Here is a 56,952-nt window from a genome sequence, read left to right on the forward strand (position 1 = left end):
TGAAAATCTGAATACTATTTTACATTCCGAAGATGAGGCGGACCTTAGTTATAAATGGTCATCTGGTGACTCGGTAGAAGCTGAAAATACCGGAGAACTTGGGGTGGAGTTAAAAGGGATTAAAGCGGGTGTAAACTCAAAAGAAACAAGAAAAAATGATTCTAATATAGAAGTAACTGAAGCTTCTCGTCGATCTAAGGTCAATTATTTGCATAGACATATGCTTGACTTTCGAAAATTATTTAAAGAGATTTCAGATTTAGCTGGTACTGATGCATTTTTGATGTTAGATGATTTATATCATATAAGAAGATCTGATCAAGCAAATGTACTTGATTATTTTCATAGAGCAACAAAAGGAAATCAGGTATGGTTAAAGGCTGGGACGATTCGTCACCGCACAGACTGGTATCTTCATAGTGATCCGCCTAAGGGTTTAAAACTTGGTGATGATGCAGATGAAATTGATCTGGACATTACTCTTGAAAAATTCTCAATTGCAAGAACTTTTTTATCAAGCGTATTACAGGAAATAGCTGAAGAGGCAGGCTCGCAAAACCCTCGAATCATTATGGCAGAAAGTGCCATGGATCGATTGGTACTTGCGAGTGGCGGGGTAGCAAGAGATTTTCTAACTATTTTTCGTAGATCAGTAGAGGTAGCAAGGGAAAGAGGTGGAGGGTTTAGAGGACCTAAAATAGGAGCTGAGGATGTCAACCGTGCTGCTGGTGAGCATGACTCTTCAAAAAGAGAAGAATTAAAAAGGGATACGAACGATGAAAGAGAGAGACTTGAAAAACTTTTTGAAAATGTAAGAGAGTTTTGTTTTAATACGGGTACAAATTGTTTTTTGGTAGAACGTGATTGGAATCAAGATGGAGCGAAAGATATAGAGGAGTTAGTTGATCTTCGACTTATTCATCGAATAAATCCAAGGGTTACTGTTCGAGATAGAGCTGGAAAACTTTATATTGCTTACATGCTAGATTTAAGTCAATATACAGGCGACCGTAAACGTCGTGGATTAAATATGATCTCCTTTTGGTCAAAGGATGGTTCAGATCAGTTAAGAAAAGCTAGTCTGATTTTTGCTGAGAGACCTGTATCTGGAAAATAATCTAAAGGCACCTAACAGGTGCCTTTTTACATACAGTTAGACTGCCAAATAGATTAAATAACTTAACGTTATACTCTTCAACTTCGTTGGATAGTGTCGGTATATGCATTCTAAGCTTTGTTTCTACTATGCCTGGTCAAGATATTCATTATCTGATCCCCAGAGCAGCAATAACTTCCCGATTAATCTTAGTGAGTGCTGCTATTTCCTCTGTACTTCTATCACTGATCAAAGTCATATGTTCATCTAAAGCCTTACGGCGGTCAGCTTCATCCTCAAAACGAAAAATTTCTACAGCCGGAACTTGGAAGGCGGCTATTATTTTCTCCAGAGTTTCCAAAGAAATGTTCCGGTCTCCCCGTTCTACTCCACCTATGTAACTGTAATGAAGCGATGCTGCTTCGGCCAGTTGTTCTTGGGTCCATCCTTTTGCCTTTCTGAGCTCTCGTATCCGATTTCCTACACTTTCTGGTAAATTCATGTCATCACCTCCACTTAAGGTTAGAAGAGGTACACTGACCATTACAGATCATCAAGTGCAAACTTATTATTTGATTAATTGTACTTAAAAGTACTATTTATATTGACCAAATATAAAATCGGCTATACAATTAACTGAAAATGGATAAAAAGGAGGCCCCAACCGTGCGCCCTTCCATTCTGAAATCACTGAAGCCGGATATTATAGTTGAAATGCTGGAGATGGCTTATCGCTTCGAGGATTGGGACAAGATGCTGAATACGGCGGGTATTCTGTACAGCTATGCGCAGTGCATCTATGAGGAACGGCAGTATCACAAGGCTAAGAAGCTTCCGGTACCGATTCTGGATACAGAGCGTCCGCTGGTCTATTATTTCGGGTTCAGTCACCTGATGCGGGGCATCGTTTGCCAGAAGCAGGGGAAGTATGATGAGGCCAGAGAATCCATATACCGCTATGCCGAGCTGGGCTGGATGGAGGATTTGGGGGAGGAAGGGCGGGAGATTGCCGAGGAGTTCCGGGTTCTGGCTCGTGCCAACTTATACATCGTGGAGATTCTGTCCGGCAAGACGGAATTGCTGGAGGGGTATGCGCGATTCTTGCAGGATAATCCCGAGGAGCTACTGCCAGGGCTTGGGACTGTTTTGCAGGCTGCGGTCCAGTATGGGTTTGATGTGGATGATCTGCTGCATACTTTCGCGGAACAGAGTGCCGGATTTGGGGAGTATGAGGATGCAGGCAATATCTCGCATTATTACAGCTATTGTTATCACTTGGCGTTATACCATAGGCGGGAAGACAGACTGCCAGAGGCGCTTGACTGGACTATGAATTGCCTGGAATTGGTTGACCGTTCAAACGGATGAGCAGATTAAGCGCTATCAGGATATTACAACACTCGGAACAATTGATAACCACCTCCATAAACTACAAAACCAAAGAACCTCCCACCATTAGCACGATATTTACTTAAATTTGTCATAGAGGATAAAGGATAGACTCTGGTTCAATGAGGTGGCGTGTGGTATATAGTAGAGGGACATTTTCCAAGGTAGAGGAGCGAACAGGGAATGATTGCATTGATCTTGGCTGCGGGGTATGCGACCCGTCTCTATCCGTTAACCAGGGATACGCCGAAGCCGCTGCTGCCGGTTCAAGGAAACCGTACAATTCTGGATCTGCTGATTGACCGTCTGGAGGTACTGGAGGAGATTACGGAGATTCTGATTGTGACGAATGACCGCTTCTTTCATGCTTTTGAGCAGTGGCATCAGCAGTACAGGGGGCCGAAGCCGATTCGTATTCTGAATGACGGAACCTCTTCTCCAGAGGGACGGTTAGGAGCGATTGGCGATATCCAGTTTGTCATCGGGCGGGAACAGCTGCAGGAGGATTTGCTGGTGCTGGCGGGCGACAACGTGCTCGGCTTTGGGCTTGAGGGGTATCTGAATTATTTTCATAAAGTCGATAAAGACTGCATTCTGGTCCGGACAGTGGACGATATTGAGGAACTGCAGAGTGTTGGCGTGGCAGAGCTGGATGCACAGCGGCGTGTCCTTTCTTTAGAAGAAAAGCCGCAGTCACCCAAGACGAACATTGGCGTATTTGCTCTCTATATCTACAAGCGATCTACATTGCCGTTATTCTCCCGTTATCTTGCCGAAGGTGGCAACCCGGATGCGCCGAGTTATTTTCCCGAGTGGCTGCATTCCCACCAAGAGATGCGGGCCTACTATACGGAGGGCACGATTGATGATGTGGGCACCCCGGAAGCTTATGCGCAGATGCAGGCTAGACTGGGGAATGCCCAATAGGAACAAGGTTAATCTTCAAGCTGTAAGCAGTTCATCCTGTAGGGGATGGACTGCTTTTTTCATATGCCCAGCATGGGCGTCAGCTCTTGGGGAGAAGTCCCGATCGGGGGCTTACTGCTTATCGCGGATTAACTTTTACCTGCGAGCCTTTGCCGCTGGTTTGGATACCGCTTTCCTTCAATCCGGCTTCCTTCAAATCGCCCAGCAGCCGCTCCAGCACAGCCTTGGCTGCTGCCGCCTCCTTCGCTCCGTTCGCCTTCACGACTAGCTGCACCGGCTTGCCGGAGCGCAGATGCTTGTCTGCCTGGCGCAGCTTGGTATCGTAGTCATGCTCTTCGATGTGAGCGGTGAATCGAAGCTCCTTGACCTTCCCGCCGCCGCTCTGGCCGGCGGCATGTCCAGCGCCCGCTTTGCGGGACGCGGCGTCCTTCTGCGCGGCCGCCTTTCCCTTGCCCTTAGCGATCAGGCTGCAGGGAGGGGGGCTGCTCATCAGCGAGGTGCAGACGAGGTCTGCACCGGCGGAGCGGGCCATTGCCAGCGCTTCCGCTCGTAATAACGTGCCGAACTTCTCCCCCTTGAGGCCGGTCAGCACCACCTCGGATGCTTTGATTTGCTCGTTGATGAATACGGCCATGGAAATGGGCCCTCCTTTGTAAACAATGTTAAATCTATTTTATACGAAATGAGGCTGCGGTTCACCTATGCGCTGAGGTTGATTTTATTATCCAAACGGTTAGAGTATAATTAATCACTTCTATGCGATTATCATCGATTCCATTTTTGAAATAGCAGAATAATGGGAGGGTAAACTATGGACAATCATTGGATGAACCAACTAACGCTTTGGCATGAGGCGGATGAATATCAACAAATCGTCGACAGCATTATGGAGGTTCCTGCACAAGACAGAGATTATGCGGTCATCGGCCAATTGGCGAGAGCGCTGAATAATCTGGAGCGATACGAAGAGGCGCTGGAACAGCTTTTGGCTATTGCCGGGCAGGGAGCGAATGATCCGTTATGGCATTTTCGTGCGGGGTATTCCTACTACTATTTGAAACAATATGAGGAAGCTGCCAGAGCCTTTAAAAAGGCCGACGAACTGGATCCCGGAGACCAGGATACGCTAATGCTATTCAATTGGAGTGTACGCGGTGCCGAGAAGCAGAAAAGGGAGCAGAAGCGTTTTGCGGCTGCACAAATGGCCAAGGAACAGAGCGGTGATAGCAACTCCTTTTAGCCAGCGGATTTCTCGGACTTTTGGGAGAACAGCGATTATGCTTTAAAAGAATATGTATCCGAGCCGCCGACGGAGGAGATGATTGCCTCAGTGGAGCAGGAGCTGGGTTACAAGCTGCCGGCCTCCTATATCGAACTGATGAAGCTGCAGAATGGGGGAATCCCGCAAAACACCTGTTTTCCTACCGGGGAAGCAACTTCATGGGCGGAAGACCATATTGCCATTTCAAGTATTATGGGAATCGGGCGGGAGAAAAGCTATTCACTGTGCGGAGATTTGGGCAGCCGCTTTATGATTGAAGAGTGGGGGTATCCGGACATTGGGGTGGTAATTTGCGACTGCCCATCTGCCGGCCATGATGTAGTAATGCTGGATTACCGTTTATGCGGCAGAGAAGGCGAACCTGCGGTTATTCATGTCGATCAGGAAGGCGATTATGAAATTACGTTTCTGGCCGGCAGCTTTGAGGCCTTTATCCGCGGATTGGTGAATGATGAGGAATATGATTATGATGTGTCTGAGGATGACAGGGATGATGGGCTTACTCAGGAGGCAATTGAAGGAGGAGACCAGTTGAAACCCTTTATTCTGGTAGAGCAGGACAACGGCGGCATGTCAGTCATCTTAAACGCAGGCTCTTATAAAGCCGAACTATTTCAGACACGGGAAGACGAGGGCTTCGAAGGGAGCGGTTATGACTGGGCTTCCCTGGCATCTGTCTTTCTGGAAGAGAAGATGCCCCAGCTCTCGGACAGCATCCATTTTGACCCCGAAGCGGATATGTTCTGCGCGTATTCCAGCAATAGAGAGGCTGTGCAGAGCTTTGCAGCGGGCTTCAAAGCAGCTTGTGAGGACGACGCTCTTATCCGTGACTTATTCTCCCGTGCAGAACTCGATTAGCTAAACTTATTATTAAGAAGGAATGAGAGCCGCTGCCAAGCGGCTTTTTTAAAAATATAAGAATTTATATGTTTCAAACGATAACTTGTCCTTCTATTTCTCGCTGAAACGGCTTTGCCGTCCTTAAAAAGGACGGCAAAGCCGTTTCCACTTGTTTATATCAGTTGAACCAGAGCGTCTTCAAACTGGGAGAGCTCTGGAGAAGCAGGGATTTAGTAATGAAAGCAGGGTCCCTAAAAGCCCGCAGCGGGTTCGTTTGCTCGTAAAGGACTCAGGAGGCGCTATGGAGAGTAAAACCCCTGTTTAATCTCTTTTGCGGACCCAGCCGACCTTATTTGCTCTGTATTCTTTCTAAAAACGGCCATCATGGAGAAATAACTGCGCTGGAGTCCGGTTTCCTACTATAAGAGGCTAAAAGCCCCAATTAAGTGCAACTCGGTCCGTTCGTGCTCAGAGCCAGAAATACACTTTCCGCATGCACACACACGCCTTCGGAAAAAGAGCGAAGTCTTTGAAACACCAAGACGGGGTCTTGGCGGGTGAAGGGGCCTGAATCCAAACATTCACCGCAGTTGCATATTATGCCGGATCGGTAAGTCTAAAGTTCAACTTATTTAGTTAAGAATTCTATACCTGCTTAGTTTTGCCAGCTAGTTGCGCTTTTTGCTGCTGCATTCCGCAAGATGTTTGTGGGATGACGAAGGGTGCTTTTCGGTGTAAAACCTAAAAATATGAATTATGATTAGTCCATAAGAAAAATAATACGGCCCAAAAGTTACATAAGACGGCGAGGAGAGATGAATGGTGCTTGGACTATCCTTCGGGAACGGGATCACGCTGATACACTTCGAACAGCAGAAACCCAGGTTGTTCACTGCCGGTGATCATCTGGATTGCAGGTATATCAGAGCCTTCTTCAAAAGACAAGGCATGACGGCGACTCAATATATCGAACCTAATCTATCTAACATATATGATACAACTGCAGATATTGCTGCATTGGGGAATGAAATCATTGCACTTCATGTAACACCGTCAAACTACCGGTTATGTAAGCGGTTGACCTCCACCCTTAAGGAGCAGGAGGGGCGGAACCGGGTCATTTGGTTTGGTAATCTGGCAGCGGTTATCGGTGAGGAAGTGTTCGGGGAAACAGAAGTGGACGGTTTAGTAAGGTGGAGTCCTGAACGGACGCTCTCCCGGCTGGTGAATACAGAGGTAGAGGGCTGGTCTGCTGTGAATGGATTTACATCCCGGGCCATGGTTGGCAGAAAGCCTGGTGGAGATTCGCTGGCCCTTCCCGCGGAGGAGGAAGCCGCGGCTGCAGCAGGCGTCATGGAGCTGGATGAGCTGACCGGGGTATGGGAGGACATGTCAGACCGGAGGGTGGCGATGCTGTCAGTGAAATGTGCGGATCAGCTCGGCAATCCTCATCATGTTGCCCAAGGGATACGGAGGCATTCTCCGGAGCGGCTGCAGCGTGATCTGGAGCTTGCGGTCCGGACATCCAGACAGACGGCACCCGTCATTACTATTGAGGGATTCGACCTGATCCGGGATGAGGCGCAGAGAGAGCAGATTCTGGAGGTTCTGGAGGAAGCGGAGTTCAAGGCCGGATATAAGCTGACTGTTCCGCTGGAAGCCTGTACATATTCAATGCTTGAGCGATTTAAACAGTGTGGGGTAGAACAACTCCAGATCAAGGTTCCCCTGGGCACCACGCCGGATGCCTTCCCGAAAGAAGAAGCAATTAATTATATGATATGGCAAAGGCAAACCAGTCAGCCGATGACCTTCTCCGTTACGCTTACCGATGACGGAAACCGGGAAGCAGACCCCAGCCTTACGGCGGAGCTGCTGCACAGATGGATCACTGAAGGAGTGATTGAGGCGGTATCTGTACGGGCAGAACCGATGGACCGGGCCAAAGCCATTCAGCCCGTCATTCTCCCGGAAGCCTTAGCCGCTGTAATGCTTGAGCATCTGACCACAGAGCAGCCTCCGTTCTTATTAAACGAGTATACGGCCTATATGACCGGATACTATCCGCAGCAGGCGATCGGCGGCGGGGTCAAGCATATCGGGCTCACAGAACCGCTAGAGGAAGAAGTGCCAAGTAACTATTTTGGGGAGTACACAGCCCTCAATAGCGCACTTATATACGAATATAACCAAGTATACAGGGGAGAAAACCCGAGTTATATCTATTATGATTCCGATGGGGTATGGAAGCGCAGCAACCGGAGATTTGAGGAATTGTCGGAGGCTGCTGACAAAGAAGAATACTATTTATCCAATGCTCATCAAGTGGTGCAGACGGAAGGAACTGAATATATTCTGCAGCTGAATGACTTTCTCCAGGTGGAGCCGATCCGCATCCGGCAAATGGGCTATTCAGAAGCGGCAACCAGGGAACGGGATAGGAACAACGTGGAGTTCCAGATGCTAAGGATAACATCCACTGAAGATCTGGAGGCCTATCTGGAGGATGTGGACCATTTCAGCCGAACAGGGACCTTCCGGCACGGATATGAAATCCAGTCGTATCTGGTGGATAGCTGCCGCTGGTCGGGAGCCCAGACTTGCACAGTGAAGCAGCTTCCGAGGCTGTTCGTAGACGGCAATCAGGCGGTATCCGGGTGCAGAGGCTGCGCCGCTATCGGCACTCTGGATGATTCTATGGATAGGTTGCTGCTGCAGACTGCGGTGGTCTCGGATCGGGAGCAGCTAGTAAGAGGCTGCGCGACTTGTGAAATCAACGCTTCCTGTACCAAATGCAGTTTCCTGCCCGCCTACATGAACCGCCAGCAATATTGTAATATCCGCAAGAAACATAACACAATGCACTTATATATGCAGACCATTGAAATGCTCAAAGGGCTTAACAAATATTCGCAGGCTTTAGACGGTCTTAGTGTGGACAACTTCCGGATGTCGCTGCCAACCTGCACACACAAATACCCCTATGAACGAAGAGGAAATGTCCGCTCGGCAGTCGCAGATACCGTACTTTTGTTCTTCATCGGGGAAACTCCGGCGGTCTACCAGACTAGCAGCCAGAAATTACTGAGGTTGAGCGAGCCCATGGCACTGCTGCTGGAAGGAATGATGGCGGGCGCCAATCGCTTTGAATTGAAGCAGGCCCTTAGGGACCGCTACCAGGTCGAAGAAGAACAAGCTGACCAAATCATATCCCAGGCTACAGACTTATTTATGCAGGAGGGATGCCTGAAACATCCTGTCGCAGTTTTGTGAACGTAGCTTGCCACCTCACAAGCCTACAGCCCTATGGCTGTAGGCTTTCATAAATCCGAAAATAACAGTTTCTTAGTTATACATACATGGACTAACAAGTATATAGAGACGGGCCTGCCGGGAATCGGATATGTTCTGCTCTGCCATTTAACCCGAATTTAATTGATGTAATGGAGGAAACAGCATGGGACTACAGATTAATGGATTAATGAAGCAATATGGGAACAACCGGGTCATTCACGATATTACCATTGATGCCCCTACCGGCAAGGCTTTTGGACTTCTGGGAGGAAACGGGGCAGGTAAAACAACGACCATCCGTTCCATCCTCGGATTAGTGGATTATGATGCGGGAGACATTCTGTGGGAAGGAATACCGATTCTCGGTAACCGTCCTAGCATTGGATATTTGCCGGAGGAACGGGGCCTCTATCCTAAGGAAAAGGTTAGTGAACAGCTGGTTTATTTCGCCAGACTGGAGGGCATGTCACGGCAGGCGGCTATAAAGGCCATGAAGCATTGGCTGGAGCGGCTCGGAGTCGCAGAGCATGAGCATAAGCGCGTAGAACAGCTGTCCAAAGGGAACCAGCAGAAGGTGCAGATTATCTCTGCCCTGCTGCATAACCCTGAGCTGATCATTCTCGATGAGCCATTCAGCGGCCTCGACCCCATTAACTCGGATATGCTTGCGATGATTGTGAAGGAGCAGTTGTCCCTGGGAAAGACCATGATTTTCTCCACCCATCAGATGGGGCATGTAGAACAGTTCTGCGAGGATATATGCATTCTTAGGCACGGAAGAATGATAGTATCGGGCAGCATAGCAGACATTAAACGCTCTTATGAGCGCTGCAACGTGCTGCTGCGCAGCGACGAGGATCTCAGCCGGCATCTGGTGGCAACACATCTTCAGCCGCTTACCGCGGATGCAAAGGAATGGCAGATGAAGGTGCGGGATGAGGATGAGGCCAATGAGCTATTGCTGCGCTTAACCCAGATGGGCATCCGGCTGCTGAAATTTGAGATTAAAGAGCCAACACTGCATGAGATATTTGTGGAAAAGGTAGGTGAAGTGTCATGAGGAATTTTGGTCTGGTATTTGCTTACTCCTTCAAGGAACGCTTGCGTTCCAAAGCCTTTACCTATTTAACACTGATTATGATCGTGGTTGTGGCTGCACTTGTACTGGTTCCAAAATTAACTCAGGATGACGGGAATTCCGCGAAGGGCGAAATTGATGTGCTGGATAGGACAGGAGCCATCCCGAACGCAGATAGTTTCAAGGAGAACGTATCACCCTCCTATGAGTGGCGGATGATCACCGAGAATGAAAGGGCCGGGGAGCTGAAGCGTCTGGAGGAGAAGAAATCACTTCTTGGGATTGTTCAGATTGAGAATCAAGGCAGCCAGCCGGTTCTTTCCTTAACCGTAAACAAGGCGGATGATGCTCCTTATATCCGTGAACTGAACAGCTACGTTCAGAATCAGTATACGATATTTCAAATTCACAAGCTGGGCCTGGGACAGGAGCAGCAGAAGCAGCTGACCTCAGCAGTTCAGATGCAAATACAGGAGATGGAGGCCGGAAGCAAATCTTTAACTGCCACGTATTGGCCGGTCTATATGATGACGTTCATGCTGTATCTTCTAATCTACATGTTCGGAAGCAATGTAGCGGTATCTGTATCCGTAGAGAAGGGCTCGCGGGTCAAGGAGATCCTGATTACGAAGGTTAAGCCGGTGCAGCTTCTTTTCGGCAAGGTGTTTGGCGTCGGCTTGGCAGGCATTCTGCAATTTGCCATTATTGTTGGCGCGGTTTACCTCATCCTGACGATGTCGGGTACGGGAGGGGTGCTGGAGCTGTTCGGCATGCCGGTGGATTTCTCCATTCTGGGCGGAACCACAATTATGCTGTTAACTCTCTTTTTCATTCTCGGTTATTTCTTCTTTGCTGCCTTGTTCGCGGCAACTGGATCGATGGTTAGCCGCAGCGAGGAAATCAACCAGGTGACGCTGCCTATCTCGATTTTGCTTATGGCAGGACTCATTGTTGCTATGTTAGCTATGCTGAACCCTGACGGCACACTGGCAGTGATAGGCTCATACATTCCTTTCTTTACCCCGTTCGTTATGTTCGCAAGAATTGGTGCCTCAGATCTGACAGCCTTGGAGATTGTAATTCCGACGCTGATCCTGTTCGTATCTACCCTGGCTGCTTGCTGGCTGTCGGCGAAGATTTATCAGGTGGGTGTCCTCCTGTATGGACAGAAGCTGAATCCTAAACTGCTCTACAAAGCTATAAAGGCCTTATAGAGGGGGGATGAGAATATGGGAAATGCAATGAAAACGGAGAAGCTTAAACCGGGCAAGGCACAGTGGAAAGAGCGCCCGATCCGTGCCGTGGAGGGCAAAAAGCTGCTTGGACAATGGGCAATGGTGACCGGCGCCGGAAGCGGGATAGGGGCGGAAATCGCTGAGCATTTTGCAGAGTCCGGCGCTTCTATAGTGCTCACGGAGCTGCCTGAATTTCTGGAGAATGCCGAGAATGAGGCTGAACGGCTACAGCGCCTATACGGTGTTGAGGTGCTGTGCAAGCCCCTTGACCTGCGCAGCGTGGAGGACATCAAGCGGTGTATACGTTCTATCGAAGAACAGGTGGAGAGCATCGATATTCTGATCAACAATGCAGGCGTGAACCTGCTGTCGCCTGCGCTGAGTCTGAGCGAGGAGCAATGGGATTTCGTCGTAGATATTAATCTCAAGGGTACGTTCTTCCTGACCAGAGAGGTCGCGAAGACGATGGTCCGCCATAAGCGGGGCTCCATCATTATGATAGCTTCCCATGACGGTGTAGTAGGCAGTGAGAACCATGCGCCCTACAGCGTTAGCAAGGCAGGACTGATTCATCTAACACGGTCCCTGGCTGCTGAATGGGCAAAACACGGGATTAGAGTCAATGCGGTGTCCCCAACCTTTGTCATTACCGAGTCCAATGAGCAGGAGATGGATGATCCTCAGTTCCGGCGTACGAACCTGCCGCGTATTCCGCTCCGCAAGTTTGCGGTACCGGAGGATATTGCGAATTCGGTACTGTTTCTCGCCACAGATTCCGCAAGCATGATCACCGGGCATAATCTGGTGGTCGATGGCGGTTGGACTGTAGTTTAACCTGTGGTTATCCTGGACGCTCTCAGCGCCTGATCTCTCCTCCATCCTTTTCAATCAGACTCCAGGACCAAATCTATTACGAGGATGTGTTAAGTATGCAGGTTAAATCTATGGATTGGCGGTCGGAGCATGAACTTGAGGAAGAGCGGCTGGCGCTGAAGTATCATTCCAATTCCAATGTGAATCCGCAGCTTGAGGTGCTGACCCGTTCGCGGATGAAAATGCTGAATCAACTGTTTGCCCAGAGGAATGTTGAGGTGAAGCCCGCAAAACGTTATTTCTCTTCTCCTTCCTTCGGACTGCAGAAGAGCGAGCTGGCAGAGCATCCGTTCATGATGAAATTGCTTGTCCATCTGCAGGAGCTTCAGGTCCAGTCCAGACCGTTTCTGGATTATGAACCTTTAAGAGAGCTGGGCGGGGCCAAGCTGAACGGTCCGGGGCTGTATATCTTTTCGAGAAGTCCGGTATCCGGCAGGCATGAGCTGTTCTACTGCAATCCGGCAGAAATGGTCGTTCAGCGAGTGAAGGAGACAGACCCCGGCGTTTGGAACCGGCTGTTCCATTCCGATCTGATCCAGGGAACGGCGGAGGCAGCCGTATTTGTAACGGCCAAAATCCAAAGCTCCATGAAGTTGTTCGGAGAACGGGGGTACCGGCTCAGCTTGCTGGAAGGCGGGCGGTTAACGGAGCGTTTATCACAGTGCACCCATAAATTCGGATGGAAATTCCAGCCTGTTGCCACTTTTTATGACCGGGCCGTTCAGGAGCTGCTAGAAATAGACGGGCATTCTGAAGTGGTGCTTTCCTGTCTGATTCTGGAGGAGGTGAAATAGATGTACCAATACAAATTTGTCAAAGTCGATTTAAAGGGAATCCTGCAAAGCAAGCCTGAGGAGGATTATCACGAACTTATTCATGAGCATGCCCGTGAGGGGTGGAAACTGTTTCAAATTTTCGCCCCGAATACCTATGGATTTGGAACTTCCGCCTTTTTGGAATTGATTTTTGAACGTTCGATCACTGACTATCACTGAAGCTTTGAGGCATATTCCTGAACCGGTAACCCGGTGTACGGGCTCGGCCGCATAATGGCCGGGTCCTTATTGTGCGACAGTGGAAGCAGGGCGGTTTTGACAAGAATACCCCATGTTATACCACTCAGAAGAAGGAAATACTAAGAGAATATAGAATACCCTTCTATTAGAGGAATCTGCTTGACGCGTGGCAACTTTGACGTACCCCATGATGCGTTTAGGAGACCGAAATTGATTGGGGGCTTCTGAGGATGGATGGCTGTGCAGAAATGATAGAGCTGGAAATCAGAGCGGGTTTGCGGTCGTTTTTTACCGTGCCGCATTTATTGGAGCAAGGAACAGCCTGTGTGGAAGAAAAACTGCGGGAATCACTGCTGTTCAGTAGAATGACAGTGCTTCATTACCGGGCGTTTGGCGGAAGCGGTAAGGCGATTTACCGGACCGCCGCCGCTGTGGAGCTGATGATCCTGAGTCTGGATATCATTGATGATCTGCAGGACAAGGATAACAAAGAAACGGTATGGAGCCGGATGAGTCCGGAAATCGCCCTGAATATTGCCCTTGGGCTGTTGACGCTTTCCCAGCAGATGCTGTTGACCAGCGATTTCCCGGAGGAGCGGGCAAGCGGTGCCGCGCGGCTGATGAATGAGCAGGTGCTCTCTGCCATTAATGGCCAAACAACAGATCTGCTGAACGATATTGAGAGCGAAGAGGAATACATAGAGATGGTAAGGCAGAAATCTGCCGGTCTGCTTGTGGCCGCCTGTATGATTGGAACACTGCTGGCAACCGGCGAAATCCATGAAGAGGTAAGGAAGTATGCGGAGGAGCTCGGAATAGCAGCTCAAATGAAAAATGATATCCGTGACCTGCTGAACTGGGACAACAAAAATGATTTCTGGAACCGCAAAAAAACACTGCCGACACTGTATCTGCTTCAGTCCATCCCGGAGGGAGAGGGCTGGATCACTGATTATTTTGAGGCACGCCTGGAATTGGAGGAGGTGGCACACCGCAAAGAAGAGATTGAGCGCATTATCGAGCAATCGGGAACGTTCCTGTATTCTTCTATCCGAATGAGAACCCACTATTATAATTATCTGGATTTAGTAGGCAAGCTTGGGCTTGCCCCCGTCTGGCAGGAACAGATGCTTGCGATGGCAGACTGAGTCAGAGGGTACCGTAAAGCCCGCTACAAACCGCCACAAATCACCGCAAAAGCCCGCAATCACACCGCAATTACATTTGCGGAAAGTACTAGTATGGTTGTCGTTTCCAGTTGGGACAACACCTGATATATTGAATTCAAGAGGAAGATCTCTTATAAACCGATTGGGGGAATGTTAAATGTTGAAGGAAATGGTTCAAAAGTTGATGGCAGATCCAAGTGCGTGGACTCGTGTACAGACTGGACAACTTCAATTGGCGGGAATGAGTGAAACTGAACATAGAGCATTTATTGACGTGCTGGGCAGCAAAGAGGGCAAAACTGAACCCCGCATGGCAATGTATTGGACTTAATCTAGCTTTATTTGGAGGAAACCGGATTGTCGAGAAGAATGAACGTTACCGCTTTCTCAGTCATTGTGATTATCCTTGCCGTCTACCTATCCCAGAGCATATTGCAGCATAGAATGATTGGGACTGATATCGAAAAGGATGGCCAGGGACGTTACGTGGCGGCAGATACACCTGTCGGTTACTGGGGATATGGAAAGATTCTTCCGGGCGATATTATAGAAGAAATTGATGGAAGATCCGCCTCTTCAGTTCAGTCTATTAAGAGATTTGATGTAATAGAAGGGGCTTCCACCATCACTTTGAACCGGAATCAGCCTGATGGCGGTCAGGAGAGAATCACACTTGTTGTAGCGAAGGGAATTGGATCTGAGAACCTGCTGCTGGAATTTATTTTGCCGTTATCCTCCGTGCTGTTATTCGCCGGATTCTCACTGTTTGTTTACAAGCGCAAGAAAAAAGACAAGGCGGCTATATATCTGATCCTGTTTTTCTTATCGACGGGTTTTGCCTACTTCAGCGCGGCTTCTTCGGGGCGAGCCGATATTCTAGGCAACATAATCTTCACTGCCACCTTCGTCCTAGTCCCGGTATTTTTCCTGCAGTTTCTCAACCGGTATTTGATACAGTATCAGGAGCCTCTGGTTCCTAGAAACTGGTTTATCGGTATCTATTGTATTGCGGGTGCGGTTGTCACCGTGCGGGTTATCACAATATTAACGGGTTACTACTTGCCTTTCTTTATAGAAGTATCACCCATTTTACCTCTCTTTATCTTAACAAATCTCTACACTATTTATAAATTGATTCAGAAATTTGTGGTACACCGCCGGGATTCACTGCGAAATTTATTTAAGCTGACCTTGCTGGGTCATTTGCTTGGATTTATGCCGTTTATCCTGTTATTTGGCGTGCCTAGCTTATTTGGTATAACTCTGCTTACTCCGCAGGTGGCCTCAATTTTTCTATTGGCAATTCCCGTAGTGTACTTGTATATGTTCACTACAAGACAGCTGTTTGATATTGACTTTGTTCTGAGCCGTTTTCTATACCATATTATTATTGCGTTTATCCCAACTTCGCTAATAACCACCTTCGGGATTCTGATTACCCAGCAGCACAATTATACGTGGGTTCGATGGGTACAGTTATTTCTGATGGTGTATTTTATTGTTACGATTCTGTTATTCAGCAAGGAGTATGCCGATTTTCGGTTCAGGCCAAGTTTTAACAAGAACCTGTACAGCTTCCAGGGAAGCCTGGACCGGTTCTCTACCCGTATTTCGCGGGTGATGAAGCGGGCCGACCTGGAGCGGTTGCTGGAGCAGGAAGTACTCTCTATATTACTGGTCAAGAAAGTGGCCTTTCTGGAGGTAAACCGAGAACTGGGTCCCCGGGGAAGCTCAAAGTCAGACTCCGGTTCAGTGCCTATCTCTGTAATTTCTGCCCTGCGGGATGCTGCTCATAAACTGGCCGTTGGGGAGACTATGGCCGTTCCTTCAGGATTATGCGTTGTTATGGGGCAGAAAGGCTCTACCTTTCACGTCCTCTGGCTGGCGGATAAGGAGAATCGTACCAAATATAATCTGGATGAATTGAGCTGGCTGAAAACCTTGGCTAATTACAGTGCCATCGTGTATGAGAATCTATATCTGATCGAAAACTTGATTGAAGATCTTGAACAGGAATTTCAGAAGCAAAAGGGAGCTTCACCGTGGGTGATGCGTCTGATCTTTAATCTCTCGGAGACGGAACGGCGCCGGCTGGCTGCCGACCTGCATGATTCGGCGCTGCAGGACCAGCTGATCTGGTACCGCAAGCTGGAAACGGTCATGCTCGACCATCAGATGCCGGAGGATATCTATCACGAGCTTGAGACTGTACGGGAAGGCCTGCTGGATGTTATCCACCAGATTCGCGAGACCTGCAATGAGATGAGACCGCCGCTGCTTAAGGAAATGGGCATTGTCGAAGCGCTCGGGCAATTGTTCGAGCAGGCTCAGATCCGTTCAAATTATGTGATCAATTTCCAGGTAACGGATCATATAACAGAATTAAGTGATGAACAGACATTGGCGCTGTTCCGCATCGTTCAGGAACTGCTGCGCAACGCCAATAAGCATGCCAAAGCTACAGTGGTTGAGATTGGACTTGAGCAACGGGAGTCGATCCGGCTGATGTATAAAGATAACGGGGTTGGGATGGAACTCGGCGAATTGAATGATTCCTACCAGCACATGGGTCTGTCAGGCATTAAGGAGAGAGTGCGCAGTCTGGAGGGCGAAATCTTCTTCCAATCGGTAGTCGGTGAAGGACTTGAGGTCTGCATCACACTGCCGCTGGAGTCAGCAAATATGACAAGAGAGGGTGGGGACGATTTAGATGATAAAAATCTTGCTGGTTGATGACCATCCTTCCGTGGGTGAAGGAACCAAAAATATGATTGAGCAGGACCCGGAGATGAAAGTCACGGTGATTCTCTCAGCGATGGAGGCACTGGAGCTGGTCAAGTCGGAGAGCTTCGATGTCATGCTGTTTGATCTGAATATGCCGGTAATCAGCGGTCTTGAGCTGACCAAGCGGATGATGAGCGTCCAGCCCGAGAGCCGGGTGTTAATCTATACAGGGTATGAGATCAGCCCGAACTTCAACTTGCTGATTGACTCCGGCGTATCTGGCTTCGTGAGCAAGACAGTTACCCGCGAGCAGCTCCTTAACGCGATCCGCTGCGTTCTCCGGGATGAGGCAATCATTCCGGTCTCCCTGCTGAGGCAGCTGCGGCGCAGGGATATCCGTCTCAATGAGTCCAAGGAAGAGAAGATGCTGGAGGAGGTATCCATTAACGAACGGGAGCAGGAGATACTGCAGGAAGTGTCCAACGGGAACAGCAACAAGGATATCGCTTCCAAGATGCTGATGAGCCAGCGGACGGTAGAATATAACCTGACGCGTATCTTTGAGAAGCTGGGCGTCCGTTCCCGCGCCGAGGCGGTAGTGGAAGCCCGGCGGCTGAAGCTGATCAATTTCAATGATTTTATGTAAGGAGATCATCCCTCAGTGGAACGAGTCCAATCCACCTCTTCAATGAATTCGATGATCTCCCCGTTCGGGCTGTGAACGAGCGCATTTCGCACAATGAGCGCGGGTTCACCGAGCGACAATTGGTCGGGCTCTATACAGGCCTTTGCTCCATGAGCAAGGGCTTTTTGATATGTTTCCCGGGCATTGCCGACATAGAAGGCCAGATGCAGCAGCGCACCGTGAGCAACATCCTCTTCGCGCTTCGCTTTTTTTCCTTGAGCCGCAATCACCGCTTCATCGTCAAAAAGCTCAATGCAGGTTCTTTGATCCGGTGAGAGCAGCATGCAAGCCTCGTTGATCTTGAAAGCAGGCAGACTCCAATGATGCGCCACCTTGAACTCTAACACTTCTGTATAAAAAGCAAGTGTTGCCTGATAATCCTTCGCTTGGATTGCCACATGGGCAAGGCCTTTAATACTCACATCTAATCTCCCCCTAACTAAGATGCAATTAATTATAGGGGAAAGAAACATTGAATTACATACGAATAATAAGGGTTTTATAGTAAAATGATTATTTATTATAAGGTTTTTCAGCTGGAAAGCATTATTATATTAAAACTTGCTCAGGAGGTGCCTATATGGAGTATCCAATGGATGAAACTGATAAACAGATTATGCAGTTGCTGCAGCGTAACGCACGGATGCCTGTGTCCCAGATCAGTAAAGAAATTTCTATGTCCCAACCCTCCGTAAAGGAGAGGATCATCAAGCTGGAAGAGCGGAACATCATTTCCGGGTATACTGCGGCGTTTAATTTAAATAAGCTGAACCGGGGCACGACTACGTTCATCCTGCTCAAAACAGAATATTGCCAGGAGCTCGTTGATTTCTGCGAACAAGCCTGGGAGGTGACGGACTTGTTCCGCATCAGCGGAGAATACAACTACCTTATCAAAGTGCAGACGGCATCCATTGGCGAACTGGCGGAATTCCAGGACTCCCTGATGAAGCTTGGACCCTCCAAGTCGCATATCAGCCTGAAAAATATTTTGGAAAACCGGATTCTGCTCTAGAGCATGTCTTCAAACTGGAAGAGCTCTGGGGAAGCAGGGATTTAGTATTGAAAGTAGGGTCCCTAAAAACCCGCAGCGGGTTCGTGTACTCGTAACGGACTCAGGAGGCGCTATGGAGAGTAAAACACCTGTTTATTCTCTTTGGCGGACCCAGGCGACCTTATTTGCTCTGCATTCTATCTAAAAACGGCCAGCAGGGAGAAATAACTGCGCTGGAGTCCGTTTTCCTCCTGTAACAGGCTAAAAGCCCCAAATAGTTGCAACTCGGTCCGTTCGTGCTCAGAGCCAGAAATACACTTTCCGCATGCACACACACGCCTTCGGAAAAAGAGCGAAGTCTTTGAAACACCGAGACGTAAGCCTCTACCGAAAAAACTGCCTAGTGGTGAAACGCCTTTCTTACAGATTGAACTTGAAATTTAAAAAGGGTGGAGGTGTCGGAGGGGAAGTTTGGAACTTACGGAGCGATAGCGTCCGCCTTTGTCTGTAGATTTCAACCGCAAACAGCGGCCGGAAGTCCAAACAGTCTCCGCAGTTACGACAATAACCCAAACCAGAAAGATCTTAAGTTCAAACTATATAATTGAGATCTGCGACATTCTGTTGTCCGATATCACCCTATATAATCGGTGTATCTTGTATAGGGAGATGGTAATTAGATGAGCGAAATCGTTAGACTTGATGTAAATGAAGAGTATGCTTATTCGGGAATTGTTGAAGCGGGGGATTTTATCTTTCTCAGCTTCTGTGTCGGCAATGTGGGCGGATCGTCAGGGGAGCAGGTTGAAGGAGCGCTGAATGATATGAGCCAGAGATTGCAGCAGGTGAATTTGCAGCTGGATGCTGTCGTAAAGGTGGATATCCTGCTTAGGGATGTGTGGGATATTCCGGTCATGGAAGAGGTGTTCAAACGCAGGTTCAAAGGTAAATATCCGGCCAGAAAAACCATTTCCACCGAGTTTGCCCATGTGGGGGGTCCGGATGGACTCAAGGTGCAGATAGACGCAGTGGCCTATAAACCCCGCAAATAGTAAAATATCGACATACAAACGGCGGTCCAGCCCGGGTAAACCGGGTGGGCCGCCGTTTGCCGTCAACTACTCCTGGGAATGAGCTGCCTCGTCCTTAACTTCCGCGCGGAAGCCCCGGATGCTTTCCTTGCGCCGTTCATTTTTGGCTTCGATCTGGCTGCGTTCCTCGCTGCTGATCTCTGAGGAAAATTCGTTAAGGTAGTCTTCCGCTTCCCTCAAATTCCGCTCTGTATGCTGAATGCTTTGTTGTAAATGCTCAACATTGTCTGCCCGGTTATCCGGTTTTGCCATAGGTTGATCGCCTCCTGTTATTAACGCGCCCCAAAGGAACGCTAACCAGTAGGTTGACCTTTATCGGATAATTTCATGCATGGGAAGCAAAAAAGTCGGACCACCGACATAAAGGGATAATCGTAGTCTATGTTTCTTCTCAAGACAGCTGGACATAAAATGTAGTGGATTCTCCCATCACACTCCGGGCGTAAATTTTGCCCTTATGCTGCTGCTCGACAATGGATTTGGCAATGGCCAGGCCAAGCCCGTACCCGCCTTGCTTACGTGCCCGGGAAGCATCGGTGCGGTAGAACCGGTCGAAGATCCGCGGGAGATGCTCCGGGGCGATGCCCTCTCCGGTATTGGTAACGGCCAGCACCACATCGTTATGCTGTTTGCGCAAGGATAGGCTCACCTCACCTTTCGGGCCGGTATATTTCACAGCGTTGTCCAGTAGAATCATGACCACCTGCTTGATCTGCTCACTGTTGCCCTGAACGGTCAGATGAGGCTCAATATCATACTCCAGAGCAACGTTCTTCTCGAAGATTACAGCTTCCATCGTCAGAATGATATTCTCGACCGCTTCGCTGATATCAAAAGGGGTATGGATCATGCCCGTCCGCGAATCATCTATCTCCGTTAAATAGAGCAAGTCATTCGTCAGCTTGGCCATCCGCTCTGTCTCCGACTTGATATAGTGCAGCCACTTCGACTGCTGGTCAATCGTGTCCTCCCCATTGGAGAGCAGCACATCGGTATTGGTACTAATGATGGCGAGCGGTGTCTTCAGCTCATGGGAGGCATCGGCGATGAACTGTTTCTGTTTATCAAAGGCTTCTTTGACCGGCTGGATGGAGCGGTTGGCAAAATACCGGCTGGTGAAATAGAGAATAATCAGCATGACCACGCCTACGATAGTAAAGGTATAGTTGAGATTGGTCAGAATCTCCTGCCGGGCGGTGATGTCGAGGAAGACCAGCATATGCCCGGCAGTGGTTGGCTGTATCTCAAAGGTCCAGTCGCTGCCGTCGAGGGTGAAGCGCCCGGTATTTTTGCCTGCGGATACCGCTTCCTGCAGCGCCTGCTGATAGAACTCGTCTTCCATGGTGAATTGTGATTTTGGCGTCCCTGTTTGGTTCCACTGATCATCCGTTTCAATCATGAAGGACACGGATCGTTCCGGCGGGGGATTTCCGCCGCCCATGCTGCCCATGTCCCCGCCATCCGGCAGCGGCATTCCGGTGACAGTGCCGTTATCCCGCGGCCCGTCAGAATTGTTGCCCTTCCGTTTCTGGTACAACTCTACACTCCGGTGCAGTTCCATTTCATTCTTAGCCTGCACATCCAGGTAGGAAATGATGTAGATGGCGGCGAAGGCGGCAAGCATCATCACGGAGATAGTGACCAGATTGACGATCAGGAACCGGTTTCTAAGCTTTTTGAACATCAGGTATTCACCTCTAATACATAACCGACGTTCCGGATAGTGCTGATGCGTATGGCCGAACCCAGGAACGTGAGCTTTTTGCGCAGAAAAGAGATATAGACCTCCACATTGTTATGCTCCGCCTCGGAATCGAATCCCCACAGCTTCTCAATAATCTGCTCTTTGGAGGTTACGGATTGTTTCCGTATGATCAGCAGCTCCAGCAGCTCGCTTTCCTTGAGGTTCAGCTTCATTTCCTTGCCGTTCACCGTAAGCCGCAGATTGGTCGTATTCAGCTCCAAATCCCCGAACTTCAGCGCATCATCCGGCAGAACCTCGCCTTTACGCCGCAGTACCGCCCGTATCCGGGCCAGCAATTCCTCTGATGAAAAAGGCTTGGCAATATAGTCATCAGCCCCATAATCGAGCCCAGTTACCATATCCGTAATTTCGCCTTTGGCGGTCAGAAAAATGACAGGTGTAGCCACTTCCTTATTCCGGAGCGCCCTCAGCACGCTGATTCCATCCATCTCCGGCATCATGATGTCGAGCAGCAGCAAATCATAGATCCCGCTTAACGCGTAATCAAGTCCCGATCTGCCGTCATGCACGGCGTCTACCGAATAATTATGTTTCTTCAAGATTTGCGTGACGGCCTCCGCCAGATGCACCTCGTCTTCTACTATTAATATTCTCATAGGGTTAAACATCCTCTGCTTATTATGTGCTTGCTGCTTACGCCATTATAACAAGATTACCTTTAGCGAACCTTAATGGAAGCTCTCTCTTCATATATAGCAAACGCCGCTATATTCCCTCTTGTTAAGCCTGTGTAAATAAATCAAACCTGTGTAAAACCATTTAAGCTTCGCTAAAGGTTTGGGGACTAAGATACATTCATAAGCAAGCGGGACACACGAAATATTCGAATAAGAAAGGATCTGAACCCCATGGCGATCGAAGTTTTCAACCGGTATGAGAACAAGTATTTGTTCGACAATGAAGCCTACCACCACCTTTACAATGAATTGCTTCAATATATGGAGCCTGACGATTACAACAAGCAGCATGAATATTACTCCATCACCAATCTGTATTATGACACGGCACACCATACGCTGATCCGCAACAGCCTGGCCAAGCCAAAATACAAGGAAAAGCTTAGGTTAAGAGCTTACGGGATACCAAGTGGAGAGACGAAGGTGTATCTGGAGATTAAGAAAAAGGTGTTCGGCCTGGTCAACAAAAGAAGAACCTCGCTGACACTGCACGAGGCATATGATTTTGTCCGCACAGGAGTTGAGCCGGAATACAAGGATTACATGAACAAGCAGGTTATTGAGGAAATCAAATACTTCCTGACACGATATGATCTGCAGCCTATGGTGTATCTGTCCTATGACCGCAAAGCGATGTTCTGCAAAAATAACCGCGATCTCCGCATCACGTTTGATACGAATATCCGCAGCCGGCGGTACGATCTCAAGATGGAGCATGGCACTCACGGCGAACCGCTGATGGAACCGGGCCAATGGCTGATGGAAGTGAAGGCGGAAAAAACGATCCCGGTCTGGCTCTCTAAAATGCTCTCCGAACACCAAATGTACCGCACGGGCTTCTCCAAATACGGCAATGAATATAAAAAAATGCTGAGAAACAGTAAAACAGAAAGTGAGAGTGTCCTGTATGCTTGATAACCTCTTTTCGGCGGCTCTGACGAGTACAGAATTAACGTTCACAAACGCCATTCTAACCATCCTGACCGCTATCGCCCTAGGCGCGATTATTAGTCTGACCTATATGAAAACAAGCCCGGCGGGATATTCGCAAAGCTTCACGCTCACGATGGTGCTGCTGCCGGTTATTGTGGCTATCATCATCCTGCTGATCGGCAGCAATGTCGCCAGAGCCTTCAGCTTGGCCGGGGCGTTCTCGATCATCCGCTTCCGAAGCGCGCCGGGTGATCCTAAGGATATCACCTTTGTCCTGTTCACCATGGCCTCCGGCCTTGCCTGCGGCGTAGGCGCATTCGGTTATGCTGCACTATTTACCATTATTCTCTGCATTATTATGTTTATCCTGAACCGCACAGGTTTTGGTGTTAGAACAACAATGCAAAAAACGCTGAAAGTGACCATTCCCGAGAACCTGGGTTACGAGGAAGCTTTCGCAGAGGTTTTTGCCAAATTCAATGTCGCTTATGAACTGAAAAAGATCCGCACCACTGAGCTTGGCAGCTTATATGAACTGGTCTACGCCGTGACGATTGATGAGCACACGAGCCAGAAGGAACTGCTGGATGCGATCCGCTGCCGCAACGGCAACCTGGATCTGTCACTGACGATGAGCCCGACTCTCACAGAATACTAAAAGAATGAAGGGATTGATTGATATGAATAAATTTATCATGGGAAGTAAAGTAGGACTGGTGCTGTTGCTCGCTGCTGTAATGTCGGCTTGCGGCGCAGCCAGTTCCGCAACACAATCGGCCTCAACCCCTGCAACATCAGCAGCCGTAACAACGGCATCCGCACAGAGCACAACGGCTTCCAGTGTACAGCTGGCAAGTGTCAAGGCAGCGGATCTGGTTACCTTTGACGAAGAAGATACCGCTATAGCATGGAGCGCGGACAGCTCCACCACGATAGCGTTGAATGGAACGGGCGCAGCCGTTAGCGGTTCCGGCGCAGCAGCCTCCGGGGGAGTAGTAACCATTACAGCGGCAGGTACTTATGTTGTCAGCGGAACGCTGAATGAAGGACAGATCATTATTGATGTTCAGGATAAAGGAAGTGTTCATCTCGTGCTGAACGGCGCTACGCTTCATAACAGCAGCAGCGCACCGGTCTACATTAAGGAAGCAGGCAAGGTCATTATGACCCTGCAGGAAGGGACGGACAACAAGATTACCGACGGCACCACCTATATCTTGGCTGATGACACTACCGATGAGCCAAGTGCGGCTATCTTCAGCAAGGCAGACCTGACGATTAACGGAACAGGCAAGCTGTCGGTTACCGCCAGCTACAAGGACGGAATCACCAGTAAGGATGACCTGAAGATTGTGTCGGGCACGATAGAAGTGCAGGCAGCCGATGACGGGATTGTCGGCAAAGATCTGATCGCCATTCAAGACGGCACAATGACTATCAATGCCGAGGGAGACGGGATCAAATCGACCAACGATGAGGATGCCGACAAAGGATTCATTGCCATTACGGCCGGAACGTTTGATATTGTGGCCGGCAATGACGGAATCCAGGCCGAGACAACGCTGGTTGCTGATGGAGGGACATTTAACCTTCTGACGGGCGGCGGCAATGCTAACGCCGAAGTGAAGACGGGCGACCAAGGAGGAGGTATGGGAATGGGCGGCGGCCGGGGTATGAGAGGTACTCAGGCTCCCGCAGCCGGTACGGGTTCGGGCCAGGCACCGGCAGATACGGCAGCCGAACCTGCCGCAACCGCTGCGACGACCGCAACGACTGCAACGAGTGACACGACAGCGGCATCCGCTGATACGGCAACTGTAACAGAAACCGAATCCACGAGCGCTAAAGGGCTGAAAGCCGGGGGAGATCTTACGGTGAACGGCGGAAGCTTCACGATTGATTCCGCCGATGATGCGGTGCACAGCAACAGCAATGTCTCCATCGCAGATGGAGAACTCCAGATTGCCGCAGGAGATGACGGTATTCATGCGGACAGCCTGACAAGCCTGTCGGGTGGAACCGTTAATATTACAAAGAGCTATGAAGGAATTGAAGGTGCGAATATCACCATTGCAGGCGGTGAGATTGATGTGACTGCGTCCGATGACGGTGTGAATGTTGCCGGAGGCAATGACGATAATTCTGCGGAAGGAACACAGAGACAGGATCAGTTCACCAGCTCCGGCAACAACCTGCTCACGATTAGCGGAGGCACATTAACCGTTGATGCTGCAGGGGACGGTTTGGATTCGAACGGATCGGTCGTGATGACAGGCGGTACTGTGATCACCAATGGTCCAATTGCTGATGGCAATGGCGCTTTGGACTATGACGGAACCTTCGAGATCACCGGCGGTTATCTGGTAGTAGCGGGAAGTGCGGGGATGCTTCAGGCTCCAAGTGATGCATCCAGCCAATACTCGATCGCCATGACGTTCACGGATTCCCAGGAGGCTGGACAACTGGTTCATCTGCAGGACAGCGACGGCAATACGATCGCTACGTTTGCTCCATCGAAGAGCTACAGATCAGTAGTCGTCAGCTCGCCGGATCTTAAAGAAGGCGGGTCGTACACTCTCTTCACTGGCGGAAGCTCGACAGGTACGGCAGTAGATGGCCTGTACACTGGCGGCGCTTATAGCGGCGGTACCGAAGGGGTATCCTTCGACATCTCCAGCAGCGTAACCTGGTTGAATGAATCCGGAGTAACCACTGCCACGAGCGGTATGGGCGGCGGCATGGGTGGTGGCCGAGGCGGCGGCGGAACGAGACCTGAAGGCGGATTTGGCGGCGGGGGTACTCCACCGACCGGAGCTGAGGGCGAAGTTCAGCAGTAAAAGACGGTAGTATAATGCAGCAAGCAGCACGTCTCCGGCCAGCGGAGGCGTGCTGCTTGCTGTTTCTCCTACATGAAATCGAAGAAATAACGGATGACATGGAAGAAGACCGGCGAGGTGTAAGTCAGGCTGTCGACCCGGCTTAAATAGCTTTTTTTGAGCGCATCGAACTTGTCATCATCTCCGATCAGCAAATCCCGTTTCAGCACCGAAACCGTTAAGCTGCCGAAGTAACCGCTGAGACTGATCAGCATGCCGGACAAAAATCCGAAGGCCGGGTTAAGCGGCGTAAGGTAGGGATAGATCAGATAGGATACCCCTGTTGTTACCACAAATGCGCAGATGAACCCTTCCCAGGTCAGGTTGGGGTTGGCGGTCGGAACCACCTTGTGTTTGCCGAAATAGATCGAGGCCAGATAATGTATGACATCATTGAGCTGGGTTAATACGACCAGGAACAGGACGAGTCCGGCTCCGTATTCCGGAGTGGCAAATTGAAAGTAGGCCAGATGGCTAAGCCCGAACACCATCAGCATAAGTCCCCATTGGGTGGAGCTGACGCTGCGCAGAAAGCCGAGCGTGCCTTTGTTGATCAGCCGCGGGAGCGGCAGGAGCAGAAATACATACACGGGAATGAAGACGATAAACATCCCGTACCACTCAATATAAATCCAATAGAACTGCAAAGGAATCGCCAGGTATGCCCAGAGGAACAGCCGGCGGTCGGCTTTTCGGGTCCGGATCATCGAGAAATATTCCTTTAGGGCGAAGAAAGTGAGCGCCATCAGCGACAGCAGCGAGACGACCGGATTGAACAAGGTGGCCAGGCAGAAGATAAGGAGCATGCCCCACCAGGTTTTGATGCGGAAGCCGATGCCGGTATAGTCCTTGTTCTTCTGGAGTCTGCTCACTACAACATAAATTAAATGGATGGCCGAAAGGGCAGCGAAAATAAGCACTAATGTTAATAAGGAGCGGTCTATAGCTATCACCAACTTGTCGCAGGGTAGGATTCCATTAAAGGAATCATATGTTATTATGAAGGAAACTTCCAAACTTGATAAGGGGAAATTTTGTAAATGACAGGTAATCAATCGGTCTTTATCCTGCTTACGAATACCGGCACGTTGTTTACGAAGCTCATTCAAGGCTACACGAAAGCGCCGTATAATCACGCCTCGATCGCTTTTGACCGCGGGCTTTCGGAAATGTACAGCTTCGGGAGAAAGCATCCAAGCAATCCTCTGAATGGCGGATTTGTGAAGGAGGATATTCAGACAGGCACATTCAGCAAATATCCGAATACAACATGCGTCATCTACGAGCTTCAGGTCACGGACCGCGAGGTGGAGAAAATGAAACGTGTGCTGCACATCTTTATCCGCAGCCAGCAGAAGTATCTATATAACATCCTCGGTGTTATCGGTATCGCACTGAAGGAGCCGGTCGAATTCAGCAACTCCTACTTTTGCTCGCAATTTGTTGCGGAAGTTCTGGACCGTTCCGGCATCAAGCTATGGAACAAGCTGCCAGCGCTCGTTACGCCCGATGATTTTCGGCAGAGCGACCGGCTGCAGTTGATTTACGAAGGGAAATTAAACCAGTATAAGCCTGAAGTATGAGGAGGGGGATAGGGCATTCCCCTGGGAGTGCCCGCTACTCTTCTTCAGGAACGATTACCTGAACATAACGGGGAAGGGTGCTTAACCGGATCGGCAGAGCCGGGCCCTCTTCGCCATCCACATTGGTCCGGACGGGGGCGGGTGAGCTTAGGGTGACATGGCTGGCCGTGAAATAAATGACATCCTTATGATCCTTCAGGTTGCCCAGCAGCAAGGAGATGCTGACTGTAAGCGTATTGAAGATATTGAGGTCTTTGATGATAAAGCAGTGAAGCAGGCCATCGTCAACTTGAGCACCCGGCGCCAGCTTTTCGAATCCGCCTACGGAGTTGGTAAGAGCGGCGACGAATAGTGGAGATTCGCCTTCCCATATCCCGCCATCATACTGGATGGTCAAGGAATGAGCCGGGTTGCTGCTTCCGGCAAGCTCTTTGAAGCCTTCCTTGAAATAGGCAAAGGCTCCCAGCCTCGATTTGTCATCTGACGATACGCCTGACAGCGTTTCGGCGAGTGAACCGGCGGCGACGACGTTTCCGAATAACCGGTCATTTAGGCGGCCGGCATCGACTGGTTGAATCCTGGAGGAGGTGAGTGCAGCGATGGCCTGTCCGGGATCCAGGGGAACCTGCAAGGCGCGGGCAAAATCATTGATCGTTCCAAGCGGAACTATACCCAGCCGCGGGCGGTGCTCCTGATCAATCAGCCCGTTAATGACTTCATGGAGCGTGCCGTCGCCGCCGATGGAAACAACCAGCTCATAACCTTCCTGGCATGCAGTAATGCAGAAGCGGGTGGCGTCGCCTTCTTTTACCGTCTCATTGACCGTAACCATGTATCCGTTATTCTGTAGAATTTCTTCTGCCTGACTAATATATTCAAGCGCATCCTCCTTGCCGGCGGAGGGATTAATGATGATCATAGCCTGCTGCATGCACAACATCCTTTCTGTCCTGCTGATATAGGATTCGTTGCATACCTTTACCCGAAAATACCGGCTTTGATCCTGCGCTCAAATCATTTATTTCCGCATGGCTACAGCAGCTTGGAATCCAGCCAGGGAATCAGGATAGGAAGGACGTGTGACGCCTGCATGGCCCCGGTATGGTCGAGCTCTGGCAGCACCGAGATCTTCCAGCCCAGCGCTTCGAGCACTTCACGCTGCCGGAGAAAAGGTCCGGCGATGTCGACCCTCACACCTCCCCAGCGTTGATCATAATCAATAGTATCGGCAGCACCGGCAAAGCACATCCGGGAACAGCTGAGCACGGTTTGCGCGGCACGGTCATCGAATGACTGTAGTGCACCATACAACGTGACGAACTGCCGCGTCTGGGCTTCGGTCAGGGTGACTTCCACCGTGGACCAGTCGAAGTCGTCCCAGGTTTCGCGCTGGCTGTCCGGCGAAGGGGCCGGATGCTGATGTGAGGCTTGAGACAGCTCATGCGCAGCCATCGTTACCCGGAGCATCTCCTTGTAGGGTCCGCCGATGGGAGGGAATCCTCCCATGACAAGCGCGGTGATGCGGTCTGTGCGAAGAGTCAGCTGCAGTCCGCTAAGCGCCAGCCAAGAGTAGCCGTAATAGGCGAATTGCGGCGCTTGTGCAGCATCGGCAATAGACAGAAAGTCCTTGGCAATGTTGGCGGGTGTCAGCGTATCCGGCTTCGGCTTGCTCTGGACATGCCCTTCATAGTCAAAGGCAATGACCCGGTATTTACCGCTGAGCGCGTCGATCAGTGAACGTCCCAGTGCCGGATCGGCCCCCCATTTGAGCATTTCCGCTGCCTGGGGACCTATAACAGGATACGGATTAACCGGCAGCAGCAGGTTCGGTCCTTCACCCGTAATTACGACCTCAATTTCACTTCCATCATGTAATTTTGCTGTAAGCATGATCAGCCCTCCATTTCAGCTATTAGTTACTGCTTAATCTATTACACCAACCAATATACAACATTGATGCAAGAGAGAAGCATTAGCGGAAGGCCCCTTGTCCCCAGAGGTTGTATTATTCCCGAAGGCTGTCAAAGCACTTTAAGGTTATGATTGAAGGTTTGCCATCACGGGGGAGTTTTGCTACTGTTACAATCATCAGGTATGCAAAGAGGTGAACGGCAGATGGTTATATACAAACCCGCTGAAATTGCCAAGTCGCTTGGTATCAGCACCAGTGCATTAAGACATTACGAGGCTTGGGGCGTGGTTCCGCCACCGGAACGGGCTCCGAACGGCTACCGGTTGTACACCGGGCTGCATATGGCGTATTTCCGTTGTCTTCGGTCCATGCTTCCCGGCTTTGGCTACCCGCTGACCTATGAGGTGCTTCGCCATATTCAGAAAGGGGAGCTGGACACTGCCTTATGGCTGGTAAGCGCCGAGCAGGCCCGTTTGCAGGAAGAGAAAGTCACCGCCGGCAGAACGCTCGCCTTGCTGCAGGACCCCGGACTCCATCCGGTTACGGGCAAAGGAATGAAGCATAAGATGAGCATCGGAGAAGTGGCGGCTATCACGAATGTGCAGACCTCCGCCATCCGGCACTGGGAGAAGGAAGGGCTGCTGTCCCCGGAGAGAAATCAGGAGAATGGTTACCGCCTGTACACTCCGGTACACGCAAGGCAAATCATGCTGATTCGAACGCTTAGAACCACGGTGTATTATTTGGATAAGATGAAAGAGCTTGTGCAAGCCCTGGAGCAGAACAGTGTGGAGAAGGTGAAGGAAGTTACGGTAGAGGCACTGGTTAAGATTGACCGGCGCAACCGCCAGCAGTATAACGGTGTTCATCAATTGGTGGAGTTATGTATAGAGGCCGGGTTCATGGACGGGAGCGAGGCGTCGCTCACGCTGAACAGGCAACCTTATAATAAAGAACATTAAGGAATAGATAGAAGCGCCGAAACACCACAGGTGTCTTTGACGCTTCTTTGTTGTGGAGGGCACAGATATATATTTCCCTGCTGTGTCTCTGATGGGAATCAGCATAAACGGTGCGGCGGAAATTCAGGATCTGGCACCCATTCGAACTTCACCGGCCGGGCCGTTCCTTCCTGGTCCTCCGAGCAGCATCCGCGTTTATGGATGAGATTCAAGGAATGTCCGAGAAACTAAATGAGTTCGCCAGAAAACTGTAGACAGGGGAGCAGGGAGTTGTTCCCTATGGCCTTAGGTGGACAGCTCCTTACATATGGCATAAGGAAGTGTTCGCATCCTCTAACCCATACAGGATTCTTTTCCCGCTCTCCTTGGCGATCCGCACCATTTCATCGGCGCCTTGGGAAGGCCCGCCAATCCGCAGGACGGCATCGCAATGACCGAGCAGCCGCACGGAGGAAGGGTGGAACATTTCATTGAACACCTTGTCGCCGATGGCTGTTGAGCCTGCCGCCTCCATCAGCGGCAATGCATACCACTCGCCCAGCACCGGCAGATGGCCGAGCCTGTACACCAGCAAGGCAGCTTCATTCATGGCTTGCATATTAGCTGCAATTAATGCCGGATCGTCTCCGGTTCCCGAGCGGTAAGGACCGGCAATGAGGATGTGCAGAGGTTTCGGCTCCTCCGGTTCGAGCAGCCGGTGAAGCTTCGCATGCTGCAGCAAAAGAATGGTCTTGGCGTCCCGGATTTCACCGCTCTCCACCAGCTCCATTGCTTTGGTAAAAGGAAGCTCCAGCACTTCGATGTTCTCCTGTTCCTCATCCAGTCCGCCGCCCCGCCCCGTCTTCATCTCGTCGGAATATTCCGCGACGAATAAATGCAGCATCTCCGTTACCGAGCCCGGCGACATATACACTCCGCCGATGCCGTGCACCTCCGACAGGCGGTAGCCGGTTTCCTCCTCGGCTTCGCGCTGGATGCATTCTTCCGGGCTGTCCTGATCCAGCAGTCCGGCACAGGCTTCAATCAGCATGCCGGATGTATTGCCGTTAATATAGGTGGGCAGACGGAATTGCCGGGTCAGGACAACCGTCTGCTTCTTGCGGTTGTAGAGCAGAATGGCCGCGCCGTTACCGCGGTCATAAGCCTCGCGCTGCTGCTCTTCCCAGGTCCCGTCGCTGCTCCGGTAATCCAGGGTGTATTTCTTCAGTGTATACCAGTTGTCTGATAACAGGTCAATTTGCTTGATTCGCACGTTAGGGTTCATAGGTGAAGCCTCCTTTTTAGTTGTATCCAGCCGCTCCGTCATAGTTTACGGCATGTAAACACGCCCATATCCTTGGCAAAGGCCAGGCTTCCCTGGTCCGCCATCTTACGCTCTACAAAATCTATAAATTGTTCCAGCGTCTCACCCTTCAGCACCTTGCCCGCATTCATGGGCGTAGAGGTCATATAGCTGATCAGCGGACCGGTTTCCGTCACAACAAGAGAATCTGGATAACGTTCAACCCGTGCAGCCGGGAACCAGGGCTGCAATAGCTCTGCGCCATTATCCAGGTTGAATTGTTCCAGTGTGTCATCCAGTACCCGGAGGGCTGGATCGAATTCGCGGGCGAGTTCTTCTATCTCCCGCAAGTGCCGGCTGCTCATCGTGGAGGCGAAGAAGCTTCCCCGGGGGCTAAGCACTCTGGAAATTTCCGCGAATGCCGGCGTCAATTGCTCCACATGGTATAACATGTGATTGGCAATCACGATCTGAAATTCGTTATCCGCAAAAGGCATGGCCATAACATCGGCCTGGCGGAACTGAAATCCTCCAGCCGCCGCCCCAAGTGCGCTGCGCGCAGCTTCCAGCATCCCCGGGGAGGCATCAGCAAGCGTGATCTCCAAGCGGGGCGGAATCCGCTCCCGGTTCCGAACCCAAAGAGCCGCATCGCCGCAGCCGATATCCAGCACCCGCAAAGGAAGGGTAGAGGATGAAAGCAGTTCCTGCGTTGCCTCCAGCATGTATTCAAAGAACCAGCTGTGCCACCCTTGCGGGTTCGTACTGAACTCATCATACAACCGGGTTCGCGCCTGCAGCCGGGCGGCATTCTGATACTGCCGGCCCCAATCCCTTTCCGTGCGGATCATGTGGATGATCCGGGCCAGCTCTTCCCAGTCCGCTGCCTGCTCTTGTTGCTCCATATAGTCCATGGAGGCGTCGATGGCCTGGACTACACTCTCCATATGATCTATTTTCTGACGGATAAGCTGCTTCTGGAGCTGCAGAGCGCTGCGCAGATCACTCCCGCTGCCGATCTCCATCACGGTGCTCATTTCTTCCAGGGAAAGCCCAATAAATTTAAGCACCGAGAGCTTCTGGAGTCTGGCGATATCCTCCTCGTTATACAGGCGGGTGTCTCCTTCGAATTGGGTGGGCTTCAGCAGCCCGATCCGGTCATAATACCGCAGCGCCCTGACGGTCACCCCGGTTATCCGGGAGATTTGTCCGGTGGTTAAGCCTTTGTGCATCCTGTCCATCACCTCAACTTTGCGGCAGAATAACAATCATTACTTCAAGTATAACGGGTGACGCAACGTCACCTGCAAGAGAAAAATTCATTCGGAATGAATGGCTGGAACGGTGCCACCCACAGTCTTGATTTAGCTGCTGTAAAGCTCCTGTAAAGGCACCTTTGTTTGTACATATTATGCAATCTAAAAAAGGGTGTAGATAAAACTTGGTGATACGTAGGCGCGTTGTGTTTCAGCTCGCGTTATGGTGAACACTGTGAGGAATACTGCACGTAAAGAACCTTACATCCCCTACAAGTTGCTAAAGTGAAATGAGAGGTAAAGATGCATTTGAATTGGCCGCATGCGGGCCAGATGGCGGAATGAGAGGTAAAGATGCATTTGAATTCACCGTATGCGGGACGGATGGCGGGATGAGAGGTAAAGATGCATTTGAATTGGCCGTATGCGGGACAGATGGCGGAATGAGAGGTAAAGATGCATTTGAATTCACCGCATGCGGGACGGATGGCGGGATGAGAGGTAAAGATGCATTTGAATTGGCCGTATGCGGGCCAGATGGCGGAATGAGAGGTAAAGATGCATTTGAATTTCACCATATGTGGGCTAGAGGATAAAATAAGAGGTTAAATAATATGAGGTCCCGTTGCCGTTATCTCTCTAGTGAACCAGCTTATTCGCCCGTTATATAGAATGAACTTGAAACTTGAAGAAAGAGAGCGGAGCGACGGTGGGGAATTTTGGAACTGTGGGAGCGATAGCGCCCGCCTTTGTCTTCGGATTTCAACCGCAAACAGCCGCCGGAAGTCCAAATATTCACTGTAATTGCGACTGGCCCTTTACTCTAAACTTTTCAGTTCAATCTATATAGGGGGCTTTGTTCGCTTAGTGCTGCGAACGGCCGGCAAGACAACACCCCCTCAAAGGGCGCAGTAAGGATCTAATTCATGCGCCTTGGAGGGGGTGTTAATTGATCTATAGAATTCTGCGGGCAGTCACAAACCGTTTTCTCCACTGGCCGTCAAAGGCTTCAACGTGAACATTCAGGTCTTTGGAATAGGTATGCAAAATCTGATTGTTTCCAGCATAGATGGCCACATGGCCGATATCGAGGCCGCGTGCACTGAAGAACAGCAAATCACCTTTGCGCAAGGAGTCGATGCCGACTTTCTTGCCCTCTTTGGCCTGGTCGTAGGATACGCGCGGAAGCTCAATGGACAGGGTGTCCCCGAATAATCGCTTCACAAACGAAGAGCAGTCAAAGGTTTTCGTCTGATCCGGAGAAGCCCCGAATTCATACGGGGTGCCCAGATAGGTCTTTCCGTAAGATATCAGCGCTTCGGCCTGCTTATCCAGCAGAGAAGCACTGGTATAATCGCTGTATTTCGGTTTCGCCGATATGTACCCTCTTTGGTTGTCTTCGGTCCGCACTTCCAGCCATAAAGCGTTAACCTCACGGATCACATGAACCTTCGCACCGCTAGGCAGCATTTCTGACTGGACGGAGCCGCTTTGGGCGTCCGGGGCACTCCGCAAGTTGACACCCCAGAGGATGGAGGTTTCATAGGTTATTGGAGAAAAGATCCGCACTGACTGGGTAATCGGCTCCCATGTTACGCTGCTTCCGAGTGCTTCGCTGACGAAGCGCAGTGGAATTAAAGTGTAGCCATCCGTAATTTGACCGGGAACATCCAGCGTGAGCGATTGCCCGTTCAACTGGGCGGTGGTATCCCCGATGCGGTAGGTTAGCTTCTTGTCACCTTTGGTGGCAGTAACGATCTTTGCCGTGTTATTCCAATTCAGCTTGGCCCCTTGCTCTTCGAACAGTCCGCGCATTGGAACCAGCACAGCGCCACGTAGGCTGACCGGCGGAACCTCGGCTTGGAGCTGCCTGTCGTCCAAATAGATGGAGATCTTCTTCGGTGTGATTTGCGTCTGGATCACCGAGTCTGCATGAGCAGAAGCCGAGTAGAAGAGGGACAGGCCCAATAAAGAGAATAGTACAGTTTTGCTTTTCGTCATGTATTCATCACCTTACTGATAGATTTGATTCTATACAGTTGGACGATGCCAAGCCGAAATGGTTTTGTGTTAAATGTTGGTAACGGAAATTCCGCTTAATAAAATACTTTCTCCTGCAGCAGATCGAGCGCGTGCTCGATCTCTTTGCGTTCCTCTGCTGTAACATGTGCGAGGCGGTCAGCAAACCGGACGGCAATGTGCTGGAAGGCCTCGTTCATCATGGTTTCGCCTTCAGGAGAGAGGGTGATGCCCTGCTTGCGCCGGTCGGCGGGATCGGTGATTTTGTGACATAGATGTTTTTCGCTTAGTTTCTTCAGCTCACGGCTCGTGTTGGGCATGGACATATGCATGCAGTCGCTGATTTCGCTGAGCGTGACGGGCTGGCTCACGGCAATGTATTCAAGAATTTTATACTGAACAGGCGTTAGCGCCTCGGATTTCACGCCTTTGGATATATCGCTTGTTATTTGATGGACAGCGGTGGTGAAAGTCACGAATTTCTGGAATAAATTATTCTGGTCCATAGGATCACCTCTATAGGACACCATAGCAAAATAATTATCAAAATACAATTATCATTTGACAACTAAAATTGGGATGTGTTACTCTTTTGTTATCAAATGATAAGTAAAGGGGCAGCGAATATGAACACACTGGTTATCTATACACATCCGAATCACAAGAGCCTCAGCTATGCTTTTTTGCAGGAAGTGATCCGGGGGAGCAAGGAGAATGGCAAGATCAAGGAAATTAAGGTGCTGGATTTATATGAGGAAGGTTTTGACCCAGTGCTGGTCTTCAATGAGCACAAACGCAGGAGGGATATGCACAGTGATCCGGCATTGGCAAAGTATAGGGAACAGCTGATCTGGGCGGACCAAATCGTGCTGGTCTACCCGATCTGGTGGGGACGGCCTCCGGCAATGCTAATGGGCTATATTGATCAGATGTTTGCTTCGGGATTTGCGTACAAGGATAAGGGCGGGCTTCTGCCGGAAGGGCTGTTGAAGGGGAAATCGGTGGTATGTGTATCCAGCATGAAAGGTCCGGCGCATTATCCGCTGCTGTGGCTGAATAATTCGCACAAAGCCCTGATGCGTAAAGCGTTGTTTAACTACGTGGGTATCCGCAAGGTGAAATTCTTCGAGTTCGGCAGCATGGAGAGCCCGCGGGGTAAGCACGCGAAGAAGCTTCAGCAGGTGTACCGCTATTTCAAAACGGTGAGTGCATAATCGGCTCTCCGTTCTAAAAGATCACTCCCCGTGCCCGCCGTCCTTTGGCGGGCACGGGAGCCGGGCGATTAATCAATCGCCCGCAAACTCCAGTGATTGTCTGCGTCCTTCATGAAATAGTAGAACAAATTAGGCTCTTTTATTTCACCGCTGTCTTTAACTTTCCCTCTAATTTCTACGATTACTCTTCCTTCTTTATCTTGTTCAACGGTACCTATAGTATCAAAATAATAATCTTTCCCGAACAAATACATAAATGCATCCGCGGACTGACTGTCTTTGAACACGCTGCGGAAGGCATCCTCCTTTTTATTAGCCAAGGCTTCCAATGTTGTATTCAATAGATTCTTAATCTCCTCGTTAAATAAGGGATCTTCGATCGTATCTAAATCTAGAAACACCCCTGTAGTAAAAGTCCCCTGACTGGGCTGAGGAGTAGTTACGGGCTGATCAGTCGCATGTGCGGTTGGTTGAGCCGTTGCCTGAGGGGCTGCCGAAATCTCAGTTTCAGCACTCACCGCTGGCGATGCAGCATTTGTGCCGGATTTATCACCACAAGATGCCATAATTCCAATTGTTAAGATCCCAGCCAACGAATAAACAATCAGCTTGTTCATGAATAACCTCCTAAAAGTTTTGTGAGCATAACATCCTTGAATCGACTTTGTACAAACTCACTTCGGAAGCATGAGCTTCAGAATTTATTTATACAGACGCAGTAAAAGCGGAGTAGTTCCCTTTTTTTTGAAAATAATAAAGGCGGAAAACAATATATTTGACATTTTACCTACATGTAACTACAATGGTTACAGGATCAACAAAACCTCAACACAGCATGAAATGCAATACGTCATTCAAATAAATATGTCCAATGGAGGAATTAACATGACAATCGCATTAACAGGAGCAACAGGACAATTTGGTTCTATCGTAGCAGAAACCTTGCTGAAATCCGTACCGGCTGAGAAGCTTGTAGCCAGTGTAAGAAACCCGGAGAAGGCTGAGAGCCTGCGGGCTCGTGGAGTCGACGTCCGTCATGGTGACTTCGATCAGCCCGAGACGCTGGATGCGGCATTTGCCGGTGTGGACCGTCTGCTGATCGTATCAGCAGACGGCGACAATGATACCCGGATCCGCCAGCACAAGGCAGCAGTTGATGCCGCTGTGCGGGCAGGCGTAGGTTACATCGTGTACACCAGCGTTGGCCATGCCGACAACAGTACTCTGTTCCTTGCTCCGGTACACCGTGCAACGGAACAATTCATTATTGAGTCAGGCATTCCTTATGCCTTCCTGCGCAACAACTGGTATCTGGAGAATGAGATCGGCTCCATTCAGGCCGTTCAAGCCGGAGCCCCTTGGCTGACTTCGGCCGGCGAAGGCAAGGTTGGCTGGGCTACCCGCCGCGACTATGCAGAGGCAGCAGCCGTTGTTCTGGCTGGCGAAGGTACAGAGAACGCCGTGTACGAATTGTCCGGCAAGCCGGCAACCCAGGCAGAGCTGGCTGCAATAGTCGGCAGCGTGCTGGGCAAGGACGTTGCTGTGCAGCAGGTGGATGATGCCACCTACTCCAGCGTTATGGCCGGAGCGGGCGTGCCGGAAGCAGCGCTCCCGATTGTGGTCGCGATTCAAGCCGCGATCCGCGAAGGTGCTTTGGACATCGAGAGCGACGATTTCGGGAAGCTGCTGCAGCGTCCGCTCACGCCGCTTAGCGAAGGCATAAGTGAAATGTTGAACGGTGCGAAGGCGTAAACACTGGCCTGAACCGCACAAAGCCAGCCTGTCAATGATCAGGCTGGCTTGAATATAAGAAGAGTCTGCCCTCGCCGGTCATAACCGGAGGGCAGACTCTTTTTTGAATACAGGGCAGCAATGCCATGCCGCATACCTGCATAGTTAGTTAACTTAACAGTTCATCGAAATCTGGCCAAATAAGCTACCCTTCTTTTAGCAGGCTTGATTTGGATAATATGTGGCGGATTTGCAATTCTGCGAATGACGATTACAAGTGCAATGAACAAGGCAATCCCGGTAAAAACCATTACCCAGACGGGGTTAATCAGGCCCAGTAAATAATAAAGAACACGAACCCTAGCTTTCAAAATGCGACCTTCCTCAATAGGTTCAGTTTGAGCATTGATTGAAAGTTTAGTCATAACAGCCCCTACCCCCAGAATGATTAGCACAAAAAATAAGGGCTTTAAGGAAGCTGTGACGCTTGTTAGCTGCTTTTTGTTAAATTTATATTCACTACCCATATGTATGTGTAATAACCTGATGAAATCTTCGCGAATGTCGGGATCCGTAATTACGATAAAGTCAGTCTCTGTTTTTCCGAAACTAGATCTAGTTACAATATTCGTAAACATTCCCTTTTTGTTCGAGGATACGGATTCAATATCCCCGATTGAAAATATTTTTCCATGACGGACTTCTGCCGGAAAATCCTCTCCTCTCGCAAGTGCTTGGACGACAAGTGCTTCGTTCTCTTTTCCAATCTCAGAATAGATGTACTCCGGTGTCAAAATATGAAATTCTTCCGCATTGCTCTCGATCAACTTAAAATCCTGGAAAAAATCGCTCATACCAACCTCCTAAATAATGTAATACATTATTTAATCGGAAGTTATTATAATAATTGTTAGTTTCTGTATTTGTGTACTCCTTCTCAAGGAACTATTTCATAGTAGTAGCTGCCTGCCTATCCATCAGTATGATTATCGTGGCCTTTCCTTCCTCATCATAGACTGTTGAAACCATATATATGCCTCTGAGCGCTTCCCCCGAGAGCGAATTCAACTCCTTTACAGAACTTTTCACAAGTTGACGTGTTACTGTATCGTAGTAATAATCCATATAATTCTCAGCATTCTCTATCGCATATTTCTCTCCATACAACTCTTTAATACCCGCATGGCTCATGCCGGCTTCAGCTCCCCGGGCAGTTCTATATACCCCTTGGGATTCTTTCCGCAGCGCTATGGATACGACCTTATCATCCCTGTAGATCACGCTCACTCCGGGATCATATGTATACGAATTCGGAATCCCTTTATTTCCGGTCCCCAGCACCTTCTCCGCATCCTTGCGGCTCATGCCGTAGCTGACGCGTTCCTTGCTGTTAACCGCCTTGTAGATGGCCATATCCTGCTTGGTGAAGGTATCCGGCTCCATGGTGACGGGCTCGGCATTGCTGCTGCATCCTGCCAGTACAAGAAGTAGAAGAGCTGCTGTTAATAAGGTATAAGTTCTTTTGAGAGTCAAGTGTTTTCCTCCTATAGATTGAATTTAAGATTTCCCATTTTGGCGAGGACGTAACTGCGGTGAATATTTGGAGTTCCGGCCGCTGTTGTCCCCAGATTTCTTGATATAACCTGCTATACGCGGTGGAAATCCGGTGACTGGTTATGCTTCCGAAGCGAGCTTTCCTATGGAAAGCTCATTCAGCCGTTTTTGTTACAGCACGAAATAATTCTCCAGCAGTTCACGCACCGCCTCGCGAAGAGACGATTGATGCTCTGGATGAAGCAGCTCCTGGGGAACAAGGATATAGCTGCCGGAATTGCCTTTTAAATAGCTGTAGATGATTTGAGCTTCGTCAATTTTATGGCGGTTGACCGCTTCCGGCGGTTCCGGTGTGAACTGGGTGAAGGTCTCGGCAATAGCGGATTGGATGCCGGCTTGCAGCTGCGCCATATCCGGATGTCGGGTTTCCAGCTTGGCCCGGAAGAGAATGCGGCTGCCTTTTATCAGAATAAGCTTTAGAAGTTGTTCGTTCACCGGCTCCAGGACGGCGATGTTCTGGTTCTCTGACGTGAAACGGGTAACCTTCTCCTTCTGCAGCAGGGACTGGACAGCTCCGACATAGTCGCGGTATTTGGCCGCCGCCTCGAAATCATATCTCTCCGCCGCCTCATCCATTCGCCGCTCCAGATCCTCAAGGATACCCGTGTCCTCTCCATTCAGCAGGGCGATGATCTGGTCGATAATGCCATTGTATTTCTCCAGCGCTTCTCCGCCTCCACACATCCCGATACATAGGCCCAGAGAATGGTTGAGACAGAGCGTCTGTTTGGCATGCGGACTGCTGCAGAGGATCTTCTGACATTCCTTAATACCCTGCACCGCACGTTCCACCGTGCTTCTGCTTGTAAAGGGACCAAAGGATAGGCTGTTCTCAGCCTGTCCTGGATCATAGCCCACTTCAAGCTGCCGGTAGGCGGTATCATTGCGAATGGTGATATAAGTGTAGGCGAGCGGATTTTTCATTTTTTTATTGTACATCGGCTTAATTTCCTTAATGAGCTGGCACTCCAGCATAAAGGCTTCAAATTCCGTATCGGTCACTCTATATTCAAGATCCCTGATGTTGCTGACCAGCCGGTTTACCTTGGGCGAATGCCCCTTGGAATTGTAGAAGTAGGACTGCACCCTTTTCCTCAACTGCTTGGCTTTGCCGACATAGATGATATGGCCGAGGCTGTCCTTCATCAGATAGACTCCGGGCGATAAAGGGAGGGCTGCCACCTTTTCTGTTAGATTCATAGGCATGAAATCTCCTCCGCTGATTACGTTCTCTAGTAGAGTCTAGTATAAACGATGCTATTGGCGGCGGCGACTGGAAAAGTCCGATTTCTGCTCTACGGTGTGAGAAATATGGCGATGTGATATAACCCACAAAGGCTCCCGTCAAAACCCCTTATCATTAAGGATATAAAATATAAATTTCGACAAACTGGGGGGATTTCATGAAATATTCAATCGGGGAGTTCGCATCCATTCTAGGGATAACGGCTGATACGCTGCGGCTGTATGAGAAGCATGATATTGTCAGACCCATGAAAGATCATCATAACAACTACCGTTATTTTGATGATTTGGATGCCCGGAATCTGCTGTCCAGCCGGTGGTACCGCAGTATGCAGATTCCGCTTCAGGATGTCGCCGAGCTTATTAATGATGCGCCTTCGGAGCAGGTAGTGGAGTCGATCGCCGCCGCGCAGCTGCAATTGGAGGCGGAAATCAGGCGCAGCACGATGCTGCTGAACAAGATCAATGAGATCCATAAGGAGCTGAAGGTAATCAGCCATTCTTTCTATAAGTGCCGGATCAAGCATCTGCCGGGAATATACAGAATCCAGCAGACGAACAAAAATCATTTGCTGCAGAAGGATTGCCTGAAAAGAACGGTCCAAGCCTGGATGGAGCTGCTGCCCTTTACGTTCTATTCCTTCCGGATTGAAAATACGGAAAGTATCTACAGGAGCGCGGAGCTGGATTACAGCTGGGGCTTGGCCTTGCTGGAGGAGGACCAGGAGAAGCTTGAAGTGAGCCTGAATGAAAGTGTTGAATATCTTCAGCCGGCGACCTGCATATCTTCGGTGATTGCAACCTCTTGTGAAGAGTACATCGAACGGAGTGCTTTTCAATTCATGCTGGATTATGCCGAAGAGCACCGCTATGCCATCACGGGTGACATTATCGGAAAAATTCTGTTCACAGAACGAAGGAGCGGAACGAACAAAACCTATCTGGAGATTAATATCCCGATCTAAACTTGCCTATTGAATAACAACCTGACTGCTTCTTCAAAAAGCAGAGGGTTTCCCGTCCTACCCCCCACTTTGAGAAAAGTTTCACATATAATTCATTGACCTTGGTGCTGCACCAAGGTTTACACTCTGGACATACGCATGGGCGGTCCGGGAAGAGAGAAATAAGGACGGCCACAAAACTATACTGGGGGCAAATAAGCAATGCGCAAGCTATCCATTACCAAAATATTCATGTTATCGCTGTGCCTGGTCATGATCCTGTCGATCATCGGAGGCTGCAGCGGCAATTCAAGTGAACCGGCCGCTTCGGAGCAGCCGTCTGCATCGCCTGAAGCGACGCAGCCAACAGCCGATTCGGGTGAAATCCCGGCTTCTTTCAAAGCGGGAACGTACAAGGCGGAAGCTGATGGCAAAGACGGCAAAATTCAGGTGGAAGTTACACTGGATGCAGCCCAGAAGATTACGGACATTCAGGTCGTAAGCCAAAATGAAACAGCAGGCATCGGCGTTGAAGCTATCAATAAAGTGAAGGAAGAAATCATAGCCGGTCAAACCTTGGCCATCGATGCCGTCAGCGGCGCTTCCGAATCCAGCACAGCGATCCTGACTGCTGTTGAAGATGCGTTGAAGCAGGCAGGCGGCAATGTGGAAGCCTTCAAATCCAGAACTGTTGCCAAAGCCGGCGAAGGCAAGACAGAACAGCTGGCCGCCGATGTTGTCGTTGTGGGCGCGGGTGCCTCTGGCGTGTCTGCGGCGGTATCCGCAGCGGATAAAGGCGCAAAGGTCATTATTATCGAGAAGACGGCAACGATCGGCGGAGCGAGCAATTTATCCTGGGCGGGTAAATTCTACAATTCCTCTGCTGCCGTCAGCAGCGGGCTTAAGATCAGTGTGGAGAAAGAAATTTCCGACTGGATCGTCAATAACCATTGGCGTGTGGACGCCGCGGCGATCCGCCAGTATGTGACGAAGTCCGGGGATACTTATGATTGGCTGAATCAAAAAGGCTACAAAACCACCTTTATCAATTTCGCAGGTGAACAGCTGCATATGCTTCCGGCCTACGAGACCCGCCAGGACCTGCTCCGGGCGATGCTGGCAGAATCGGTGGAGAAAAAAGGCGGACAGGTTATCACAGAAACTACGGCCAAGAAGCTGATTACAGGCAGTAATGGAGAAGTGACCGGTGTAGTAGCCGAGAAGGCAGACGGTACAACGCTGGAGATTACCGGCAAAAGCATCGTGATGGCCACCGGCGGTTATGCTGCCAACAAGGAAATGGTTAAGGAAGCCTTCGGGTTTGAGGGCATAAATGGCGGACTGGGCCAGAATATCGGCGAAGGCCTGGAAATGTCCTGGGCTGCCGGGGCCAAGGTTCCTGATAACTTCGGCGGACAAATGCTTCACCAGACGCTGGCCAGAGCAACAGAGAAGCTGAAGACACAATATGAGCCGTTTGAGGCCAGCTACCCGCTGATGCTTTCCTACCTGCCGAACTTCATGAATGTAGGCTCGTCCGGGGCGAGATTCAGAGACGAAGCGGCTACGCTTACTGCAGTGGCAGCCGCCAATACGAGTGCATTTAACGGTGCCTATCATTACGTGATTGTCTCCAAGTCACAGATCGACGCTTTGAAGGCTAAAGGGATGAACGGTGTACAAGCACCTAGTCTGCCGGGAATGCCGCCGGAATTCTACGCAACATTTGCGAAGCAGTTCACGCTGGAGAACCCTTGGAAGGATGCGGACAAAGTCTTTGACTCCATGGTAGAGAATGGAGATGGCTATAAAGGCAGCACCATTGAAGAGTTGGCTAAGAATGCCGGAATGGACGCGGCTGTATTCGCAGATGCCTTCAGCAAATACAAGGAAGCGACCAAGACAGGCGTAGATACTGAATTCGGCAAAGCGAAGGACTATCTGCTTCCTATGGGAGAAAGCGGTCCGTACTATGCAATTATTGCCGAGATCAACAACTTGGGCTCTGTCGGCGGGTTGCTCGTCAACACCCAATTCCAGGTGTTGAACGACAAACGTGTGCCTGTTAAAGGCCTGTACGCTGTCGGACTGGAGTCGGAAGGCGTGTTGTTCAACGATACCTATGTTGGTAATGGTGTCGGCATCGGCTATTCATTCACTTCCGGCCGTCTTGGCGGTGAAGATGCTGCCAGCAGCGCTTTAGGGAAATGAGTTTCCCCAATACTTTTTAATCAACCATTTCGGCTAAGCGCCGGGGTGGTTTTTTTGCGGATTCAGCGCAGTTACGACGGCACTGTTGGTTAGTCTTATAGATTTTGCCGGGAGCTTGCACGGTTTAATAACTCTTTCTTATGCGCCGATAAATAGGGTATAGTGCATTGTTTATGCAGGAAGGAGGAATGCTGAATGAACATTTCAATATCAAGAGTTCAGCGAAGCTCAATTAAAAGACCGCCGCAGTCCAAGATCAAGGATACCACAGCAGCGCCCTCCCTTGGCTTCTCTGAAACCTTGGCTTCCGTTACGGCTATGACTGAGGAACAGGCGCAGAAGATTAGGGATATTTACGACTTTACAGTCAGTATCGAAACCATCCCGGCAGATGATAAGGACATTACCAAGCGAGGTATAAGCGGCAGCCTGCAGGAAGTGGTGGTGGCACCAAACATTCTGCATCTAATGAGCAAGGACCCTTCCATAAAGAAGAAGGTTTACGGTTATATTGATAGCTATATCCATGAAGATTTGAAGAGTCTGGCCCAGATGGAAGAGCTGCATGGGGTCACAGTGACAGGGCACAGTCTGATTATACACAAAGATGGTACATATACGGTTTGGTCTGCATCAGTAGCTTCTCCCGGGGAAGTGGAGAAAGGCAGACGAATCGAGGCAGATAAGCTGAAGGAAAAAGCGGAGCAGGCACATATTGCTGCAGTAGCGCGGAATGAAACCGAATGGGTCATGCCGGAGGGTAGCGGGAAGCAGCCTGTTACCCAGCCAGGGGAGCCAGCGCTTCCTGCTGCCATCAGAGCTCTGTCCTCCAGGGATTTGCTAAAGCTAAGTTTGCTGATCAGAAACAGCAAGTCAGACAAGAGGCAGTAGAACAATAGCCCAACCCTCCGCATAGCATATAGCACCATCTTGCTTGAGGAGGAAAGGGGGCGCCAAAGATGATGAGCATTCAATTATCTGCGGTTCACTGGGTGTATCTGGTCTTTATTGTGTTTATTATGACGCTGCTGATCAGGCGGCGCGATACAACGATGATTTGTGTGACCGGGATTTTTGCCCTGGGGCTGCTTGCAACAAGTACGCTCAGCGGTTCGGTGTCGGGAATCTTCAATTCATTTGTCTATGCGACCAAAGAGCTGATGAGCACAATTATGATCATCTCCATTATTGTGGCCATGAGCCGGATTCTGAGGGCTACCGGCATTAATGAAACGATGGTGGCTCCGCTTACCCGGTTTCTGCGCACACCAGCGATGGCCTACTGGGGGATCGGGCTGATTATGATGGTTACCTCGCTCTTCTTCTGGCCTTCACCTGCGGTGGCGCTGGTCGGGGCGGTACTGCTCCCGGTGGCTGTCCGGGTGGGTTTGCCCGCGCTTGGCGCAGCGATGGCGATGAACCTGTTCGGCCACGGGATTGCCTTATCCGGTGATTATATAATTCAGGGGGCACCGAAGCTGACCGCAGATGCCGCAGGCCTTCCGGTGTCCAGTGTTATGGAGGCGAGCCTGCCGCTCGTTATAGTGATGGGACTGGTCACTACGGTCACGGCGTTCTGGATGATGCGCAGAGATCAGAGAAATGGAACCTGGAGAGACGGGCTGGTGTCGGTCAAAGGTTCTTCAGGTCCGTTGTCAGCAGGAGCGGAGGAGACCGCTCCGGTATTGATGAGCCCCGGTCTGAAAAAAGGGCTGGCAATCACCATCCCCTTACTGTTCCTGCTCGATGTAGTGGCGATGTTTATCCTTGACTTGCAGGGTGGCGATGCTACGGCCCTGGTTGGCGGAACCGCCGTGCTGATCCTGATTACGATCACTTTGCAGGCCCATCATAACCAGGGGCTGGAGAAAATCACCTCTTACCTGATCGAGGGATTTATCTTTGGTTTTAAAGTATTTGGCCCGGTCATCCCCATCGCGGCCTTCTTTTATCTCGGTGATTCGGCCTTCACCGAGCTGTTTGGGAACACACTGCCCGGCGGCTCACACGGCATCGTGAATGATCTTGGCGTCGCCCTTGCAGCGCACGTTCCGCTGAATGGCGCGGTAGGAGCCGTAACATTAACGGCGATCGGCGCGATCACCGGCCTTGACGGCTCCGGCTTTTCCGGCATCTCGCTGGTCGGCCCGATTGCCCAGATGTTTGCCGCCGCGATTCATTCCGGCGCGGCGACCTTGACCGCCCTTGGACAGGTGGCCGCCATCTGGGTCGGCGGCGGTACACTGATTCCGTGGGCGCTCATTCCGGCAGCCGCCATCTGCGGCGTCAGCCCGTTCGAGCTGGCCCGGCGGAACCTGAAGCCGGTGCTGCTGGGCCTTTCGGCGACGACGATTGTCGCCATGTTCCTGATGTAGATATTGTGTATAAGAAAACCTCCCCTTATCCATGCTAAAGAGGATCGGAAGCGTGACAGAAGGGGGAGTATTCAACTTATGAGGCACTATGAATCCAGTTTGCGGACGAACAGCACAGTGGACCAGGCACAAGATTCTGTGACCAAGCTGCATAACTCAGTAACGCAGGCTTTAAGCCATCCGAATGAACAGACTCTTGCCCAAGCCGGGAATAGTCTGGAGCATGCCGAAAATGCAGTCAAGCATGCCCCGGAGGGTTCGGTGGGCGGCCATGGCGTTGATCTAACCGAAGAAAGACTACAGGATGAGAAGGAAAGGTTAGCCGCTCTGGAAGTGCAGCAGAGCCAGATTAAGGATTAGAGCCCAGCTCAATGATGGTGTTTCCCAGGCAGTATGTGCAGCCGCAGGCATTTCCGGTGAGTCTCCGGAAATGCCTGTTTGGCTTGACCCGGAAACGAATAGTAGGATGAGGCAATCAATAGCCGTTAATTCGGTTATAAAGATAAGAGGCGCTGTTGCGTGTGGATTTTGTACGAAGTAAACTCAGTGAAGAAACGCTCACAAAACTTTTAGGAGGTTACCCTATGCCGGAAACTGCCGAAGGCTTGCCACGCTTTGAAACGGCTGCGGAGCTGCAGGCCGCACTTGCCGTAATTGTAAAATGGGAAAAAGAGCAGAACAAGCTGATGATTTGGGACCGGATCACCCGCTTGCCGTTCAAGCTATTGGACAAAATCACACCAAAGGTGATACACGAGAAGCTGGGCAGGCTGCTGGATGAACTGGGCAGTTATATCCAGAACGGGGGCAACTATCTGGTGGCTGGACGTAAGGTGGGCTCGCTCCTGGAGTCGTCCAGCCGGGCTGCCGGGGGAAGCGAGAAGGGACCGTTTCCGCTCGCTGTGATGGATGAGGCCGCATTGAAGCTGAGTCAGAGCAGCCGGAATGTAGCAACGGCGCAAGGGGCTACAACCGGATTCGGGGGTTTCTTCACGCTTGCTGCCGATATTCCCGCTATCTTGGGCCTGTCGCTGAAGGTCATTCAGGAAATCGGTCTATGCTATGGCTATAATCCTACGGACAAGGCGGAACGGATTTTCACGGTCAAGGTGATGCAGTTCGCGTCTTCGGATATTGTGGGGAAACGGACGATTTTGCAGGAGCTGAATCTGCAGGCCGGAGGCAACGGCGATATCACTGCCGGAGCGAATGCTGCCGTCTCCAAGATCCAAGGCTGGAAGGAGGTTATTACGGTCTACCGCGATAACTGGGGCTGGAAAAAGATGCTCCAGGCCGTTCCCGTCGCCGGGATGTTTTTTGGCGCATATCTAAACCGGAAGGCGCTGGAGGATGTGGCTGAGGCCGCGCGGATGCTGTACCGTAAGCGTAGAATTATCGCCAGGCTGGCTGAAATGGAATAAATCAATGGTTATAGATATTTTTTGAATAGCTGAGTTGAGATAACGCTAAAAAGGCAATAAATGCAGCCGCTGCAGGCTGCGTTTATTGCCTTTTATATTCTTCACTAAGTTCGTCTGCGTTTTAATTAAACGACAGCCCTTTGCCGCCTACAGGCTTGAGCTTTGTGGACTCCACACCGGCAATCAGCGGCATGGCGCGCTGAATAGCCGCTTTGGTAGTTTCCAGGCTGAGCGAGGCCGCATGTGCCTCCGGATTGCTCCATACCTCGGTAACCCAGAGAATATCCGGTTCGGTCTCCGAGAAATTGATGATGTAAAGCTCACACTCTTCGACAGTCTCAGCAGCTGCCGTGCTTTCCAGCAAGATTTCTGCCAAAACATCACGTTTGCCGGGTTGTGCAGTAAATTTAGCGTACATCCCATATTTGCTCATATGTATCACCCCAGATTCTTATTTTAACAGAAGCGGTTAACTTTCAGAATTCCCTAGATCCTCTATTTTTTTTATAATTGCCACTGCATCCGAGGTAAATAAAATATAAATGTTGGACTGTGTTTTAATGACAACCCTGTCCGTTGTGCCGTAAGGAGTACCGATTCGAATGGCATTTTTTTCGGAACCGCCATAAGTATCGTCCTGTGTAACCTCCACAATCTCCGAAAGAGGTATTTCAAACTTTGACAGCTGCCACTTGATCACATAATGCCAACTGAAGACTCCATACTATAATATACAAAATTAGATTTTTTTTCAGTTTATATTTTTATAGAGCTGGCTGGTCTCCGGTATATAAGCATTCAAAGGATCGCTTGAGTCTCCTTGCCCACAGCCTGTCCGATTCTTGCTTATTCCCGCAGGAGTTACTATGATTATGCTATTAACTTCAGGGACACAGGAATACAAATTCATCCCTCTTTGAGAAAAATATCACGAACATCCGGCAGAACGGATCAAGCAAGGGAGTGGACGGTATGGAAAATAATAACTGCGGAGTTTTGCGCGAAGACTTAATAGGTCAGGCCGAATCGTTCATCCGGTTATGCTACGGGGAGCTGGAGAAATCCGAGCCTGAGATCCTTGAGCGGATATCGGCCATACATGAAGAAGTGCTGCAAAGCGGTACTTATAAGCATACCGAAGAAGAGTTGACACATGGAGCAAGGGTAGCGTGGCGGCATAACAGCCGCTGCATCGGGCGTCTGTTCTGGCATTCGCTCGAGGTGATTGACGCACGCGGGAAGGAAACCGCAGAGGAGGTGGCCGAAGCGCTGCTGGCCCACATGGAGCGGGCCAATAACGGAGGACGCATCCGTCCGGTGATGACCGTGTTCCGCAGCGGTGAAGATCCTGCGAAAGTGATCCGCATCTGGAATCATCAACTGATCCGTTATGCCGGGTATCCCGGGAATGGAGAGGATCCGCGCGCTGGCGACCCAGCGTCCGATGCTTTTACTTCGCTCTGCCGGAAGCTTGGCTGGCAAGGGACCGGCGGCGACTTCGATGTGCTGCCGCTCGTAATCAGTATCGGCTGTGAACAGCCGCGTCTGTTCCCCATTCCTGAGGGAATCGTGCAGGAGGTTCCGCTAACCCATCCGGAAATCGAACGTTTCCCGGAGCTTGGGCTGCGCTGGTATTCGGTGCCGATCGTTTCGGACATGCAGCTGGAAATTGGCGGGATCCGGTATACAGCTGCTCCTTTTAACGGCTGGTATATGGAAACGGAGATCGGTTCCCGCAATCTTGGTGATACCAGTCGCTATAACCGGCTGCCGGCTGTAGCGGATCTGCTTGGACTGGACCGTTCGACCAATACTTCGCTTTGGAAGGATAGGGCTCTGCTGGAGCTTAACTGTGCCGTATTGCATTCCTACAAGCTGGCCGGAGTAAGCATAGTGGATCATCATACCGCTGCTGATCAGTTCGTCCGCTTTCAGGAGCAGGAGAAGCAGCGGGGGCGGGGAGTATCGGGGAAATGGCATTGGCTGATCCCGCCAATGTCACCCTCGGCTACGCCAATCTGGAATGACAACAAGCTGAAAGAGCTTAACCTCAGCCCGCGCCTGGTCTACCAAAGTTCTGCTTATGCAGGGTGGCTGAAGGAGGCGGATGGTATGCTGAAAGGTGTGCAGGAGGGCGCGCTGGAGGGTACGCGAGAGGGTGCGCAGGGAGTGGCGCTGGAGGGTACGCAAGAGGGAGCGCAGGAAGGGGCGCTGGAGGGTACGCGAGAAGGTATGCGGGAGGGGGCACTAGAGGGTACGCAAGAGGGTGCGCGAGAAGGTATGCAGGAGGGTACGCAAGAAGGTACCCGAGGAGGTACGTATGTGGGGGCACTGGAAGGTGCGCGAGAAAGTGCGCGAGAATGTGCTCAGGAGGGTATGCAAGAAGCTGAGCAGGAAGGTAGGCGAGATAGCACGGGGCATACCAGTTCTACCACTGCGGCGGGCCTGGACATCATGGAGCATCGGAGCGAAGAAACTCCTGCTGGACCTGAACATGCAGCGGCGGAGATGGCTTGCCCTTTTCACCACCAGCAATAGTTCCTCCGGGCTATCAGCTTCTCGTTTTCTTTAACTGCATCTCATACATCTAAAAACCAGCATTTTGGAGCAGTATGGGAGATAGCTGTATTCTGTACAATTATTTAGGGGTGATTTGGGCAAAACGTTGCTCTTCGCCAATTCTAGTTGTACGAAATACATCTATCTCTAAAAAAGCTCTATTGTACCCCTGAATAGTTGCAGTAAATACATTTATTTTGAAGGGGGCACCATAAGTTGATTCAGCGTTCATCTGCAAGTGTGGTGTCGGACAGAATGCTCAGCAGGGGATATCCCAAGCGTAACTATAATTCGAAGAAGACTTGCGGACTATTTCCTAAACGGCACTCTGGCTGCAAGTGATACGGACATTTCCATCCAGTCCTCCACCCTTGCTAATGACGACAGCCACACGAATTGTAAAGGTGGAACAGCCGGCTAGACTTTTAAAATACGGGCTTGATTATTTAAGAATTGGAGTATATACTTCTAACCAATAAAGTGATTGATCAATAACCACCGATTGAGGCGAGAATCACTTCACTATTCATCAGAAAAGGAGGCATAAGGCCATCATGAACAAACAATCCAGTACGGTCCGGTCTAAGGCAGCTGAAGCGACCTCCGTTAACCGGCGGGAGCAGATTTTGGAGGCGGCGGTTGTGGTTTTTGCCGAACTTGGTTATTACCGGGCGACCACTGCACAGGTGGCGGAGAGAGTGGGCATCTCCCAGCCGTATATTTTCAAGCTGTTCAAGAACAAGGAGGAACTGTTTGTAGCCGCACTGGACCGTGCCTTTGAGCGGATTATCCGTACCTTTAAGAGTGTTGAGGCTCCTGCAGATCAGCTGCTTGCGGAAACAATCCGGGTATATGAGCAATTGATGGAGACCCATCCTAATGAGATTCTTCTGCAAGTGCAGGCATTGGGCATCCGTGATGAAATGATCCTCCGTGCGATGCAGAAGGGAATGCTTGAGGTCACCAGTCTGGTTAAGGGGAAATTTGTGGCTGCCGGAATGGAGCATCCCGAGGTTGAGGTCAGCACTTTTATGGCTAACGGCATGCTGTGCAATATCGCAATGGCGCTGGGAATGCCGGAACTAAAGCCAAAGCATCTGTAAGCACCAGCGAGTACTAGGGTGAGTTTGGTTAGTGACCAGGATCTAAGGGCGGAGTCCCTTAGATATTAATGAATTTTAGTTAGTGATTAGCCCATAACAAAAGTGCCCTGTTAGAAACTAAAGTACTAAGGAGCAACGGTATCTTGAGCCGCTCATCAACTGGTTAAATAGTCAATCGCCAAGCATTAGACTCCATCGGTATGCCGTATGGCAATATGGTTAAGTTAAGTACCCGAATCGCCGTAACGCCGATCTCATAGCCTAGTGCTAATCCGAATCCCCGTAACGCCGATCTCATAGCCTAGTGCTAATCCGAGTGGCCGTAACGCCGATCTCATAGCCTATTGCTAAAGCCGATTCGCTATCTCGCCGTATCACCCTAAAGCCAATCCTCCTGATGGTTCGTCAGCATGGTGTTCCGGACACCAGAGCTCTTATTTCGGAGAAATTCCTGTTTGCAGCAGTGATCGGACCTCAGTGCAGCTATTGTTCACAATAACACTCAATTTGTTGATTTTCACACTCAATAAGTGCACCTGAGTCCGAATGGAAGTCAAATAGACTTCGAACAGCAAGATAACGTCTCTCCAGTCCGTGACAGTCAGAAACCACGAAAGTGTTTAATTATTGATTAATCACTACCCAATCCGTTGAAGCCAAGAGCAAGAGCAAGAGCAAGAGCCAAGAGCCAAGAGCCAAGAGCCAAGAGCCAAGAGCCAAGAGCCAAGAGCCAAGAGCAAGAGCCAAGAGCCAAAAACCCAAACCCAAACCCAAACCCAAACCCACTAATCAGGAGGTAATTAAAATGTTAAACAAAGCTGTCGTGTTAGGTGCAACCGGAGGAACAGGAATGGTCATTATTGCCGAGCTGCTGAAAAGAGGGGTGGAAACGGTCGCCTTTGGGCGATCGTTGCCAAAGCTGGAGCAGCTTGCAGCGAAGCTGGGGAATCCAACAGGACTCCGCTTGAAGACCGGCAACGTATTTAAGGCGGGCGATGTACAGGAGGCCGCGCAGGGGGCTGATGTTATTTTCCATTGTGCTTCGGTGCCTTATCACGAGATGAGCACCAAGCTGCTGCCGATGGGGGAAGCGGTCTTGGAGGCGGCAAGCAAGCTAGGGACCCGGATTATTGCGGTGGACGGCATTTATCCGTACGGTAAAAGACGGAATGAGCAGCCGATCAATGAGGATTATCCGAAGAATCCGCATACCCAAAAGGGGAAAGTCAAGCTTGAGTTTGAGCGGATGTTCTTCAGCCCGCGCTGGAATCGGGCCAAAAGAATGATCGTCCGCTTGCCCGATTATTACGGGCCGACCGCCAACGAGGCATCGTATCTGGGTTCGACGCTGGAGGCGATTGCCGCCGGGAAACCAGCGATGTTCATCGGAAATATGAGCGTTCCGCGTGAATACGTCTACCTCCCGGATGCCGCAGTGATGATGGTGGAGCTGGCGGGCAGGGAGGAAGCGTACGGGCAGAATTGGAACATTCCAGGTGCGGGCATCATCTCGGGTAAAGAGATTGTCCGGATAGCCCGGACGGCTAGCGGATCATCAAAACCGGTTATACCCGTCGGTGCCGCCGGCTTGTCGCTGCTGGGACTGTTCATCCCGGTCATGAAGGAGATTGTCGAGATGCTCTATCTAACGAAGGAGCCCCTTATTTTAAGCGGCAGCAAATATGAACGTACCGTCGGGCCGATTCCGGCCACACCGTTTGAACAGGGAATTACGGAAACGATCCGCGTGCTTAAGGCCCGGCAGAATAAATCTTTGTGAACACGCTTATAAAATACATCAAAGCCGCAGAAGATAGAAATAGTCAGGCCACTTGATCTGTGATACTATTTATTTCTATATACAAGAGGGAAGTGAGCACGAATGATCAGCATTACCATCCCGGCACCGGATGTTACGATTACCAAGCAGGAGAATCCTGTGCTGAGCCATGTTTACGGATTTACGGATTTCCACCTGATTACGCGTGAAGCCGGCGGTATCTTTATGTTCTATAACGACAACGACGAGCTGTTGTTTGTAGGCAAGGCCAGAAAGCTGAGACCCAGAATCAAAAAGCATTTTGAAGATAACGTATCCGTAATGAAGCCCCATCGCGACGAAGTCACCAAGATTGAGGTATGCCTCGTTGAGGATCCGGTCGACAGAGAGATTTACGAAACCTACATTGTGAACAAGCTGAAAGCCAAGTACAATGTGGAGAAAGTCCTGTATAAATAATGAATTTAGGGCAAAAGGCGTGGTCCAATAGGGCTGCGTTTTTTTGTGCGAAAAATCCGGCAACCGCGGAAATCCGGCCTGCTGGCGTGGTTAATCCCTTCTGTGGCAACAAATTGGGTCTTTAGATGTATTTAGGAAAGTTAGATATTAAGGCTCACTTACATCCAGGACAAATCATCTATAATAAACTCGTATATGCTCGACATTTTTTGACATTTATAATGAGGTGATTTATAGATGGCTGCTCCTTTTTTTAAGAAAAGAGACGCGGTGGACAAAACGCCGAAGCCGGGCATGGTTCAAAAGGTACAATTGGCAGAAAGTCCTCCTGAAGATTCGGAAAGCTATGAAAAGAGTGACAGCCAGAACAGCCTGATTTCGACGGGCAAAGCACAGCTGGACAAGAAATCACTGGATTTGATTTTTGCGGTTGAACAGATGATTCAGGACCGGACACATGCCGAGACGAATAACCGTGAGCTTCAGGACCGGCTTGCGCATTCCAGCGGACATGTGGAGCGGTTGAACAAGGATCTCAAGAACCTCAACAAGGTGATTGAAGACCGGGAGAAGAACATTATGGAGCTGGAGCAGAAGCTGGTAGAGCGTAATCTGAAGGTGGATCAGGTGCTGGAGGATTACCGCGAGCTTCATATCACCTTTTCTGCAGAAATGGATGAACTCAAGAGCACCATTGATCTGGAGCAGCAGAAATACGTTAACCTTGTGCAGAAGCACAATGAGGTCCATGCGGAGAAGCTCAAGAAAATGAATGAGCTGGAAGAGAAGATCGGACGTCTGGAGACTGAAAATGGCCATCTTCGACAGAAATACGAAATGGTCCGGCAGGAGAAAGCCTACCTCTCCAGCATGATCAGCGATTTCACCAACCGGATGACAGCACCTTTTGGCGGCAGCAGCCTGCCTGCAGAGCGCAGTGATGAGAATGGGGATACATAATATTTATGCCAGTTGAGGAAAAAAGCGCCGCTCTGATGATAGAGTTGCTGTCGCTTGAGCACGGGCAGGACGGTTATCGGATGGAGGTAGGTCTAACCCGCAGCGGTGCCTTTACCAGACAAATGGTCCACATAGATGAACTTACATATCTGCAAATGAACGCACTCCCCCCTTTTGAAGGACAGCGGATTCGGCTGTCACTGTATGCGAAGTGGGATCCCTTCCGCCAGACACATTTCAGCTCGCTTATCAAAATGAACCGGACTTTCAGCGAAATGCTGTATTTCGCCTGCTCCGAGGAATATATCTCCTTACTTCATCGCTTGAAGCAGCCGGAAGAGGCAGCAGTGATTCCTTCCCCGGCGGTAGCGGCAGTACCGAAACCGGTTAAGCGCAGCAGTTCCAGGGCTGGAGCCCGGTCAATTGCCCTGAGAGGACTTGTGTTGAGCCTTCTGCTGATCGTATTCTTGCTGCGTATGGACGATGGACTGTTCTCGGACAGTGCCGAAGCGAAGGTGGAAGTCACCCAGTCTGAGGCTGGTGCTCATAGTTCCGGGCAGGATGACAACTTGTCTGCTCCTTATGCCCCTGTGGTGCGGCTGACTTCACTTGAGAGCAGTATAGCGGAAGAAGCCACGGTACCAGTAGTGGATGAGAAAGAAGTGCACAAGCTGCTGTACGAGGAGATTGAGCTTGGCGGAGACAGCTATGAATACGCCTTGCCCAAGGGATATGTGGCGCTCTCCTTCGATGATGGCCCTTCGAAGTATACCAAGGAGATCGTGGATATTCTGCAGGCGGAAGGCATTGCGGCCAATTTTTTATTTATTGGACAGAATGTGCTCCACTACCCTGAGGAAGTAATCTATGCGGATACGCAGGGCATGGCGGTCGGCAATCATTCGTGGGATCACAGCGTCATGACCAGGAACAGCGGTGAAGAGAACCGGAACAATCTAAGTCAAGTTAACCACGCGCTGGCACAGCTCATCCAGTCTCCGGTAACGGTCTTCCGTCCTCCGTATGGAGCGGTGAATGAAGAGCTGGCGGCTGAAGTTGGCAGACAGCATATGAAGGTGCTGCTCTGGAACCGTGACCCTGAGGATTGGAAGGCGGACAGCCCGGAGGAGATTCTTCATTATTTCCGCGCAACCGATCCGTCGGGCGGCATCTATCTTTTGCATGAAAAAAGCATAACCGTAAAGATCCTCCCTGAAATCATCCAATATCTTAAGAGCAAGGGCTTGAAATTCGCTATCTTTAAATAATCCGCAGGGTTAGAGCGTGTCCATTGTAAATGGGTGCGCTTTATACAATCCTTCTCCGGCTTATAATCATCGGTGGGGACTTCCCCCATTACCGCAATTTGACGTTAAGCCCCAAAGAAAAAGACCATTTCAACGACTATAACAAGTTCCACAAGGTAATTTCATAAGAAATTCAGAGCTGTCCCCTAACTTCCCCAAATTTTCAAAACCGTATTTCTCAAAATACTTCATAGTTTCAGTCGTTTCCGTCCATAATGAACCCGGAATATTTAGGTTACCTTGAATTTGCAGAAATGCCTCCATTAACTTTTTCCCTTCTCCTTTACGGTATGAATGGAGATGAAGTAAATCTACGATTTGTGGAGAGTTATAGTGCTTTAGAAACTTTTTATCCGTTCGATTCAGAGCAACGTGCATAACAGCGTTCAGGTTCTTGGACATTAATCCAACTGAAGGCTCATTTGGATTAAAGGTAGGAACGATGAAGAAATCTTGTTCACCTTGTTTCATGATTTCTTTAATAAAGTTAGTTTCGAGAACTGGTGTTTTTTTTGTACTAATTGCTTTTTTAAATTCAGTCATCATTGCATTTGTAACTTCAATAGCCTTTTCTTGGGTCAATCCTTTAATACAGCCTTAAATCTAGAGTGCGAAGTTGATGCCTGTGACATATTAAGTCTCCTTTTGAAATGTTAAGTTTATAACAGTAATTCATATATTCGAGATTAGGTGAAATTATCCTCTGTTTGCCCGGCACCTAACTGTAGACAGTTTGCTTGATGGGAGTGCAGCAGACATGATGCCGTCATGCCCTCCCTGATCTTCCGGCAGGCCCTGCCATACACTGGACAAGGCTTTTTGCTGGAAGTAATTTTGCAAGGGCTGCGGCAGCTTTATGTGGATGGGCCGGCGGCCTGATTTTGTTTATTTAACTGGGCCACAGGCAGGGATTCCCCTTGTTTTAATAAACGAAATTTGAGACAATAAGTAGATGTTGTTGGAAAAGTCCTGTCAAGGTAGAATAGATTGAACTTAAAGTTTTGAAAAGAGGATATGAAATGAATAAAGAATCCATTTATGGATTAACATTGGATCAACTGGCGTCATGGCTAT

The 56,952-nt window shown here is 50.0% G+C and carries 57 protein-coding genes and 1 pseudogene (2 of these 58 cut by a window edge); 38 read left to right on the forward strand and 20 right to left on the reverse strand.

Annotated features, from left to right (window positions below):
• Positions 1-1,117 carry the 3' portion of a hypothetical protein gene (locus AC3WT9_RS22260; RefSeq protein ID WP_341097244.1) on the forward strand. Its footprint begins 467 nt before the window's first position, so 1,117 of the gene's 1,584 nt are visible here — the last part of the coding sequence; its start codon lies off the left edge, out of view; the stop codon is at positions 1,115-1,117.
• A gap of 148 nt (positions 1,118-1,265) precedes the next feature.
• Here the strand turns inward: AC3WT9_RS22260 and AC3WT9_RS22265 are convergent, their stop codons facing one another.
• Positions 1,266-1,598: a helix-turn-helix domain-containing protein gene (locus AC3WT9_RS22265; RefSeq protein ID WP_341097243.1), complete on the reverse strand. Its 333-nt coding sequence runs from the start codon at positions 1,596-1,598 to the stop codon at positions 1,266-1,268.
• 164 nt (positions 1,599-1,762) lie between these two features.
• On the opposite strand from AC3WT9_RS22265, the gene AC3WT9_RS22270 reads away from it, so the two are divergent.
• On the forward strand, positions 1,763-2,464 hold the full coding sequence (locus AC3WT9_RS22270; RefSeq protein ID WP_341380171.1) for a DNA-binding protein: 702 nt from the start codon (positions 1,763-1,765) through the stop codon (positions 2,462-2,464).
• Positions 2,465-2,668: 204 nt separating this feature from the next.
• Positions 2,669-3,412, forward strand: coding sequence for a sugar phosphate nucleotidyltransferase (locus AC3WT9_RS22275; RefSeq protein ID WP_341380169.1), 744 nt, complete (start codon positions 2,669-2,671; stop codon positions 3,410-3,412).
• 118 nt (positions 3,413-3,530) lie between these two features.
• On the opposite strand, the gene infC is transcribed toward AC3WT9_RS22275, so the two are convergent.
• The gene (infC, locus tag AC3WT9_RS22280) at positions 3,531-4,046 is read right to left on the reverse strand and encodes a translation initiation factor IF-3 (protein ID WP_341380167.1); all 516 of its coding nucleotides are present in this window, start codon (positions 4,044-4,046) and stop codon (positions 3,531-3,533) included.
• 177 nt (positions 4,047-4,223) lie between these two features.
• Here infC and AC3WT9_RS22285 point away from each other — a divergent pair, with 177 nt between their 5' ends.
• The 12 genes from AC3WT9_RS22285 to AC3WT9_RS22340 all read left to right on the forward strand — a co-directional run bounded on the left by AC3WT9_RS22285 (position 4,224) and on the right by AC3WT9_RS22340 (position 17,569).
• Complete coding sequence (locus tag AC3WT9_RS22285) at positions 4,224-4,652, forward strand: tetratricopeptide repeat protein (protein WP_492407951.1); 429 nt, start codon at positions 4,224-4,226, stop codon at positions 4,650-4,652.
• Between the two features lie 78 nt (positions 4,653-4,730).
• Complete coding sequence (locus AC3WT9_RS22290) at positions 4,731-5,552, forward strand: Imm51 family immunity protein (RefSeq protein ID WP_492407952.1); 822 nt, start codon at positions 4,731-4,733, stop codon at positions 5,550-5,552.
• 801 nt (positions 5,553-6,353) lie between these two features.
• Positions 6,354-8,807 carry a hypothetical protein gene (locus tag AC3WT9_RS22295; protein WP_341380165.1) on the forward strand — a complete coding sequence of 818 codons (2,454 nt, stop codon included), beginning with the start codon at positions 6,354-6,356 and terminating at the stop codon, positions 8,805-8,807.
• 184 nt (positions 8,808-8,991) lie between these two features.
• Positions 8,992-9,888 (forward strand): ABC transporter ATP-binding protein, encoded by an 897-nt coding sequence (locus AC3WT9_RS22300; RefSeq protein ID WP_341097232.1) that lies wholly within the window; start codon positions 8,992-8,994, stop codon positions 9,886-9,888.
• A complete protein-coding gene (locus AC3WT9_RS22305) occupies positions 9,885-11,120 on the forward strand; it encodes an ABC transporter permease (protein WP_341380163.1) in 1,236 nt (411 codons plus the stop codon). Before AC3WT9_RS22300 ends, AC3WT9_RS22305 begins: the two co-directional genes overlap by 4 nt.
• Before the next feature lie 15 nt (positions 11,121-11,135).
• Positions 11,136-11,975, forward strand: coding sequence for an SDR family NAD(P)-dependent oxidoreductase (locus tag AC3WT9_RS22310; RefSeq protein ID WP_341097227.1), 840 nt, complete (start codon positions 11,136-11,138; stop codon positions 11,973-11,975).
• Positions 11,976-12,070: 95 nt separating this feature from the next.
• Entirely contained in the window at positions 12,071-12,808 is a 738-nt protein-coding gene (locus AC3WT9_RS22315; RefSeq protein ID WP_341380161.1) for a nitroreductase family protein, read from the forward strand.
• Positions 12,809-13,009: a DUF4177 domain-containing protein gene (locus AC3WT9_RS22320; protein WP_341380159.1), complete on the forward strand. Its 201-nt coding sequence runs from the start codon at positions 12,809-12,811 to the stop codon at positions 13,007-13,009.
• A gap of 251 nt (positions 13,010-13,260) precedes the next feature.
• On the forward strand, positions 13,261-14,178 hold the full coding sequence (locus tag AC3WT9_RS22325; RefSeq protein ID WP_341097221.1) for a polyprenyl synthetase family protein: 918 nt from the start codon (positions 13,261-13,263) through the stop codon (positions 14,176-14,178).
• A gap of 178 nt (positions 14,179-14,356) precedes the next feature.
• Positions 14,357-14,530 carry a competence pheromone ComX gene (comX, locus tag AC3WT9_RS22330; RefSeq protein ID WP_341097219.1) on the forward strand — a complete coding sequence of 58 codons (174 nt, stop codon included), beginning with the start codon at positions 14,357-14,359 and terminating at the stop codon, positions 14,528-14,530.
• Positions 14,531-14,556: 26 nt separating this feature from the next.
• Positions 14,557-16,932, forward strand: a complete 2,376-nt coding sequence (locus tag AC3WT9_RS22335) for a sensor histidine kinase (RefSeq protein WP_341380158.1) — start codon at positions 14,557-14,559, stop codon at positions 16,930-16,932.
• The gene (locus tag AC3WT9_RS22340) at positions 16,910-17,569 is read left to right on the forward strand and encodes a response regulator transcription factor (RefSeq protein WP_076113545.1); all 660 of its coding nucleotides are present in this window, start codon (positions 16,910-16,912) and stop codon (positions 17,567-17,569) included. The genes AC3WT9_RS22335 and AC3WT9_RS22340 overlap by 23 nt, the downstream gene beginning before the upstream one ends.
• Before the next feature lie 5 nt (positions 17,570-17,574).
• Here the strand turns inward: AC3WT9_RS22340 and AC3WT9_RS22345 are convergent, their stop codons facing one another.
• Positions 17,575-18,030: a VOC family protein gene (locus AC3WT9_RS22345; RefSeq protein ID WP_341097215.1), complete on the reverse strand. Its 456-nt coding sequence runs from the start codon at positions 18,028-18,030 to the stop codon at positions 17,575-17,577.
• A gap of 158 nt (positions 18,031-18,188) precedes the next feature.
• Here AC3WT9_RS22345 and AC3WT9_RS22350 point away from each other — a divergent pair, with 158 nt between their 5' ends.
• Positions 18,189-18,623, forward strand: coding sequence for an Lrp/AsnC family transcriptional regulator (locus AC3WT9_RS22350; protein WP_341097212.1), 435 nt, complete (start codon positions 18,189-18,191; stop codon positions 18,621-18,623).
• Positions 18,624-19,282: 659 nt separating this feature from the next.
• The gene (locus tag AC3WT9_RS22355; RefSeq protein ID WP_341097210.1) at positions 19,283-19,654 is read left to right on the forward strand and encodes a RidA family protein; all 372 of its coding nucleotides are present in this window, start codon (positions 19,283-19,285) and stop codon (positions 19,652-19,654) included.
• A gap of 66 nt (positions 19,655-19,720) precedes the next feature.
• Here AC3WT9_RS22355 and tlp read toward each other — a convergent pair whose 3' ends face one another.
• The 3 genes from tlp to AC3WT9_RS22370 all read right to left on the reverse strand — a co-directional run bounded on the left by tlp (position 19,721) and on the right by AC3WT9_RS22370 (position 22,054).
• A complete protein-coding gene (gene tlp, locus AC3WT9_RS22360; protein ID WP_341097209.1) occupies positions 19,721-19,945 on the reverse strand; it encodes a small acid-soluble spore protein Tlp in 225 nt (74 codons plus the stop codon).
• Positions 19,946-20,084: 139 nt separating this feature from the next.
• Positions 20,085-21,377 (reverse strand): sensor histidine kinase, encoded by a 1,293-nt coding sequence (locus tag AC3WT9_RS22365; RefSeq protein ID WP_341097207.1) that lies wholly within the window; start codon positions 21,375-21,377, stop codon positions 20,085-20,087.
• Complete coding sequence (locus AC3WT9_RS22370) at positions 21,377-22,054, reverse strand: response regulator transcription factor (protein ID WP_076113538.1); 678 nt, start codon at positions 22,052-22,054, stop codon at positions 21,377-21,379. The genes AC3WT9_RS22365 and AC3WT9_RS22370 overlap by 1 nt, the downstream gene beginning before the upstream one ends.
• A gap of 252 nt (positions 22,055-22,306) precedes the next feature.
• Between AC3WT9_RS22370 and AC3WT9_RS22375 the strand changes: the two genes are divergently transcribed.
• From AC3WT9_RS22375 to AC3WT9_RS22385, 3 genes are read left to right on the forward strand one after another with little or no spacing between them, the layout of a single operon-like run.
• Complete coding sequence (locus tag AC3WT9_RS22375) at positions 22,307-23,050, forward strand: polyphosphate polymerase domain-containing protein (protein ID WP_341097205.1); 744 nt, start codon at positions 22,307-22,309, stop codon at positions 23,048-23,050.
• Entirely contained in the window at positions 23,043-23,726 is a 684-nt protein-coding gene (locus tag AC3WT9_RS22380; protein WP_341097204.1) for a DUF4956 domain-containing protein, read from the forward strand. The genes AC3WT9_RS22375 and AC3WT9_RS22380 overlap by 8 nt, the downstream gene beginning before the upstream one ends.
• Before the next feature lie 22 nt (positions 23,727-23,748).
• Complete coding sequence (locus AC3WT9_RS22385) at positions 23,749-25,905, forward strand: carbohydrate-binding domain-containing protein (RefSeq protein WP_341380154.1); 2,157 nt, start codon at positions 23,749-23,751, stop codon at positions 25,903-25,905.
• Between the two features lie 68 nt (positions 25,906-25,973).
• Here the strand turns inward: AC3WT9_RS22385 and AC3WT9_RS22390 are convergent, their stop codons facing one another.
• A complete protein-coding gene (locus AC3WT9_RS22390; RefSeq protein WP_341097818.1) occupies positions 25,974-26,888 on the reverse strand; it encodes a phosphatidate cytidylyltransferase in 915 nt (304 codons plus the stop codon).
• 96 nt (positions 26,889-26,984) lie between these two features.
• On the opposite strand from AC3WT9_RS22390, the gene AC3WT9_RS22395 reads away from it, so the two are divergent.
• On the forward strand, positions 26,985-27,527 hold the full coding sequence (locus AC3WT9_RS22395) for a hypothetical protein (protein ID WP_341097202.1): 543 nt from the start codon (positions 26,985-26,987) through the stop codon (positions 27,525-27,527).
• Between the two features lie 34 nt (positions 27,528-27,561).
• Here AC3WT9_RS22395 and AC3WT9_RS22400 read toward each other — a convergent pair whose 3' ends face one another.
• Together AC3WT9_RS22400 and AC3WT9_RS22405 are read right to left on the reverse strand one after the other, a co-directional pair.
• Positions 27,562-28,458: a diacylglycerol/lipid kinase family protein gene (locus AC3WT9_RS22400; RefSeq protein WP_341380152.1), complete on the reverse strand. Its 897-nt coding sequence runs from the start codon at positions 28,456-28,458 to the stop codon at positions 27,562-27,564.
• A gap of 101 nt (positions 28,459-28,559) precedes the next feature.
• Positions 28,560-29,417, reverse strand: a complete 858-nt coding sequence (locus AC3WT9_RS22405) for an alpha/beta fold hydrolase (protein WP_341380151.1) — start codon at positions 29,415-29,417, stop codon at positions 28,560-28,562.
• Positions 29,418-29,642: 225 nt separating this feature from the next.
• Here AC3WT9_RS22405 and AC3WT9_RS22410 point away from each other — a divergent pair, with 225 nt between their 5' ends.
• A complete protein-coding gene (locus AC3WT9_RS22410; RefSeq protein WP_341380150.1) occupies positions 29,643-30,401 on the forward strand; it encodes a MerR family transcriptional regulator in 759 nt (252 codons plus the stop codon).
• Positions 30,402-30,702: 301 nt separating this feature from the next.
• Here the strand turns inward: AC3WT9_RS22410 and nudK are convergent, their stop codons facing one another.
• A complete protein-coding gene (nudK, locus tag AC3WT9_RS22415; protein ID WP_341097196.1) occupies positions 30,703-31,665 on the reverse strand; it encodes a GDP-mannose pyrophosphatase NudK in 963 nt (320 codons plus the stop codon).
• Positions 31,666-31,703: 38 nt separating this feature from the next.
• Complete coding sequence (locus AC3WT9_RS22420) at positions 31,704-32,912, reverse strand: MerR family transcriptional regulator (protein ID WP_341380148.1); 1,209 nt, start codon at positions 32,910-32,912, stop codon at positions 31,704-31,706.
• 314 nt (positions 32,913-33,226) lie between these two features.
• Between AC3WT9_RS22420 and AC3WT9_RS22425 the strand changes: the two genes are divergently transcribed.
• Entirely contained in the window at positions 33,227-33,532 is a 306-nt protein-coding gene (locus tag AC3WT9_RS22425; protein WP_492407953.1) for a hypothetical protein, read from the forward strand.
• 358 nt (positions 33,533-33,890) lie between these two features.
• Here AC3WT9_RS22425 and AC3WT9_RS22430 read toward each other — a convergent pair whose 3' ends face one another.
• The gene (locus AC3WT9_RS22430; RefSeq protein WP_341380145.1) at positions 33,891-34,937 is read right to left on the reverse strand and encodes a C40 family peptidase; all 1,047 of its coding nucleotides are present in this window, start codon (positions 34,935-34,937) and stop codon (positions 33,891-33,893) included.
• A gap of 95 nt (positions 34,938-35,032) precedes the next feature.
• Complete coding sequence (locus AC3WT9_RS22435) at positions 35,033-35,461, reverse strand: MarR family winged helix-turn-helix transcriptional regulator (protein ID WP_341097189.1); 429 nt, start codon at positions 35,459-35,461, stop codon at positions 35,033-35,035.
• Positions 35,462-35,581: 120 nt separating this feature from the next.
• On the opposite strand from AC3WT9_RS22435, the gene AC3WT9_RS22440 reads away from it, so the two are divergent.
• Positions 35,582-36,169: an NAD(P)H-dependent oxidoreductase gene (locus AC3WT9_RS22440; RefSeq protein WP_038597923.1), complete on the forward strand. Its 588-nt coding sequence runs from the start codon at positions 35,582-35,584 to the stop codon at positions 36,167-36,169.
• A 68-nt stretch (positions 36,170-36,237) separates the two neighbouring features.
• Here the strand turns inward: AC3WT9_RS22440 and AC3WT9_RS22445 are convergent, their stop codons facing one another.
• A complete protein-coding gene (locus tag AC3WT9_RS22445) occupies positions 36,238-36,786 on the reverse strand; it encodes a hypothetical protein (RefSeq protein WP_341097187.1) in 549 nt (182 codons plus the stop codon).
• Positions 36,787-37,054: 268 nt separating this feature from the next.
• Between AC3WT9_RS22445 and AC3WT9_RS22450 the strand changes: the two genes are divergently transcribed.
• The gene (locus AC3WT9_RS22450; RefSeq protein ID WP_341380142.1) at positions 37,055-37,921 is read left to right on the forward strand and encodes an SDR family oxidoreductase; all 867 of its coding nucleotides are present in this window, start codon (positions 37,055-37,057) and stop codon (positions 37,919-37,921) included.
• 161 nt (positions 37,922-38,082) lie between these two features.
• Here the strand turns inward: AC3WT9_RS22450 and AC3WT9_RS22455 are convergent, their stop codons facing one another.
• The 3 genes from AC3WT9_RS22455 to AC3WT9_RS22465 all read right to left on the reverse strand — a co-directional run bounded on the left by AC3WT9_RS22455 (position 38,083) and on the right by AC3WT9_RS22465 (position 40,714).
• Positions 38,083-38,754 carry a hypothetical protein gene (locus AC3WT9_RS22455; protein WP_341097185.1) on the reverse strand — a complete coding sequence of 224 codons (672 nt, stop codon included), beginning with the start codon at positions 38,752-38,754 and terminating at the stop codon, positions 38,083-38,085.
• 91 nt (positions 38,755-38,845) lie between these two features.
• Complete coding sequence (locus tag AC3WT9_RS22460; protein WP_341380140.1) at positions 38,846-39,433, reverse strand: hypothetical protein; 588 nt, start codon at positions 39,431-39,433, stop codon at positions 38,846-38,848.
• A 192-nt stretch (positions 39,434-39,625) separates the two neighbouring features.
• Positions 39,626-40,714: a UvrB/UvrC motif-containing protein gene (locus tag AC3WT9_RS22465; RefSeq protein ID WP_341380138.1), complete on the reverse strand. Its 1,089-nt coding sequence runs from the start codon at positions 40,712-40,714 to the stop codon at positions 39,626-39,628.
• 203 nt (positions 40,715-40,917) lie between these two features.
• Here AC3WT9_RS22465 and AC3WT9_RS22470 point away from each other — a divergent pair, with 203 nt between their 5' ends.
• The 6 genes from AC3WT9_RS22470 (at position 40,918) to AC3WT9_RS22495 (ending at position 47,710) form a co-directional block, all read left to right on the forward strand.
• Positions 40,918-41,724, forward strand: a complete 807-nt coding sequence (locus AC3WT9_RS22470) for a MerR family transcriptional regulator (RefSeq protein ID WP_341097181.1) — start codon at positions 40,918-40,920, stop codon at positions 41,722-41,724.
• A gap of 201 nt (positions 41,725-41,925) precedes the next feature.
• Positions 41,926-43,914 carry an FAD-binding protein gene (locus AC3WT9_RS22475; protein WP_341097179.1) on the forward strand — a complete coding sequence of 663 codons (1,989 nt, stop codon included), beginning with the start codon at positions 41,926-41,928 and terminating at the stop codon, positions 43,912-43,914.
• 195 nt (positions 43,915-44,109) lie between these two features.
• Entirely contained in the window at positions 44,110-44,805 is a 696-nt protein-coding gene (locus tag AC3WT9_RS22480; RefSeq protein ID WP_341097177.1) for a DUF6033 family protein, read from the forward strand.
• A 71-nt stretch (positions 44,806-44,876) separates the two neighbouring features.
• On the forward strand, positions 44,877-46,289 hold the full coding sequence (locus tag AC3WT9_RS22485) for a hypothetical protein (RefSeq protein WP_341380434.1): 1,413 nt from the start codon (positions 44,877-44,879) through the stop codon (positions 46,287-46,289).
• Positions 46,290-46,367: 78 nt separating this feature from the next.
• Positions 46,368-46,649, forward strand: a complete 282-nt coding sequence (locus tag AC3WT9_RS22490; RefSeq protein ID WP_341097175.1) for a hypothetical protein — start codon at positions 46,368-46,370, stop codon at positions 46,647-46,649.
• Positions 46,650-46,873: 224 nt separating this feature from the next.
• Positions 46,874-47,710, forward strand: a complete 837-nt coding sequence (locus tag AC3WT9_RS22495; protein ID WP_341380135.1) for an EcsC family protein — start codon at positions 46,874-46,876, stop codon at positions 47,708-47,710.
• A gap of 121 nt (positions 47,711-47,831) precedes the next feature.
• Here AC3WT9_RS22495 and AC3WT9_RS22500 read toward each other — a convergent pair whose 3' ends face one another.
• Both AC3WT9_RS22500 and AC3WT9_RS22505 read right to left on the reverse strand, forming a co-directional pair.
• The gene (locus tag AC3WT9_RS22500) at positions 47,832-48,143 is read right to left on the reverse strand and encodes a putative quinol monooxygenase (protein ID WP_341380134.1); all 312 of its coding nucleotides are present in this window, start codon (positions 48,141-48,143) and stop codon (positions 47,832-47,834) included.
• 36 nt (positions 48,144-48,179) lie between these two features.
• Entirely contained in the window at positions 48,180-48,410 is a 231-nt protein-coding gene (locus AC3WT9_RS22505) for a SunI/YnzG family protein (protein ID WP_341097170.1), read from the reverse strand.
• Between the two features lie 272 nt (positions 48,411-48,682).
• On the opposite strand from AC3WT9_RS22505, the pseudogene AC3WT9_RS22510 reads away from it, so the two are divergent.
• From AC3WT9_RS22510 to AC3WT9_RS22535, 6 genes and pseudogenes are all read left to right on the forward strand, one after another.
• Positions 48,683-49,795 (forward strand): annotated as a pseudogene (locus AC3WT9_RS22510) (nitric oxide synthase oxygenase); the annotation flags it as partial.
• A 1,028-nt stretch (positions 49,796-50,823) separates the two neighbouring features.
• A complete protein-coding gene (locus tag AC3WT9_RS22515; RefSeq protein WP_341097166.1) occupies positions 50,824-51,372 on the forward strand; it encodes a TetR/AcrR family transcriptional regulator in 549 nt (182 codons plus the stop codon).
• Positions 51,373-52,177: 805 nt separating this feature from the next.
• The gene (locus tag AC3WT9_RS22520; RefSeq protein WP_341380129.1) at positions 52,178-53,152 is read left to right on the forward strand and encodes an NAD-dependent epimerase/dehydratase family protein; all 975 of its coding nucleotides are present in this window, start codon (positions 52,178-52,180) and stop codon (positions 53,150-53,152) included.
• Between the two features lie 102 nt (positions 53,153-53,254).
• On the forward strand, positions 53,255-53,611 hold the full coding sequence (locus AC3WT9_RS22525) for a nucleotide excision repair endonuclease (RefSeq protein WP_341097160.1): 357 nt from the start codon (positions 53,255-53,257) through the stop codon (positions 53,609-53,611).
• 237 nt (positions 53,612-53,848) lie between these two features.
• Positions 53,849-54,571, forward strand: coding sequence for a hypothetical protein (locus tag AC3WT9_RS22530; protein ID WP_341380128.1), 723 nt, complete (start codon positions 53,849-53,851; stop codon positions 54,569-54,571).
• 5 nt (positions 54,572-54,576) lie between these two features.
• Positions 54,577-55,839, forward strand: a complete 1,263-nt coding sequence (locus tag AC3WT9_RS22535) for a polysaccharide deacetylase family protein (RefSeq protein ID WP_341380127.1) — start codon at positions 54,577-54,579, stop codon at positions 55,837-55,839.
• Between the two features lie 129 nt (positions 55,840-55,968).
• Here the strand turns inward: AC3WT9_RS22535 and AC3WT9_RS22540 are convergent, their stop codons facing one another.
• Complete coding sequence (locus AC3WT9_RS22540) at positions 55,969-56,460, reverse strand: GNAT family N-acetyltransferase (RefSeq protein ID WP_492407954.1); 492 nt, start codon at positions 56,458-56,460, stop codon at positions 55,969-55,971.
• A gap of 437 nt (positions 56,461-56,897) precedes the next feature.
• On the opposite strand from AC3WT9_RS22540, the gene rlmN reads away from it, so the two are divergent.
• Positions 56,898-56,952, forward strand: partial view of a dual-specificity RNA methyltransferase RlmN gene (rlmN, locus tag AC3WT9_RS22545; RefSeq protein WP_341097154.1) — the 5' portion only. The gene runs 1,043 nt beyond the window's last position; 55 of the gene's 1,098 nt are visible here — the first part of the coding sequence; its start codon is at positions 56,898-56,900; its stop codon lies off the right edge, out of view.

This window comes from Paenibacillus sp. EB106-06-01-XG199 (assembly GCF_058791575.1).

Bases quoted from the DNA above. Each gene is read 5' to 3' on its own strand.
- AC3WT9_RS22425 (WP_492407953.1), top strand. From the start codon at position 33,227: ATGAGAGGTAAAGATGCATTTGAATTGGCCGCATGCGGGCCAGATGGC.
- AC3WT9_RS22400 (WP_341380152.1), bottom strand. From the start codon at position 28,458: ATGCAGCAGGCTATGATCATCATTAATCCCTCCGCCGGCAAGGAGGAT.
- AC3WT9_RS22410 (WP_341380150.1), top strand. From the start codon at position 29,643: ATGGTTATATACAAACCCGCTGAAATTGCCAAGTCGCTTGGTATCAGC.
- AC3WT9_RS22385 (WP_341380154.1), top strand. From the start codon at position 23,749: ATGAATAAATTTATCATGGGAAGTAAAGTAGGACTGGTGCTGTTGCTC.
- AC3WT9_RS22365 (WP_341097207.1), bottom strand. From the start codon at position 21,377: ATGTTCAAAAAGCTTAGAAACCGGTTCCTGATCGTCAATCTGGTCACT.
- AC3WT9_RS22275 (WP_341380169.1), top strand. From the start codon at position 2,669: ATGATTGCATTGATCTTGGCTGCGGGGTATGCGACCCGTCTCTATCCG.
- AC3WT9_RS22310 (WP_341097227.1), top strand. From the start codon at position 11,136: ATGGGAAATGCAATGAAAACGGAGAAGCTTAAACCGGGCAAGGCACAG.
- AC3WT9_RS22490 (WP_341097175.1), top strand. From the start codon at position 46,368: ATGAGGCACTATGAATCCAGTTTGCGGACGAACAGCACAGTGGACCAG.
- AC3WT9_RS22355 (WP_341097210.1), top strand. From the start codon at position 19,283: ATGAGCGAAATCGTTAGACTTGATGTAAATGAAGAGTATGCTTATTCG.
- AC3WT9_RS22350 (WP_341097212.1), top strand. From the start codon at position 18,189: ATGGAGTATCCAATGGATGAAACTGATAAACAGATTATGCAGTTGCTG.
- AC3WT9_RS22455 (WP_341097185.1), bottom strand. From the start codon at position 38,754: ATGAGCGATTTTTTCCAGGATTTTAAGTTGATCGAGAGCAATGCGGAA.
- AC3WT9_RS22445 (WP_341097187.1), bottom strand. From the start codon at position 36,786: ATGAACAAGCTGATTGTTTATTCGTTGGCTGGGATCTTAACAATTGGA.
- AC3WT9_RS22430 (WP_341380145.1), bottom strand. From the start codon at position 34,937: ATGACGAAAAGCAAAACTGTACTATTCTCTTTATTGGGCCTGTCCCTC.
- AC3WT9_RS22485 (WP_341380434.1), top strand. From the start codon at position 44,877: ATGAGCATTCAATTATCTGCGGTTCACTGGGTGTATCTGGTCTTTATT.
- AC3WT9_RS22405 (WP_341380151.1), bottom strand. From the start codon at position 29,417: ATGCTTACAGCAAAATTACATGATGGAAGTGAAATTGAGGTCGTAATT.
- AC3WT9_RS22440 (WP_038597923.1), top strand. From the start codon at position 35,582: ATGAACACACTGGTTATCTATACACATCCGAATCACAAGAGCCTCAGC.
- AC3WT9_RS22530 (WP_341380128.1), top strand. From the start codon at position 53,849: ATGGCTGCTCCTTTTTTTAAGAAAAGAGACGCGGTGGACAAAACGCCG.
- AC3WT9_RS22470 (WP_341097181.1), top strand. From the start codon at position 40,918: ATGAAATATTCAATCGGGGAGTTCGCATCCATTCTAGGGATAACGGCT.
- AC3WT9_RS22500 (WP_341380134.1), bottom strand. From the start codon at position 48,143: ATGAGCAAATATGGGATGTACGCTAAATTTACTGCACAACCCGGCAAA.
- nudK (WP_341097196.1), bottom strand. From the start codon at position 31,665: ATGAACCCTAACGTGCGAATCAAGCAAATTGACCTGTTATCAGACAAC.
- AC3WT9_RS22300 (WP_341097232.1), top strand. From the start codon at position 8,992: ATGGGACTACAGATTAATGGATTAATGAAGCAATATGGGAACAACCGG.
- AC3WT9_RS22315 (WP_341380161.1), top strand. From the start codon at position 12,071: ATGCAGGTTAAATCTATGGATTGGCGGTCGGAGCATGAACTTGAGGAA.
- AC3WT9_RS22395 (WP_341097202.1), top strand. From the start codon at position 26,985: ATGACAGGTAATCAATCGGTCTTTATCCTGCTTACGAATACCGGCACG.
- AC3WT9_RS22325 (WP_341097221.1), top strand. From the start codon at position 13,261: ATGGATGGCTGTGCAGAAATGATAGAGCTGGAAATCAGAGCGGGTTTG.
- AC3WT9_RS22525 (WP_341097160.1), top strand. From the start codon at position 53,255: ATGATCAGCATTACCATCCCGGCACCGGATGTTACGATTACCAAGCAG.
- infC (WP_341380167.1), bottom strand. From the start codon at position 4,046: ATGGCCGTATTCATCAACGAGCAAATCAAAGCATCCGAGGTGGTGCTG.
- comX (WP_341097219.1), top strand. From the start codon at position 14,357: ATGTTGAAGGAAATGGTTCAAAAGTTGATGGCAGATCCAAGTGCGTGG.
- AC3WT9_RS22320 (WP_341380159.1), top strand. From the start codon at position 12,809: ATGTACCAATACAAATTTGTCAAAGTCGATTTAAAGGGAATCCTGCAA.
- AC3WT9_RS22465 (WP_341380138.1), bottom strand. From the start codon at position 40,714: ATGAATCTAACAGAAAAGGTGGCAGCCCTCCCTTTATCGCCCGGAGTC.
- AC3WT9_RS22535 (WP_341380127.1), top strand. From the start codon at position 54,577: ATGCCAGTTGAGGAAAAAAGCGCCGCTCTGATGATAGAGTTGCTGTCG.
- tlp (WP_341097209.1), bottom strand. From the start codon at position 19,945: ATGGCAAAACCGGATAACCGGGCAGACAATGTTGAGCATTTACAACAA.
- AC3WT9_RS22450 (WP_341380142.1), top strand. From the start codon at position 37,055: ATGACAATCGCATTAACAGGAGCAACAGGACAATTTGGTTCTATCGTA.
- AC3WT9_RS22435 (WP_341097189.1), bottom strand. From the start codon at position 35,461: ATGGACCAGAATAATTTATTCCAGAAATTCGTGACTTTCACCACCGCT.
- AC3WT9_RS22370 (WP_076113538.1), bottom strand. From the start codon at position 22,054: ATGAGAATATTAATAGTAGAAGACGAGGTGCATCTGGCGGAGGCCGTC.
- AC3WT9_RS22380 (WP_341097204.1), top strand. From the start codon at position 23,043: ATGCTTGATAACCTCTTTTCGGCGGCTCTGACGAGTACAGAATTAACG.
- AC3WT9_RS22375 (WP_341097205.1), top strand. From the start codon at position 22,307: ATGGCGATCGAAGTTTTCAACCGGTATGAGAACAAGTATTTGTTCGAC.
- AC3WT9_RS22285 (WP_492407951.1), top strand. From the start codon at position 4,224: ATGGACAATCATTGGATGAACCAACTAACGCTTTGGCATGAGGCGGAT.
- AC3WT9_RS22480 (WP_341097177.1), top strand. From the start codon at position 44,110: ATGAACATTTCAATATCAAGAGTTCAGCGAAGCTCAATTAAAAGACCG.
- AC3WT9_RS22495 (WP_341380135.1), top strand. From the start codon at position 46,874: ATGCCGGAAACTGCCGAAGGCTTGCCACGCTTTGAAACGGCTGCGGAG.
- AC3WT9_RS22305 (WP_341380163.1), top strand. From the start codon at position 9,885: ATGAGGAATTTTGGTCTGGTATTTGCTTACTCCTTCAAGGAACGCTTG.
- AC3WT9_RS22475 (WP_341097179.1), top strand. From the start codon at position 41,926: ATGCGCAAGCTATCCATTACCAAAATATTCATGTTATCGCTGTGCCTG.
- AC3WT9_RS22295 (WP_341380165.1), top strand. From the start codon at position 6,354: ATGGTGCTTGGACTATCCTTCGGGAACGGGATCACGCTGATACACTTC.
- AC3WT9_RS22290 (WP_492407952.1), top strand. From the start codon at position 4,731: ATGATTGCCTCAGTGGAGCAGGAGCTGGGTTACAAGCTGCCGGCCTCC.
- AC3WT9_RS22265 (WP_341097243.1), bottom strand. From the start codon at position 1,598: ATGAATTTACCAGAAAGTGTAGGAAATCGGATACGAGAGCTCAGAAAG.
- AC3WT9_RS22340 (WP_076113545.1), top strand. From the start codon at position 16,910: ATGATAAAAATCTTGCTGGTTGATGACCATCCTTCCGTGGGTGAAGGA.
- AC3WT9_RS22520 (WP_341380129.1), top strand. From the start codon at position 52,178: ATGTTAAACAAAGCTGTCGTGTTAGGTGCAACCGGAGGAACAGGAATG.
- AC3WT9_RS22420 (WP_341380148.1), bottom strand. From the start codon at position 32,912: ATGCACAAAGGCTTAACCACCGGACAAATCTCCCGGATAACCGGGGTG.
- AC3WT9_RS22515 (WP_341097166.1), top strand. From the start codon at position 50,824: ATGAACAAACAATCCAGTACGGTCCGGTCTAAGGCAGCTGAAGCGACC.